We start from the raw sequence: 57,671 nt of genomic DNA on the forward strand, positions 1-57,671 counted from the left end.
CCCGGCCGGGGGTCGGCGCTACATCGTTCCTGTCCCGTTCCCGTCCTGTTCCCGTGGACGTGTCGCCCGCGAGCGGCGACTCCGTCCGGACGGACGAGAGTGGGGGCCGGATCCGCAACGGACCCGACCCCCACGTTGTTCCACTCGGTGGGTGCGGAGTGTCAGCCCGCGCCCGGTCGGCCGCTGCTCGCGCCTCGGTAGCCGAGGTCCTGGGCGGCGAAGTCCTTCCGCACCACGTTGGGTGAGGAAACCGTCGCCACCGTGGCCGAGTTGCGAACGATCGACGCCGAGTTGGTGCCGTAGGCGAGCGGGAAGAGCTTCGCCTGTACGCCGGCCGCCGCCTGATAGCTCTGGCCGGCGCCGCCGATCGTCGCGTTCACCGTCGCCGGTGCGACCAGGAAGGTCAGCACCTCCACCGAGTCCCGGGGCGCGTTGGTCCCCGACCTCGGTGTCATCAACTTCGTCTGCGTGCCGCCCGTGGGCTTGGCCGCGGCGAACTGCACGCGATGCGTGAGGTACGCCGTGTCACGCGTGATCCGGGGCCAGGCCCCGGTCTTGAACCGGACCAGGTAGTAGTCGCTGATGTCGACCCAGGTGTGTCCGGAGTTGGCCGAGGGCTGGAACTGGGTGCCCTCGGAGTAGTCGTTCCAGGTGGTGAGCTGTACCCAGTCGGCTCCCCCGGAGATGGTGTTGTCCCACGAGGTGCGCAGGTTCTCGGTGTTGTTCGCCTCGTCGTAGATGCCCTGGTTGGGGCGCTCGTCCTGGACCGCGACCGGCTGCATCCAGATCTTGCCGAGGCTGTGGGCCTTGGCGATGTCCGACTGGATGTTGCCCTGACGGTTGGGACTGCGATTGCCCCAGCTCGAGAATCCGTAGCTGACCGAGGCGTACTTGTCGGCGTTCGCCGAGAAGTTCAGGAACACCGGGACCAGCGCGGTGCCGAGCTTGTGCGTCTTGGTCATCGCGGTCGCGAACTCGCCCCACCACTGCGGGGTTTGCTGCTCCGCCTTGAAGGGGGAGATCACCACGCGGCCGTCCGCGAGGCGCCGGACGGACCGCGAGGAGGCCAGGTCGGCCATCGACGCGGCCAGGCTCGCGGGTGTTGCGTCCTTGAGCGAGGTCATGTCCGGCATCAGCACGATCGCGAAGCCGGGGTCGACGGTCTCGGCGGCCTTGATCAGGTTCTTGATCCTGGTCCAGTGCGCGCCGGTGGTGGACAGTACGTCGACGGTGAAGCCGTCGACGCCCGCCGCGGTCGCGTCGCGGATCTCGCGCTGCATGTCCTGCAGCTGCCAGTCCCCGGTCAACGGCCCACGCGGGACCGGCCGGTCCCGCAGCAGCCCGCCGTACGCGGCGTGCTTGCCGCTCTCGCCCGCGGGGTTGAGGTAGTTGCGGCTGTAGTAGTCCTGGGTCGGCTCCTGATTGTCGAGGGAAGCGGGGTAGGGGGTGAAGTAATGCGCGTACACCTTTTTGTCGCTCGCGCGCAGAGCCGACGTGGACGGCATCTCGAACGGAAGCGACCCGGTGGTGGGGGTGGCCGGATCGGTCCAGCTCACCGACAGGCGCGGGGCCTGCGCGGCACTCGCGCGCGAGGACTGGAATACGCCCTGCGCGCCCTTCCCGGCCGTGAGCGCGAAGCTGTACGCCCCGTTGCCGGCGAAGGCCGACGAGACGTCGATCGAGCCGACCTGCGACGCGGTGAAGCCGTCGCGTGAGCCCACCACATCACCGAACGCGGGTTGTTTGTTCCAGGTCAGGCTCTTCGCCGACCAGGAACCGGTGACCTTGTGCACGCGCACGGAGGTGTCGGTGGTCCTGGCCGAGTACAGATCCAGACTCAGCCGCACATCACGCGCGCCCGCGGGTACCCCCGCGACGGTGAACTTGACGAACGCCCGCCGTTCGGAGCGGGGAGCTCCCTCACAGGTTGCCGGACACACCGACAACCAGGTCTGCGTGGCGTGCGCCTTGGCCAGCGCCACCTGGCTCACATAGGCGTTCTCATTGGTGGGCACCGTGGCCTTGGAGTTGTCCGAGTCACCCGAGGCCACTCCGAAGGTCACACCTGCGCCGACCAACAGGAACGCGGGCAACACGAATTTGAGCGAACGAAATCGCAAGAAGCCCTCCACGGTACTTCGCTGCTCCCGAAGTCGACTTACCCGCAACCGGTATGGGGGCGCCTGTCAGGCCACCGGGACTCGGCCCGGAGTCCTGAAAAGGACACCGGAGCGGTGCGACGTCGGGAGCCTAGAGCAGAGGCTCTCGTGGTGCGAGGGCGGTTCGCGGATCCGCGCGTTCCGGATGAGCCGCGGCGGAAATCCGCCCCGGATCAGTGCGAACGGGGGCCCGACCGGTGCGGGCGACGGCCGATCAGCAGCAGGGCGCCGACCGCGGCGACCAGGATCGCGACGGACGCGCCGGCGATCCGCTTGATGCCGCTGTTGCCGCCGGTCTGGGCGAGTTGGCCGGTGACCGGCGGGGCGGTCTCGGGGGTGCGCTGGTCCTCGGACGGCGGGGTGGTGGTGGGCGGCTTCGTGGTCGGCGGTGCCGAACTCGAGGGCGCCGTGCTGGATGGGGTCGTGGTGGGCGGCGCCGTGGTCGGCGGCGCGGTCGTGGGCGGTTTCGTGGTGGGCGGCGCGCTGGTGGGCGGCTTCGTGGTGGGGGGCTTGGTCGTCGGCGGCGCGCATTCCTTGCCGCCGTTCCACCCGGCGATCAGATCGACGGGGAACTTCGCGTCGGGATAGCGCGGCAGCGGATTGGCTTTGCCGTCGTAGACCTTGTCGTTGCCGTACAGGTCTATCTGGCCGAAGCAGGGCGGCGCGTACTTGGAGATGTCGAGCTTGGCGCTCTTGTGCGCGCTGCTCAGGGTCACCGTCTTGGAGCCGAGATACCGCTGGATCCCCGAGGTTTTCCAGGTGGGTCCCTCCGCGCTGTAGGAGGCGAGGGAGACCTTGTAACTGCACGACTTGGCCACATCGCCGGCGATGCGCACGCTCACCTTGGTGTGAAGCGCGCCCAACAGGCCGGCCTTGGACCAGGTCTTGTCGTCGATGGACCATTCGATGGTGACCGGCCCACACGCCTTCTTGTCGTCGTCGGCCGCGTGGGCCGACCCGGCCGCCGCGATCGGCGCGATCAGCGCGAAGGCGCCCACGCCCAGACCGGCGGCGATCGAACCGGTAAGACCTCGTTGCACTGTGAAGCTCCCCGAACTCGAGGCGTCGACTCGATCCGATGACAGAGTCCGGGGGGAAGATTTTCGCCGTCCTCGCGCGAGCGGCAAGGGCGAGCCGATGAACCGGCAGAGGTATACGTGCCGGTAACGGTCGAACGATCTTGGGCGTACGATGGGGGTCCGAGTCGAAGTATTTGCAACTGCAACAATGGTTTTTCGGTGACATGTCCCGGTGACGCAAGTCGAATCATTCACGATTGCTCTTTGCAAATCCATTGTTTGCGAGTGCAATCCAGTCTAGATTCCCGGCCATGAGATCGAGAGCACTCCCGGCGTGCACCGCCCTGGCGCTGGCCTTCGGCATCGCCTGGGCGCCCACCGGCCAATCACCGGCGCACGCGGCCGAACCGGGCACGCTCAGCCCGGTGATGCTGGTTCTGGACGCCTCAGGGTCGATGAACGAACGCGCCGGGACCGGAACCCGGATCGATGCCGCCAAGAAGGCGATCGGCACGCTGGTGGACGCCGCGCCGTCGGGTTCACGGATGGGACTGACGGTGTACGGCACCGGGCAGAGCGGGTCCACCACCGACAAGGCCGACGGCTGTCGCGACGTCACGGTGGTGCGACCCGTCGGCACCGCGCCGGAGCAGGACCTCAAGGCCGCGGCGCAGGCGATCCGGCCGCTGGGCTGGACCCCGATGGGTCCGGCGTTGCGCAAGGCCGCCGAGGCGCTGCCGAAGGAGGGCCCACGCTCGATCGTGCTGGTCTCCGACGGCGAGGACACCTGCGCGCCCCCGGAACCCTGCCAAGTGGCACGCGAACTCGCCGCGCAGGGGGTGGACATGCGCGTGCACACCGTCGGCTTCGCGGCGGACGCCAAGACCCGCGCACAACTGATGTGCATCGCCCGGGCCTCGGGCGGCACCTACGCCGACGCCCCGGACGCCGGCTCGCTCGAACGCGAACTGACCCGGGTGACCCAGCGGGCGCTGCGCAGCTACGAACCCGCGGGCACCCCCGTCGACGGCGGTCCCGATCCCGCGCGCGCCGCGGCCCTGCCCCCCGGCGGCCACCTGGACGAGCTGACGGACAAAGAGGTGAAGTACTACTCCGTCGACGTGCCCGCGGGCTACACCGCGTACGTGTCGGGAACCACCGTCAGCAAGGTCAAGGGCCTGGAGGCCCTGGACGTCAAGCAGCTCGGCGAGCGCGGCAACAGCTTCTGCGCATCGGACACCGGACTCGACCAAGGGCTGTCCAAGGTCGTCACGGCGTCGGTGAGTTGGACGGCATCCGGTCGAGGCACCAACGGCTGTGAGCAACCGGGACGACAGGTGTTCTCGGTGACCCGCAGAGGGACCGGACCACCGGTACCCCTCGAACTCCAGGTCCTGCTCGAACCGCAGGCCCTGGACAAGGGCCCGGCCGAGGCCGACCTCGCGCGCTACACCGAGCCCGGCGGCGCTCCGCAACCGGTGGTCGGCGGAGGTTCGTTCGGCTCGGCGACCACCCTGCCCGGGTCCGGCCACTACACCGACACGATCGCCCCGGGGGAGTGGGCCTTCTACCGGGTCCGCCTCGACTGGGGCCAAAGCCTCGCCTTCCAGACGCGCGTCGGCGGCGGCAAGGATATCGTCGGCGTACAAACCCACTTCTACAACCCGATCCGCGAGCAACTGGCCCAGGACTCGTGGGGTGTGCACGACACCGAACACATCTTCTCGAAGGGCGTCGACCCCTTCGCGACACGTCCCGTGCGCTTCCTCAACCGCAGCGACCGGCAGCAGGAGGTCGCCGACATGCTGCCCGGCTGGTACTACATCGCGGTAGCGGCCCAGGGCGAGGGCGAGTTGCGCACGCTGGCCGTGGACGTCTCGGTGGGCGGCACCAAGGAACCCGGTCCGGTGTACGCGCAGAGCGGGCAGTCGGTAGCGGGCTCACCGCCGGCGAAGTCCCCGTCGACCGCCGCGAACCCGGGTACGAAGACTCCGGCGAAGAGCACGCCGAAGGCCTCCGACTCCTCGACTTCGGACGATTCGGCGGCGTTCGGCGGCCCGTTGGTCTGGGTCGGACTGCCCGCCGCGCTCCTGCTCGGTGCGGCGCTCACCGCGCTGCTGCTGCGTCGTCGACAGTCGCGAAACACATGAGTGCGGATCCCGGGGCCCGCAGGTCGACGTTCCCGGTCGTCGTGTCCGTGGCCCGCTCGGCCGCCGTCCGTTCGGCGTCGATGGTCGCGGCTCCTCCTGCCGAAGCCCTTCCGATGACGGGATGGTCTCCCGATTGCGTGCGAACGGCGGCGACAGGCACGGGTGTTCGGAAAGACGGGAGGAACCGGTCCCGATCACCCCCACCCGGCGACCGACCGAATCCGAGCACCAGATCTGCTGAGGCTTTACGCCACGTTCCCGGGGCCTGGAAGTCTTGGCCACAGGTGTTCCGTAGCGCAGGCTTGGCGCGTCGAGGTGCTGCGCCGCCGTCTCCCCGGCGCTCCCCGGCTCATCACACCACCGGCTCGACCCTGAACAGATCCGCACCGTCTTTCAGGAACGGAAGGGAACCCGACATGACTTGCTCCGCTTCGTCACACGGCCGAGGCCGAGGCGGCGGTACCAGGGGCGGATACCGCGCCACCGGACCGCGGGTCTCGCAGCACGCGGTGTCGCCCCGCTAGGACGCCGGGGCCGGTCCGCACAGGCCCCGGGCAGGCGCACCCTTCGGGGTGCGACCGCCGCACATCCCCACACACGACCGGGCGTCGACCCCAGCAAGGGGTCGACGCCCGGCCGTCGTTCGTGGACCTGCCGCCGTGCCGCCCGGGCCGATCACCCGCTCGGGTAGGGCGGGATGCCCCGCGCACAGCCCGGATCACGATCGATCCTCCGGCGGCCGATCGGTGTCATGCGCGCGGTTCGTCGTGGTCGAGCCGCGAAGGCGGGCCGTCCCTGCGAGCGATCCGCGCGGTCGCTGAACGCTCGTCCTACTCCGTCGGCAACGCGCGGGACAACCAATCGCGCACCGCCTCGCCCACCGGAACGTCACCGATCTCTCGGCGATCGAAGATCCGGAAGCGATCCGGGTCGTCCTCCGCGAGCAACTCGAACAAGGTCGCCTTGAAGCCGAGTTGGGCCGGGTCCAGCCCCTTCTCCTGGTCGTGCGCGCGCAACCGCTCCTCGATCGCCCGCGGTTCGTCCGCGGTCAGCAACACCACGTCGGGCAGCGGTCGCCACTGCGCGACGGTCGCGAGGAAGCGCCGCGCGGCCTGGTGGGCCTGCTCGAGGTCACCGGCATGACGGGCGACCGCGTCCTCGACGGCGGCGGTGTAGACGCCGCGCTGCTCGACGACGGTGCGCCCGGCCGCCAGGAACAGCCGGGCGGACTCGTAGCGATGGGTCTGCATGGCGATCACCGTGAGCGTCTCGGAGGCGGACCGACCACCACGGATGTACGGTTCACCGCCGGCCGCTTCGGCCAACGCCATCAAAGTGGCGAAATCCGGACGGGCGTTGGGCTCGCGCGCCGACCCGACGAAGATACGCGGGGGAGAGGCGATCGAACGCAGGAGCGCGGAGCTGACGTCGTGGGCCTCCAGCCCCTCGACGCCCACGAGCGGGCCGGGACGTCGGGTCCGACTGCCGGCCGTCGGTTTCGATGGGCGTTCGCGTGTGGCCTCTTGAGCGTTCTGCGGCATACCGGAATCCTCGCGATCGAACCCGACGGGAAACAGGCCGCGTCGGGCACTCTCGACGGGTAAACCCCCCGGTAATACGCGATGTTCGGCACGCCGGCGACCGGCGTACACGACGGCGGCCGACTCCGCCCGGTCAGCTCGCGGCGGTGTCGAGCAGGGACGCGGGCAGGGGCGAGCCATCCGAGATGCCGACACACGCCATGGTCTGCGCCAACACCCGATCCACGACCGCCGCAGGGCCGCCCTCGCGCGCGGTACGGCGCTGCCCGGCCGCCGCGGAACCCCGGGCGAGCAGATGCCCGATCGCGGCCTCGACCATGTCGAGGTCGCCGCTCTCGCGCAAGTACGGGGCCATCTCGGCGACCAGAGCGCGGACCACCGTGGCCGCGGGCAGTTTCACCGCGGCCACGGGGTCGATCAGGTCGCCCTCGATCCCGGAGCGCGCCGCCCGCCACATCGCCCCTCGGGCGAGCATGGGCGAGGGCGTCGGAGGCGTTCGGTCGGCGGCGACGGCGGCACTCGCGTACAGGTAGAGCGCGCGGAACAGGGCGGCGATCGCGATCGTCACCTCGACGTCGGCGATCGCGTCGCACACCCGCAGTTCCAGTGCGGACCCGCGCGGGGACAGGCGCAGCGCCGGGAGGAAGAGGTCGCGGTCGGGCACGACACCGACCGCCACCAGGCCGGCGACCAGGTCGTCGTACTCCCGAGCCGAGCCCACCGGCCCGATCGGTCCGGCCGCGGGAAGACGCTCGACGCAGACCTGCCGCCAACTCGCGTAGCCGGTGTCGCGCCCGGCCCAGAACGGCGAACTCGCGGACAGTGCCGACAACGTGGCCAGATGCGGCGTGATCCAGGCGATCGCCCGAGCCGCCACGTCCCGGTCCTCGACCTCGACCCGGACGTGCATGCCGCACGTGATCCAACCCCGGGACAACTCCGCGTACTCGTCCTCCCAGGCCGCGTATCGGGCCTCGGGGGCCGTCCGTATGTCCGCGAGGCTCATCATCGGCGCGGTGCCGCTCGCCAACACGCCCAGGCGCATACCGGCGGCGCGGTGCACCAGCGTGCCGCGCAGTTCGGTCAACCGCGCCCGGAGCGCGTCCGGTTCCGCGTGTGTCGAGGTCACGATCGCCACCGTCGACTCCTTGGAACAGCCCACGAAGGGGCCGGCCGGAAGCCGATCGAGGAGGGCGGGGGCGGAGGACACCGTGCGCTTGGTGGCCAGGTCCACGATGTGGAATTCCTCTTGGATCCCCAACTCGAGCACGGCGACTCCCCCACGACCCGGCGCGAGGCCGACAAAACGAGGCGCCCGGGCCCGCCCGTTCGGCCACACGCGGCCACCACGGACCGCCCGATCGGCGCCGAGCGACAGCGCCCATGATCGCCGGCGGCGGACCGACCGGTAAGGCCGGAGCGGGTACCACGCTCCGGTAAATCCGCCGGTAGCTCCGCACGGCGCTCCCGCGACCCGCCGGCGCCATCGGTGTCGCCTCGCCGGCCGCCCCGTCCGTCTCCCGGTTCCGTCGCCCGGCTCGTTACCCTCAAAGACACGAACGGCGCGAGCCGACCACGCCCCGACCCCTGCCCGAACACTCCCAGCGGCCCGTGGGCGGCGACTTGAGGGCGACGCCCGCGTACATCCACTGCCGATTGTCCAGCAGACGCGGCAATCGGTCCGAGCGCCACGACGAGATCGGGACCACCCCGGGATCGATCGGACTCAGCCCGGTGAACAGCGCCCGCACCTCGGTCGCGGTCCGGGGGAACAGCGGCGCAGCGGAATGGCGATACGACTCGGCGGTCGTGCGCGCCGCGTCCGGACGCAGATCCGCGGCGACGTGGGAAAGCACCAGAACACTGCCGGGCACCGTCGCGTCCATCAACGCGCGCACCACGGACCGGGGATCGTCGGCATCCGAGAGATAGTGCAGCACGGCGGTCAGCACGACCGCGACCGGCCGGTCGAAGTCCACCCCCGTGCGCCCGGCCACCCGACGCAACAGCGTCTCCGGGTCCCGGAGATCGCCCTCCACCACCCGTACCCGACCGGGCCGCGCGGACAACGCGCGCGCGTGCGCGAGCACCATCGGATCGTGGTCTACGTACACCGCCCGCGCATGCTCGGTGCCGAGCACCGCACACTCGTACGTGTCGCCGGCAGCGGGCAGACCCATCCCGATGTCGAGGAACTGACGGACGCCGATACCGGTCGCGAAAGCCACCGCCCGACGCAGGAAGGCCCGATTCGCCAAGGCCATCGCGCGAACCTCGGGCGCCAGGGCCAGGACGGCCTCGGCCGCGCCGCGATCGACGGCGAAGGTGTTCTTGCCGCCCAGGTAGTAGTCGTACATCCGGGCCGGATGGGCAAGATCGGTACGCAAGTCGGGCGACCGCGCCGAAGGCACGCGTGCCCTCGGTCGATCCGCCGGCGATCCATCCGCCGGCGGGCAACCGACGGGGGAACGGGTATCCGTCGCCTTGCCGGGCAGCACAATCATCGGCCTTTCCCCATCCTCGGGCCGCGGGCCGCCCGGACCGGGCGAGGCGGGGGTACCCGCCGGGCGGACCCGCATGTTCCTTCGCACTCCCGGGAGATCAGCGGCGAAGGAATTCCGTGACGACGGCGTCGAAGCGTTCGCCTTCCTCGACGAACGGCACATGCCCGCTCGCCGCGAACCGCTCCACCCGCGCGTCGGGCAGCGCCTCGGCCAGCCAACCGGCCAGGTCCCCGGGGAAGATCCGACTGCGCTCGCCGTAGATCAGCAGCGTCGGCACCTTCACCGCGGGCAACACCGGCCGCCAGTCCGAGTGCGCCATGTCCATCCACACGTCCAACGCGGACGCGGTGTGCGTCTGGGTGGTCTCCGCGTACGCCGCGTCCACCGCCTCCGCCGCCGGCGGCTCGGCGAAACACGCCGCGATGAACGGCTTGATCGCCAACGGCCGGGCGTGCCGCACGGTCTGTGCGAACACCGCCAGATCGACCGGCGAGTAGCCTCCCTGCAGGGCGAAGTCCCACCCGGGCCCATCCATGAAACGCGGCGACTGATCGACGAACACCGCGCCGCGCAACCCCTCGCAGCCGAACTGGCGCACGTACGACAACACCACCGAGGTGCCCATGGACCAGCCGACCATGGTCACCTCGTCCAGACCCAGTGCCAGCACCAACTCGCGTACATCACGGGCGTACTGGTCCAGACTGTGCCCCTCCGGGGTCTTGCCCGAGCGCCCGTGGCCCCGGAAGTCGGCGACGATCACCCGATTCTCCGCCGCCAGCGCCGCGATGTTGCCCGACCAGAACGAACTGTTCATCGTCCAGCCGTGCAACAGCAGCACCGGGCGACCCGCGCCGTGCTCCTCGTAGTACAGCGGAACGGCGTCGGACAACTCCAGATAGGGCACGTCTCTCCTCGGGTCCCGGCCGGCCGATCGCCGACCCGCGCTGCGGCAGTGTGCGCGAGCGGGAGACCCACGCACCAGAGACCGAAGGGGGGTTGCAGCAACGTTGCAGAACGGCACCCACCCCCGCCACACCACGGGCCCGACGTCCGGGGCCCGCGCGCCGGCATGATGGACGCATGGCGGACGGACCGGACGCACGCGATCGAGCACTGGGCGGTGGGTCGGCCACGGGCGTGCGGGACCCGATCCGGGCCTCGTGGTCACGCGCGCGGCGACAGGGACTGCCGCCCGACGCCTACCTCCCGCCGGTCACCCTCGTCGACGACGAACTGGCCCGACACCGCGAGGAACATCCGCTCACCACGATCTGGCCCCTGCTGCGCCGCACCCTCAGCGGTCTGGTCACCGACCCGGGCCGCCTCCTGTTCCTCAGCGACGCGCACGGGCACCTGCTGTGGGTGCAGGGCGAACACCCCACACTGCGCGCCGCCGAACGCGTGCACCTGTTGCCCGGGGCGCTGTGGAGCGAGGGCGCGGCGGGTACCAGCGGAGTGGGCACCGCACTGGCCACGGGCCGCCCGTTCCAGGTGTTCGGTGCCGAGCACTTCCTGTCCGCGGCCACCGCGTACACCTGCACGGCCACCCCCATCCACGATCCGGCCGGGGGCGAACTGCTCGGCATCCTGGACTTCACCTGCCCCGAACGCAACTGGCAACCGCTCGCGGTACCCCTGCTCGACACCGCGCGCCGACTGGCCCAGGCCGAGTTGGAGAGCGTACGGCTGCGCGAGGAGGCGCGGGTGAGCACCCGCTACGTGGAGCGGATCGCCCGCCGGCTCGGCAGCAAGAGCGCGATCGTGGACCCCAAGGGGCGCGTCCTGCGTGCGGATCCCCCCGGCTGGCTGCCGCAGCGCCTGCCCGGCCCGCCGCGCGAAGGCCCGATGTTGCTGCCCGGTGGTCAGGTCCTGCTCGCCGAGCGCCTCGCCGCCGGCGGCCTGTACCTGCTGATCGCCGAGGACTCCGCATCGGGGCCGGTCACCACCGCGCCGCTGCGCCTGCAGGCGCTGGGCCTGCGCCGGGCCCGGCTCGAGATCGCCGGCACCACGCACGAACTCACGCGCAGACACGCCGAGATCGTCACGACCCTGCTGAGCGAGCCCGGCGGGATGACGGCCAAGGCGATCACCGAGGCGGTCTACGGCCCCGGCGGACGCCCCGCCACCGTCCGCGCCGAACTGGCCCGGCTACGCGCGATCCTGGGCCACCGACTGGCCTCCGACCCGTACCGCCTGACCGGCGACTGCGAGGCCGACTTCCTCGACCTCGATCGCGCCCTGTCCGTGCCCACCACCTCGATCGACACCCTGCTCGACCACTACCGGGGCCACCTCCTGCCCGGCTCCACCGCCCCGCGCGTGCTCGCGCTGCGCGAGGCCCTGCACGAACGCCTGCGCCGCCGCGTCCTGGACAGCGCCGATCCCGACACGGCGCTGCGCTGGTCGACCTGACCCGGCCACGCCACACGCGCGTTCCCCGTCGCGAAGCGACACCGGTGGAAAGCGACACCGGTGGAAAGCGACACCGGCGGGCGGCCGCGGCGCGGCGGCGGGCGGCGCACCCGTCGACCGATCCCGACGCCGCGCACCCGCCCACCACCGCCCCGCGCCCCGCCGGGGCCGCTCCCGGGACTTCTCAGGCTTGCGTGGGCGGCTCCGCGCCGGGCGGATGCTCCGGCCGGCGCGGAACCTCGAAGGCCTGCGTGACCTCGTCGGACTCGGGCGCCGTACCCGGCAGTCGATCGGCGACACCGGGCCGCCAGGTCGACGCCGGATCCCGGACGGGGGCAGGCGGCGCCGCGGGCGGTGGGGGAGGGCCCGGCAGGCGATCGGCCCAGGGGGAGACGGGTCCGGGCGCCCGGGCGGCGAACCGCGTGCGCACCGCGTACCCGAGACCGGCCGCGACCAACAGCGCGACGAGCGCGCCGCCCGCCGGCACGCCCCAATCCGAGGCCACGGACGAGCCCGCACCGCTGTCGGCGCGGCCCGCCGGCGCCGGCGGAGCGCCGGCCCGTACCGGGGAATCGGACCGGGCCGGAGACGGCGCACCGGGCACCGCGCCCGCCGTCGGCCGCGGCTCCTCCTCGGGTCCCAACGGCTGATCCGGCCGCTGCACCACGGTGCCCTCGACCGACACCTCGAGCCGGATCGGCACCACGATGCCGCGCTGCGGCCCCTGGGCCCCGGTGATGGACATCTGGATGTAGTACGACCCGCGCAGCGCGTACTTGTCGTCCTTGAACTCCTTGAACGAGCCCTTGGTCCCGTCGAAATTCTCGTACTTCTTGCCGTCCCCGACGGTCCACGCCCCCGAGGTCGCCTCCAGGTGCGTGGTGCCCGGCACGAGCTGGTTCGTCGGGTTGTCCAGGAGCGGAATGGCCTCGCGCAGCGGGTTGTAGAGGTTCATCACGAACCTCGGGCCCTGCTTGTACGGGAAATCGGCCGGGATGTCGACGGACCCCTTGATGGAGAGCTTCTGCCCCGGCTGCATGTACACCCGCCAGAACAGGAAATCGCCCACCACCATGCTCTCGCGATGCACCCCGGGCCCGAGTTCGCCCGCGCTGTTGAACGAGAAGCCGCTCGTGGTGTCCGCCGCGGCGGGAGGCGCGGCCATCACCGAGCCGACGACCGCGGCGAGCGCGGCCCCGGCCGAAGCCGCGATGCGGCGTACGCGTACGACGGCGTTCACGCCTGCCTCCCCTGCCGGCGCCGGGCACCGGCGACGAACGATCCCAGCGCGCCGCCGACGAGCACCGCGGCGGCGATCAAAGCGAGAGTCACCCCGGTACCGGGCCCGTCGTCGTCGCCGGACGACGCGGCGACCGAGGCGCGGTCGTCACCGGCGCCGGGCGCGGCGGCCGGAGCGCCGGCGTCGGCGCTCGCGGGCGCGGGGCCGGACGTCGTACCGGTGGTGCCCGGCCGCCTGGGGTGGCTGACCAGGAGTTCGAGCAGGATCCTGCGTTGCGGATCCACCTCGGCGTTGTGCGAGATCCGCAGGCAGCCGATGCCGTCCGGTGCCTTGGCGGAACTCTTCGCCCCGTCGGACGCGCCGGTGGTGACGATGTTGTTCGCCTCCAGGGCCACCCCCTCGGACAGCAGCCAGCTCTGGGGTTGATCCGGCGGGCCGGATCTGATGAACAGGTGGGTCAGGAACGCCGAGTTCTCCCGGTCGTCGGCGACCCGCATGCGCTCCGAGAAGATCGCGGTGGCGCCGATGGCGAGATCCTCGCCCGGATTCTTGCGAATGCGGTACCACAGGTCGCGACTGGTGACGAACGCGTCGAGGTACTGGCCGTCCTCGACGATCGGCGCGTTGGCACAACCGGTCGTCGCGCCCTGGATGGGTCGACCGGACGCGTCGTAGGGGGTCCACGCCCTGCGGAACAGGCTGGACATGTTCGAGACCAGCGAATCGGCGTCCTTGGCGTCGGCGTAGACACCGTTCCCGGCGGCGGTGATGCACTTGAGCTGATCGCGCGCGGCGCCGGAGACGTTGAACCCGACCGCGTCGACCGTCAGCTTGGTGCCCTTCGCGTTCAACTCCTTGGCGACCTCGCACGGTTGCGGCGGCGCGCAGGTGTCCTCGCCGTCGGAGACCAGGATCACGTGGCGCTCGCCCTGGGTGCCGAGGTCGTCGGAGGCGGCTCGCAGCGCGTTGCCGATGGGGGTGAACCCGACGGCGTTCAGTGCCGCGACCCGTTGCCGCGCCGCGCCCTTGGCCCCCTCGTTCATCAGCGCCACCGGCACCAGGAGCTGGGTGTCCGCACAGCCGAGGGTCTTGTCCGTACCGGGATAGGCCGCACCATACACGCGGATGCCGACCTGGGCGGTCGCCGGAGCCGCGTCGATGATGCGGTTCACCGCCTGCTTGGCGGCCTCCAGGCGGGTCTGCCCGCCTGCGTCGTTCTGTTTCATCGAACCGGACAGGTCGAGCACCAGCTCGACCTTGGCCGGGACGGCTTCGGCGGGCGGGGCGGGGTCGGCCGCTGCGAGGGACGCAGGGCCGCACAACACCAGGGACACCGCGCCCAGGGCCACGGCCGAGCGTGTGCGTAGGAAAGGGATCACGACGCCGATCATGGAATCTGCGACGTGCGATGCCAAGAGGGAGGGTCCATCACGGTTCCCTCGGAAGCCCTGAGGGGGCGACCGGGTCGAAGCCCTCGGCGACGGTTCGGTCGATCGGAGCCGACGCCTTCGGCGGTGCACGGGCGGATCGGGGCGGGAGCCCTCGGTTGCGCTTCGGCGGGGCTCGGGTGGATCGGGGAGCCTTCGGCGGGGCTTCGGCCGCCCGCCCGGCTAACGTTCCCGCTCGTCCGAGCGCCCGCGATCCGTCTCCCGCGCGTCGCGGCTCGGCGCCGGCCGCCACGGGTGGACGCCGAGCGGTCGGCCGTCGGGCCCCGGGTCCATCCCGGGAAGTCCGCGTGAGGGCACCTGCTTCGCCCAACCGGCGGCGATCGCGGCGATGGTGGCCGCCGAGAGCGCGCCGCCCGCTCGCAGACTCCGGTCATAGGGACGCGGCATGTCCATCCACACCCGCGCGGGCGTCGGGGCCTGCGGCCCGGCCTCCGCCGCGACCTCGGCGGCGGCCGACCTGGTCGAGGGCCGGCCGGTGGACGGCTCGGCAGGCGCGACCGCGTCGGTCGGCACCTCGGACCTGGCGAACCGGGCGACCGCCGTGACGACCTCGTCGGTGACCTCCTCCGGGGCGGGGTTCTCCCATCTCGGCGCCGCGCCAGGGGCCTTGCGGGGCGCGGGGGCGAGCCCCAGGTGCGCGGCCTCGGCGTGGGCGAACCTCGCGAGGTCGCGCAACCGCACCATCCGGGCCCCGCGCAGGATCCGGGACTCCCCCTTCATCGAGGCGTTCGACCCCCACCACACGCCGTAGGCGACCCGCAGGCTCAGGAACTCCGGGTTGGCCTCGCCGCCGGCCACGGTGCGGCCCAGCTCGCCGAACATGGGACCGAAGTACGCACCCGCGTAGTTCACCCGACCCGCGCTCCAGGGCCGGTACTCTCGCGGCGGCGTACGACCGAGCACCCACGCGCGATCCATCAGCCGGTCGGAGTCCAGGTCCAACGGACGATCGCCGACCCAGTGATAGCGCGCCCAGCCGTGCAGCGGAGGCCGGACACCCGGCGGAACGGCTCCGCTCTCCACGTACCGGTTGCCCTCGGGCACGATCCCCGCGCGAAGCTGCGCGAGGATCGCCTTGCGACGCTCGTACTCGTGGATGACCTGCGGCCACTCGTCGCCCGAGACGGTCCGCGCCAAACGCGCCGCGAACGACGCGACGCGTCGCAACTCCGCCGGGTCGCCGGTGGACCGCGCCTCGGCCCCGCTCTTCGGCTCCGACCACTCGCCGGCCTCCCATCGGCGGTACAACTCGGCCTCGGTGCGCGGCGGACCAGGGGTCTGCTTGTCGGCCGGCTCCCGCTCGTCGATGGTCCACAACTTGGGCATGGCGTACATCTCACCGTCGGGACCCACCCGCGGCCACCAGGTCACGCTCAGGTCCGCCTGCCCCTGCCGCTCGTCGGCGGTGAGCCGGTGCAGCAACCGCAGTGCCCCGAGGGCCACCCGATACATGGGCACCCGGCGGCGCATCCGGCGATACTCGATCCGAAATCGCTCGTCGCTCTCGATCCACGCTCGACCGACGAGCTTCCGACCCCGAAGGTGGTCGCTCAGCGCATTCGCCATGCGGACCATGATGTCGCGCGCGCCTCGGCCCGGGTGCCGAGCCATCGGCTCGCGAGTCGCACGTGTCGAAGACACGCGGGGCGGACAGGGGTAGGAACAACAAACGCGGGAAACACCATCCGCAGGCCGATTCCTTGCTTGTACAACGGGAATTCGCGTTCGGTTCCGCGTCATGCATGATTCAGACCAAGAACCAAGATCGCTCAGCGCAAGAGTTCCTGGACCCAGTGGGGCTTGGCAGCAGGGCCGTGGGGTCGCAGTCTGGTCCAACGGCCTTGCAGGCCAATGGGTTTCGGGCGCTCACATTCGCCGGCCCCGGACCTGCACGGACTTTTCTCGATCTCGGGGCACCCCGGACGTCGAGAACACGGGGCACTACCGACTTCACGCGCAACCACTCCGCGGTTACGCGTGGTTGCAAGAGCCACGCGGTTCCGGTGCCGGCCACCGCACCCATTCGATCCGTCCCGTTGTACGGGTGCCCGATCCGGCGCGGCCGTTCGGCCACGCAGCACAGCGACTGACGCAACACACATCTCAAGGGGACACATGTCGATTCGGACTGTGGGTGTCGAAGAAGAGTTTCACATCGTCGACCGACGCACCGGGCGGTTGAGCCCGGCAGGTACGGAACTGCTCGCCGAACTGCCGACGGTCGGGTTCACGGGCGAGGCCAAGGAAGCCTCCATCGAGACCAACAGCGAACCGCACGTCGAACTCGCCGATCTGCGCGCCGACCTGATCCGCTCCCGGACGCTCCTGGCCCGAGCCGCCGAGAAGATCGGGGTGGCGGTGATCGCCTCCGGGACCGCGCCGTTGATGGACCTCGCGGACTCGCCCCAGGCCCCGGGCGAGCGCTACGCCGCGATCAAGCGCGACTACGCGCTGGTCGCGGACGAACAGGTGGTCTGCGGGCTGCACGTGCACGTCGGCGTCGAGGACCGCGACGTGGCCGCGCGGGCGATGTCCTGGATCTCCCCGCACCTGCCCACACTCCTCGCACTGTCCGCCAGTTCCCCCTACTGGCTCGGTGACAACACCGGCTACGCGAGCTGGCGCAACATGCTCTGGCAGCGCTGGCCCTCGGCGGGCCCGGCGGACAACTTCGCCTCGGCGCGGGAATACGACGACATGCTCGAGGGCATGGTCCGCTCGGGCGTGATCGTCGACGTCGGCATGCACTACCAGGACCTGCGCCTGTCCTCGCACGTGCCCACGCTCGAGATGCGCATCTGCGACTCGTGTCCGGACGTGGACACCTCCGTACTCATCGCCGTGCTCTTCCGCGCTCTCGTCCAGCGCGGCGTCCGGGCGGCCGAGAGCGGCGAACGGCCGCCGGCGCACTCACCTGCGTGGCTGCGAGCCGCGACCTGGCGGGCCGCCCGCTCGGGCCTCGAAGGACTCCTGATCGACCCCACGACGATGGCCACCGACTCCGCGCGCACCGTCATCTGGCAGCTCATCGAGGACCTGGGGCCCGACCTGGTCGCCGCCGGCGACCTCGCGTTCGTGCGCACCGTCGCCCGGCGCATGCTGGACGGCGGCAGCAGCGCCGCACGGCAACTCCGGGTCGCGAACCCGTCCCCCCGGGCGGCCGTCGAACTGCTCCGCGAGCAGACGATCACCTTCTCCGAGTTGCCGGCCGCCCTCGTCAAAGAGCGTGCCGGGATCGCGAAATCGGACCTGGTCGAGGAGTCGCCGACCCTGGTCGCCTGATACCGCGAACCCACCCGATCCGACGGGGTCACGGCCTACGGGCCGTGACCCCGTCGTCGGTTCGGCCGCCGGCACGCGCACCGGGCAGCCGCCCGCGCGGCGCCAACATCCACGCGTCGAGCGGCGCGAGCGCGAAACGCCGAGAGCGACGCCGGCCCGGCCGACGGCGACCGGGGTGGCCGGGCCGGCGCAGCCCGGGGCCCGGTCGCCGGGCCGGGGTGCACCGGCCGGCCCATACGGCTGCTGCCGGCCGGCGACGACGGCACGTGCGTGTGGAAGCGTGGAACCCCCTTGCCGTGCCTGAGTCCGGCCGCGCGCTCAACCGCCGGCCGGGGTATCGATCCCCCGCGCGGACGGCATGCGCGCGGTTCGGCCGGCACTCATCCGCTCTTCCAACGGCGCGAGGTCCAGGTCCAACGCCGCGAGTCGAGCGGCCTGTGCGGTGCGCCGCTGCGCCGCCTCGGCGTCGTGGATCACCCTTATGGTGAGCCGCAGTTCACGCAACAGCGCCGCCTGCGCCGGGTCGGACGAGGGCGACGGGGGAGCGCTCGCGGCGGTTCGGGCCGCCGAGCGCAGATTCGGGCCACGCCGAAGCGGGCGGTCGAGTACCGCCGTTCGGGCCAGGACGTCGGCCGCCCGGGCCAGCGGCCCGGGACGGGCCGGTTCCGCGCGCGCCGACCACACCGCGAACACTCCGGCGACCTCCCGCGCGATGCCCGCCCACCCGGCCACGTCGTCCAAGGGCCGGTCGCGGGCCGCCGAGCGCAGTCGGGCCACATCCGTCGCCGCCCGGGCCCACCGCGCGAGACCGTCCTCGGCGGAGGCCGGCTCCGTCGAAGAAGCGGGCTCCGTCGCGCGGGCGCCGAGCGGATCGACCGCCGCCGCGCCGGCGGTCCCACCGGCGGACGTGCCCCACCAGTACCGCAGCCGCGGCAACGACAGGTCCGGGGCGAGCCGCCCGCCTCCGTAGCGCACCGGGCTCGTACCGTCCGGCGGCGGCAGGGCGACCGACAGCCCGAGCACGGTCTCACCGTCCGGTCGATCCAGACGCGGACGCACCACGACCCCGGACGAGGACAGTCGCCGGAGGAAATCCTCCTCGTCGACGGCGGCCACCGCCGCGCCGCGCATATGCCGTGCCAGGGTGGCTCGTTCGACCTCCGGACGGCCCCGGCGCGCCGCGCTCTCGGCGTTCGCGCGGGAGTATCCGGGCAACCCCCGCCCCTGCCGCCGGCCCTCGACCGCGATCAGTTCGAATCGCCGCTCCAGTTCGGCGCATACCGCCGACGCCTTGACCCGATCCCGCCAGGGGCTCGCCCGGGTGCCATCCTCGCGGACCAGGCCCACGGCCACGTGGATGTGGTCGTTGCCGTTCTTGGAGAACCCGTGTCGGACCGCGATCCAACGACAGGGCGCCTTGCCCTCCTCCTCACCGAAGCCGAGCCGGTCGATCAGGGTGCGCGCGGCCGTCGCCCATTCCGCGTCGGTGAGCCGGCGGTCCCGCGGGGCGTTCGACAGGCTCGCCGTCCAGACCGATCCGTGCTTGACCTCGGTGCCGAAAAGCTGCCTGGGCGCGTCGAGTTGAGCCGCGAGCGAGGCGGGATCCCCGGTGAGGTCGAGACCCGTGGACGCGGCTATCGCGTGCGCGTCCTCGTGCTCGTTCGCGCGACCGGGACCGAAGAGGTACGTCACGAGCTGCGCCATGTCGTCATGGCGCTCGTGCGCCGCGGAGAGCTTGGCGATCACGGGGCCTGCGTTCGTGGGCCGGCCGACGCGGACGGGTATCCGGTGGCCGCGTCGAGGCGGTCCAGCACAGCCGACAGTCGATCCATGACATCCGTCCATCCCGGCGTTGTCGCATCCACCGCAGCCGGGTCCGCGCCGAGTTCGGACAGCTGCTCCGACAGACGGGCCAACTGCCTTCGTACGGCCAGCAATTCGGCATAGAAGGCACGGCGTTCGGTGGCCGTCGGCGCGTCGTCGAAGGCCGACTCCACCAGCAGCCTCGGGACGCTCACCGCCAGGTCCGCCGCCTTGGCCGAGACGCGGGCGTACTCGTCCTCGCTCATCAGCACCTTGGTGACTCGGCGCCGCCCGCCCGTGCGACGGGGCAGTCGAGCCGGACCGCTCCCGGTCCGCGACTGTGCCGTCTCGTCGGTCGACATCCGCGTATTCCCGTTCTCTCGTGGCCGGTTCGCCCGCCGCGCGGCCTTCGCGGTCGAAGTCTCTCGTGAAGCCGGGCGACAGGGAAGGCTTCGAAGCAAGATAGTGCGAAGAGTTACCTGATCTTCGCTCGACCTCCCCGCAGAAATCCGTCCGAAGGGGTCACCGCCGTGCGTCGGGTGGGAAATGCGGCCCAGGGGGCCGCATTTCGGGTCCGGCGCCGCGAGGCGGCGCCGGTACCCACACCCGTGCATCACGATGCGAAGGTGCGCCCCGCCCGCGTGCGGGTCGGCGGGCGTACGGGCGGCCCGGCGTCCGCCCAGCCCGGGCCCGGCTCGTCGGTGACCCCGAGGCCGGAACGCCCGGGCGTGGGGCCGCCGGTCGGGACGGGGTCTTGCGGCGGGTCGGCGCGCCGCCGCAAACCCCCGCCCCGGTGGGTCGTCGGTGGGACGGTCTCGGGGCCGGTCGCCACGGCGCACGCCCGGCGGCGGCGACGGTGATCGCGCGCTCGTCGACGCCGAACCGCCCTCGCACAGGCGGGGGAGACGTCGGGGCCGGGCGGCCGGAAGCCCAGACCCACCCGCACCCGGCACGCCCGGCACGCCCGGAACCCCCGGAACGTCCCCGGCGCCCACCGGACACCGGGCGGCGAAGTCCACACCGCCCCGGCTCCGTACGGCCCCCGCCACCGTGTCCGCGCCGAGCAGGTCCACCACCGCCGCGCACGACCGGCGTCCGAGGGCATTCCCCACGGACGACAACCGGCGGCGCCCGACCGTCCACGCGTCGAAGTCGCCACCGACACGCATGACACCCCCGACGAGCCCGGCGACGATCTCCGGCATCCCGCGCCACGCGTCGGGGCTCGCGGTGCGCGGCGCCCCGCCGAGGTCGTGCCTCGGTGGGGATCACGTCGAGCGCGGTTCCCCCGGCGTGCACCAGGGTCCAGGCGAACACCACGCCGTCGCTGGGGACGAACTCCGCCCGAGCCCACGCAGGGCGAACACCATCCGCCACAGCCCCACGACCACGTTCACGGCGACGTGCGGTCGAGCGCCGCGCCCGCCCGCGCCCTCGACACGCAAGCGGAGCATGCCCATGCCGGACATGATCGGACCGCCGAGGATGGCGAGTCGGCCCACCTCGACCGTCGAATCCCCGCGCACCGTGCGGCTCGACTCGACGCCATCGAGTCTCCGGCCACCACGACCCGCAGCGCGCCACCGGGCCGGATCGTCTCGACGGGCCGGAACACCGGCCGCACGGGCCCGAACAGCAGCCCCGGGCCACGCAGTCCGACCAGGTCGAGCCCGACACCCGGAATCGCGCTGGTGTGCACGTCGTGGCCGCAGGCGTGGCATGCTCCGTCCACGGTCGAACGCCAGGGGACGTCCCCGGGGTCGGTGACCGGCAGCGCGTCCATGTCGCCGCGCAGGGCGATGAACGCGCGGTCCGCCGCGCCGTCGTTCGGAAAGACGTCGCAGCCGACTCCGGCGCAACCGCCGGGGAGGACCCGGGGGTTCGACCGGCCTTCCGCAGGCGGGCGACCAGTCGCCGGGTGGTGTGGGTCCACGCGGCGCCCACCTCGCGATGCCGGTACACGCCGCGACGAAAGGCGATCGGCTCGGGGCCGAGCCCGCCGCCCCCGGGCCGGATCCGGGCGGCCGCGGGCGCGGTCACGAGGGTGCTCCGGTGTGGGATGTCCGGCGAGCTCCGGGCGGCTCCTGCCCACGTCCGACGCTCGCGAGTCCTCGGGAGAGCGGCGCAGGGTGCCACACGCGGCGTGGGTCTCGGTGATCGGCGAGCCACACCCAGCCGATGACCCCCTGTGTGACCGGGCACCGGAGGAGACCATACCCCGGGCATGGTGTCCAGGCGGGAAAGATGCCTGGACACCACACCCGCGCCATGGTCTGGCTGCGCCTGCCCGGCCCACCCAGGGAGTCACCGGCCGGGCGCGCGGCTCGTCGATCACCGAGACCCACGCCGCGCGCGGCGGATCCCTCCGTCGATCTCCCAAGGCCTCACGAGCGCCGAACGGGTTGGCAAAACCCGCCCGGAGCTCGCCGGACATCCCACACCAAGGAGCACCACTCATGACCACGCCCACGGCCACCCGGATCCTCTCCGGGGTCGACGAGCTCGGCCCCGAGCTGATCGCCTTCCGCCGCGACCTGCACCAGCACCCCGAGCTGGGCTTCGCGGAGACCCGCACCACCCGGCGACTGGTCGCCCGCCTGCGGAAGGCCGGGCTCCGCCCCCGCGTCCTCCCCGGCGGCACCGGAGTCGTCTGCGACATCTTCCCGAACGACCCCAGCGCGGTGAACCGCCCGTTCATCGCCCTGCGCGGCGACATGGACGCGCTGCCGGTCACCGACCTCAAGGACGTCCCCTGGCGTTCGACCGTGGACGGGGCATGCCACGCCTGCGGCCACGACGTGCACACCAGCGCGGTTCTGGGCGCCGGGCTCGCCCTGGTCGGACTCCGCAACCAGGGACTGCTGCCCAGGCCCGTGCGGCTGGTGTTCCAGCCCGCCGAGGAGATCCAGCCCGGCGGCGCGCTGCGGGCCATGACGGCCGGAGTGCTCGACGACGTCGAGTCGATCCACATGGTGCACTGCGACCCGACGGTCGAGGTGGGCCGACTCGCCATCCTCGACGGCCCGATCACGTCCGGCATGGACACGTTCCGCTTCCACGTCGAGGGCACGGGCGGGCACAGCGCCCGACCGCACCTCACCGCGAACATGATCGCGGGTCTGCAGCACATGATGCTCGCCCTGCCCGGACTCGTGCAGCGGTTCGCCCCCAGCGACGGCGTGGTGTTCGCCTGGACCACGGTGCACGCCGGGGGAACCGCGCTCAACGTGATCCCCACCGAGGGTGACCTCGGCGGGTCGCTGCGCACCGCGAGCCCCGACGCGTGGCGCAGGATGCCGCAGTTCATCACCGAGCTCGTCGAGGGCGCCATGCGCGTCGGCGGCTCCGGCCTCACGTGGAAGCACGAGCACCACCGGATGCCGCCCGTGGTGAACACCCTCGGCCACCTGTCGCGCGCGGCGGTGGTGGACCTGTTCGGCGCGGGGGCGGTGGCGACGACCGTACAGAGCCAGGGCGGTGAGGACTTCGCCTGGTATCTGGCGGGCACCAAGGACGTTCCGGGGGTCCCGGACATGCCGGGCGTGCCGGGCAACCTGGTGCGCCTGGGCGTCCGGCCGCCCGGGGTCGACCCCGCCGACTACCCCCACCTGCACGAGGGAGGGTTCGACGTCGACGAGCGCGCGATCACCGTCGCCGCCGCCTACCTGACGCGGATGGCGACCGGCCCCGAGACCGTCGGCGCCGCCGCCTGACCCACCGGGTCGGGGGTTCGCGGCGGGGCCCGGTGCCCCGTCGCGAGCCCCCGTCCCGACCGGCGGCCGGGACGGGGTCGGCGACTCGGACCGGAGTCCGTACCGGGACCGAGGTCCCGGATGGGCAAAATCGCCGACCCCTGCCGGCGGCTCCCACGAGCAACCACCCCCAGCGTAACCCGGCTCGTGGGTGCGGCGCCGGGTCCCGCCGCACGTCCCTCGTGGGGAACGGGGGTCGAGGGCAAGGTAATTCGCGCACGGAGCGTGAGAGCAACAGAACCCGCACACCTATGCATCCATCGAGTCCCTTCCGTACCCGTGGCCCCATGATTACCCTCTGTTCCGTGCTGACCATCTCCGCCGGGAGCGATCACCGGTATCTCACCGACCAGGTCGGGCGCGGGGCCGAGCACTACTACCTCAAGGCGATCGAGGTCGCGGGGGAGCCTCCCGGCGTCTGGTTGGGCGCGGGCGCCGCCGCGTTCGGTCTCCGGGGCGAGGTCGACGCCGAGGTCATGGGCAAGCTCTACGGCGACATGGTCGACCCGCGAACCGGTGCCCCGTTGGGCGCGCCGCCGCGCAACTACCGTGATGTGCAGGAACGCTTGGCGGACGCCCTGGCGGCCCTGCCCGACACCGCCACGCCCGAGGAGCGGGACGCGGTGGCCGATCGGGTGCGGAGCACCCAGGTGCGGGCCGTGAAGTATCTCGACCTGACCTTCTCGGCGCCCAAGAGCTGGTCCGTCCTGCACGCGGCGTTACAGGCCGAGGGCCGGCACGAGGAGGCCCAGGCGGTCTGGGACGCGTGGATGGAGGGCGTACGCGCCGGGCTCGAACACCTCCAGGAGCACGCCGGTTTCTCCCGGGCCGGACACAACGGCGTGCGCCGGGTGGACGCGCACGAGTGGACCGTGGCGGCCTTTCGCCAGCACACCTCGCGCGACGACGACCCGCAGTTGCACGTGCACTGCGCCGTGCTCAACCGGGTGCGTTCGGTCGAGGTGCACCCCTATACCGGCGAACGCATCGAGCGGTGGCGAACCCTGGACGGGCGGGCCGTGTACGCCGAGCGGCCCGCCGCCGCGGCCGTCGCCGAGCGGGTCGCCGAGGAGGCCCTGACGAGAGCGCTGAACGTGCGCTTCGCCATGCGCCCGGACGGAAAGGCCCGCGAGATCCTCGGCATCGGCGAGGAGGTCCGCGAGCAGTTCTCCTCCCGACGCCGGGTGATCTCGGCGAAGGTCGCCGACATGGTGGAGCTGTACCGGCTCGTGCACGGACGCAAGCCGTCGGCGTACGAGCTCACCTGCATGGCCCAGACCGCGACGCTGCACACCCGCGCGCCCAAGAAGAAGCATGCCGCGTCGCGCGAGGAACTGCTCGCGCGCTGGGAGCGGACGGCCACCACGCACCTGCGCGAGTCGCTCGCGGGCATCGCCCGGCGGGTGTTCGACGCCGGTGCCGCCGCCACGGTCGAGCCGTTCGACCCGGACCGGGTGATCGCCAGGGCGATCCGCGAACTGACCGCGAACCGACCCACCTTCCGGCAGGCCGAACTCGTCGCCGAGCTCAATCGGCAACTCCCGGACCGGCTCGGCGGTCTGACGCATGGTGAGGTCCGCTCCCTGCTGGCCGAGTTGGCCGCCCGGGCGCTGTCGCCGCAGTCGCGAACGCCGGGCGGGCCCGCCCTGATCCGGCTCACCCCGCCGGACCCGGTGGCCGCGCCGTCGGCGCTGCTGATGTCCGACGGCGCCTCGCGCTACGCCCGGCCGGAGGCGGTGCTCTACACCACGGTCGAGCATCTGGACGTCGAGGCGCGGATCATCGCGCACGCCGTGCACGGACGCGCGCGGGCCGTGCCGCAGGCGATGGTGGATCGATTCCTGGCCGGTGCCACCCTCGGCACCGACCAGGCCGCCGCGGTCCACGACCTGGCGACCGCCGGTCGGTTCGTCGACGTGCTGGTCGGCCCGGCCGGGACCGGGAAGTCCTACACCATCGCGGCCCTGTGCGCGCTGTGGGAGGCGAACGGGGGAACGGTCAAGGGCCTGGCGGTGGGTCAGCGGCAGGCTCGGGTGATGGCCGACGAGGGCGTCTCGCGGGTCGCGAACGTCCGGAGGTTCCTGAACGCCAACGCCGCGATCGCGGCGGGGGAGGTGGTGCCCGACCGGGACCTCTACACCTTCCACGCGGGCGAGTTGGTCATCGTCGACGAGGCCGGCACGTGCGCGACCGCGGACCTGGACAAGATTCTGTCCCTGGCCGCCGAGGCGGGCGCAAAGGTGGTCCTGGCCGGCGACCACGGGCAGACCGCGGAGATCGGCGCGGGCGGCATGTTCGGCCTGCTCGCACGCGATCTCCCGCACACGCACACCCTCGAGGAGGTGCGCCGTTTCCGGGCGGACTGGGAACGCGCGGCGAGTCTGCGGGTGCGCGAGGGCGACGCCGAGGTCTTCGCCGAGTACGACGCGCGTGGGCGGGCGCACGGTGGCACCGCCGAGGAGATGAAGGAGGCGGCCTACCGGGGCTGGCTGGTGGATCACCTCTCCGGCCTGGACGCGCTGCTCGTGGTCCCCACCCGGGAACTGGCCGCCGAGTTGTCGGGCCGCGCCCGTGCGCAACTGGTGAGTCTGGGACGGGTGGAGGCGGCGGGTGTGCCGCTCGCGGACGGCAACGTGGCGGGGCGCGGCGACCGTGTGCAGCTCAGGCGCAACGATCCCACGCTGACAAGTTCGGGGCAGGGCCACTGGGCCACGAACCGGGACGTCGTGCGGGTGCTGGAACGGCATGCCGACGGCGGGCTGACGGTGGCCTACGACGACGGCGAGACCCTGCGCGTGCCGGCCGCGTACGTCCGGGATCACGTCGAACTGGGCTACGCGGGAACGGTGCACGCGGTGCAGGGCCGCACGGTCGAGGCCGCGCACGCGCTGGTCGCCGCCGGCATGAGCCGTGAGCAGCTCTACGTCGCGCTCACCCGGGCCCGGGCGGCCAACCACGTCTACCTGGCGGCCGCGGAATCCGATGACGCGGGGGCGCGGTCGGTGTTCGCCGCGGTGCTCAGTCGCACCGAGGCGCAGCGTTCGGCGACCGAGGCCATGCGCGACGCGTTCACCGAGGCGGACTCGCTGCGGACGTGGGCGCCGGTGTGGAGCGACCTGGTCGAGCAGCGCGCCGCGGCGGACTGTCTGGGCGTGCTGATGGACGAACTCGGCGCGCGCGACGGCGCGAGCGTCCAGGACGACCCGGCGTTCGGTGCCCTGACCCGATTGTTGCGGCGCGTCGAAGGGGCGGGCCACGACGCGTACGGGTTGTTGCGGACCGCGATACGGGCCAGGGGATTGGCGGACGCGGACAGCGTCGCCGAAGTGCTGCACTGGCGGCTGGAGCGGGAACTCGACCGCGCGGCCCGCCCGATGCCCACCGGGCGGGAGGCGCGGACCGCCGAGGGGCGGCGATCGGGGTCGGGGAGGATGCCCGGCGCGCGGTCCCGCGGGGAGGGCGCGGCCCACGGCACGCGGTTGTCGGGGGAGGGCGCGGCCCACGGCACGCGGTCCTCGGGCGCCGGCGCGACGCCCGGCGCCGCGGGTCACGGCGACCGGGCGGCGCGGGGCGGCGACGAACGCGAGGTGCCACGCCCACGATCCGGCTATCTCGCTCGCACGCCCGCGGCGAACGATCCCGTGGGTGTGTACCTGCGACGGCTCGCGGAGGTGATGGACCAGCGTGTGGAGGAACTGGGGCGCGCGGCCGCGCAGTCCCCGCCCGAGTGGGCACTGGAGCGGTTGGGCACGGTACCGAGTGATCCCGGTGCCCGTGAGGAGTGGGCGCGCCGGGCCGGCCTGGTGGCGAACTACCGGGAGGCTTACGGCTACACCCGGTCGGGCGACGCGATCGGCCCGGCTCCGGCCACGGATGCGGTGGACGCCCGGTACGCATGGGACCGGGCCGCCGAGGCGCTCGGCGTCGCGGCCGACGCACACGGCGCCGAAGGCGCCTCGGAAGCCGAACTGCGCCGTTCCCTGGAGCGGTACGAGCGCGAGGAACTCTGGGCCCCGCCGCACGTCGCGGATCGACTCAAGGCGGCGGCGGAGGAGCAGGCACACTGGCAACAGGAGCGGGTCCGGGCGTTGATGGCATCGTGGACCGCCGGTAGCGCGCAGGAGTCGGAGGCGGCCAAGCGATCCGCTGAACTGGCGGCGTGGCGCGCCGCGTCGGCGGAGACTCGGGCCCGGACGTTGGAGACGATCCACGCCGCCCGGCTCGCGTGGTACGCGCACACGGCCGAGGCGCGTGAGCAGGCTCGGACGGCCCGCGCGGAACTGAACCGACGCGAGCGCCGGGCCGATGCGATGCGAGCCGGCGGGATGCGCGCCGACGCGATGCGAGCTGATCCCGAGCCGCCCTTGCCCGGGTCAGCCGGGGCGCGACGTCGATCCGAGGGTGTCGTCGACGGTGCACGCGGTGCAGGCGGTGCAAGCGCTGGAAGCCGTGAAAGCGGTGGGAACGGCGGGAATGGCGCAAGCAGCGGGAATGGCGCAACCGCCGCTACCTGGCACAAGGCCAAGGGCGCCGGCGCCGACCCGGCCTCCTCGCGTCCGCCGCGACCCGAACCGACCGGCAACGCGTCCACACCGCCCCCACGTTCGAGCAATCCCCCGCCGTCGGAGGAGCCGATGAGTCTGGAGGAGGCATCGGCACGGGCGGCACGCGCCCGAGCGATCATCGAACAACGACGCCAGGCGGGCGCAGGGGTGGCCGCTGCCGGCTTCACACCGGCCGGCGACATCGCCGCCGCTCGCGGCCCCGCCGACGAGGGTGCGGGGGAGGCCGCTCGTACGGTCGATGGCGCCGAGCCCCGGCACGAGATCCCCGCCCGATACGATCGCGAGCCGGACAGGGGATGACCCCGACGGGATACCGGACCGACTCGGGCACTGTGTGCAGTCGTTGCCCATCCAACGTTTCGGTGTATAAAGCTTGTTCGCGCTGCCCGACGGGTGCTGACCGCGGTGCCCGTTCCGTGCCCATACCAAGCCTGAACAATCGGGAGGGACGATGGCCGACAAGTACCAACCGAAGGCTCTTCCGCCGGGAGCTCCGGACCCCAAACTCGCCGTGGCGATCCGCAGCCAGAAGAAATACCCCATGCAACCCGTCGGGTTCGTGCCGCCGAAGCCGATCTATACCGTCCCCAAGGACATCGGGACGAAGACGGAGCAACAGTTCGGCTTCCAGGGGCCCGATTCACCCGGCATACCGCCGCTGCCCGCGATGGAGTTTTCGGCGGAGGCGCCGATCGGCTTCGTGGCATCGGGTATGGCCGACAACTCGATGCGGACCAACGACGCGCCGACGCGGATCAAGGCGGGCTTCGAGGCTCCCGCGCCCACCGGGATACCGCCCCGGTCGCCGGGCGCCTCCGCGCGCCCGCGCCTGGGCTTCGCTCCCGCCAAGGACGCCGGTCGGAGCGGCCGGACCCACTCGGGTCACGGGGCACACCCGGTTGGGTTCCAGGGTTCCGAGAGGACGGCCGCTCGGGACGGCGATCAACGGGATCCGGAACGCTGAGCCGCCCCGGGAAGGTTCGTACCGCTGCGGCGGATTGGTGACGCCCGTGCCGCGTCGGGTCGGGCAACGCGCCCTCTCCCTGGGACGAAACCGCGCGTGCGCAGGCCCCGGCCGGCGCCGCCGCCAAGACGATGCCGCTCGATCCGAAGCTGCCGTCCGGGCGCTGGTCCTCGAAGACTACGAGCGGTCTTGACGACCTTCGCCGACATCGGCACGCAGCGCTCTCGACGACTCCGCCTACATCTGTACGCCGCGCTGGACGTCCGTCCGAGGCACTGTCGCCGGAGCGACCGCGGGGTGCCGGGTATGCGGGGTGGGCGACGACGGGATCCGAGGCGCCCGAGTGGGGCGCACATGACCCGAGGTCGCCCTCGCCGGTGACCAGCCCCGGCCGGCGACGACGGCCGCGGACACACCCTGGGCTCTTGCCCCGGGGCGATACCGGTCGGAGTTGATCACGTTCGCCGCCGTGAGGACCAGGCCGTCCTCCGCGACCATCCACTGCCCCGAAACGCCGGTCAGCGGACGGCCGTTCACCTCGGGGCCGGGGGCTAGCAGCACGTTCGCCCGGAACGTCCCACGGTCCGGGTCGATCAGCACCTCCGCCTGCCGCATGCTTACCTTGGTCCGGGCCAGCGGATACCACGCCTTGAAGGCCGCCTCCTTGGCACTGAACAGGATGCGATCCCACGGGACGTCGGGTCGCTCCGCCGCGAGTTCGGCCAGTCGGCGCCGTTCCGCCGGCCCCGTCATGCGATCCCACCCCACGGTGACCGGTCTGCTTCCGGCGTTGGCGTCGATCCCGATGCTGAGGATGTCCGCGACTCGGGCCACCGCGGCGCAGCGGTATCCCAGGTCGTGGGTGATCGTGCCGGTGACCTCGTTCGGCCACACGGGTGCCTTGTCCGGACCCTTGAGCACTGGTCCGGGCGGACATCCGAGTTCGGCCAGGGCACGGTGGGCGCATCGTCGACCGGTCGTGAACTCCCTGCGCCGTTCAGCGCTGGGAGCGCCGGCGATGATCGCCTCCTCCTCCGGAAACAGCGCGTGCCCCGGCGGATCACCGAACACCTCCGAGAAGACGACTCCGGGCGGCAGAATTCGTTCGATCATCATCTGCCTGTCTCGGACGTACGGGCCACGGGAGGCGAAGGAAACGCAAATCATCCTATCCACCCCGACGCCCCGCCCCCGCGCGGCCCGTCCGAGGCGACCGCGCGGGGAGGAATGCCGCCCTGATCGGTGACGGGCTGCAGTCGGCCGCCGACCACCGCCATCGCCGCAGTGCGACGATGCCGTCGAGGTCACCGCGCCCGGCCACCATCGCGTCGCAGCGCCGCCACCGACCGAGATCCGCTTCTGTCGCTGTCCGCCGCCTACGCCTTGCCGGCGGCCAGCCGTCAGCGCTTTCGCTCGAACTCGTAGACCGTGGCGCGCGCCGCACAGTCACGCGGCGGAATCATCTCGACGCGGAGAACCCCCGTGCGCCGGTCGTAGTCGTCGCCCTCGGTCTCGAAGTCGACGGCCGCACCGGGACACGCGCTGAGCAGGGGGAGCGCGCCGAGCGAAGTCACGTGCCCGGTCACCGTCTTCCCGTTCAACGCCTTCTTCAGCTCGATCTGCAGGAGTGGCTTGGCCTCGGGAAACAGCTTCGCGTCGGAGTCGTCCGAGGCGCACAGCAGCCGCTTGGCGTCCAGGAACGTGCATCCCTGGATGTCCTTGACCGGACGATCCAACTCGATCGTCGCGGCGAGCGGCAGCGTACCTCCGCTGCGCGGCGTGGCCCCGTTCAGGATCGGTGTCGGGAAGACCAGCAGCCGGGTCATCGTGTCCCACTCGCCGGAGACGAGCCAGCGGCCGTCGGGGGCAACCGCCGCGAACGAGTTGTTCATCGCCTCGCCCGGCGCCAACGCGTGTACGTACTCGTGCGCGACACCCGAGGGCGTGGTCACCCTGAACATCTTCGACGTCGCGTCCCCGCCGCCCTGATAGGCGTCGAACACATACCCGCGAGAGGAGTCCGGGTCCCCGATGTGCGACCACCCACGCTCCCGCACAGGTGCGGGAATGGAGGTGTTCCCCGCGTAGTACATGTACGGCTTGCCACCGCGCGGCCGTACGCCGGCGAGCCCCTGAGCCTGGGACTGCGCGTCGATCTCGTACTGCCCGATCGCCTTCCACCCCTTGATCGCGGACGGGAACGCCGCGCTCGTGCCCTCCGGCGCCTGTTCCGCGTGCGCCGTACCGGTCAGCCCGACCGTCGCACACAGTGCGAGGCAGGCCGCGCCCACCGACAGTCCTCGCCGCACCGCTTTCCGACCCCGCACGATCAGCTTCACGTCCACCCAACTCCTTGTCGCGCCCACGCCGCACCACCATGTCCGGCCGCCAAGACCATGGCGCAGGAACCATGTCCGGCAGGCGCCGCTCGCCTGAACGATCAAGGAATTCCCAACCCCTCGGTCCCACCCACGCCCTCCGGCATCGACGCGCCCTCCCGACGACCCCGACCCGGATCCGTCGTCCCAGGTCCTCCGCGATCCGTGCCCGATACCTGCCGAAGTCGATCGGATTTCTCCCCAAACCGACTCAACTCCCGCCACAACCGGCACAGTTCGCGCCGATCCATAACATCGCCAAGAGGGGAGATTGCTATTACCCGTGGAATCCGGCGTTGGGGATCCTGGTACCCCCTGCACCCCACACGCGAGATATCGCGTGTCGTCGGAAACGAGGAACTTTGCGAATAACCAAGATCGTCCCCGCCCTCTTGGCCGCATTGCTCATGGTGCTCACCCTCGGCGCCACCGCCACTGCTTCCCCCGCCCCAGCCGGCGTTTCCAACGACAACCCGTCGGCCAACGGTCCCCAGCCGATCATCGGTGGCGGATACGCACAGAACGCCCCATGGGCAGCCCGCCTGTTCTCCGCCGGCAGGCAGACCTGTACCTCGACCATCATCGCGCCCACCTGGATCCTCACCGCCAAACACTGCGTCAGCGGCGGGCAGTTGACCTTCCGGATCGGCAGCCTCGACCAGAGCTCCGGCGGCACCGTGGCCAACGGCGCCCAGACCTACACCAGCCCGTCGGCGGACCTGGCCCTGGTGCGCCTGGACCGCTCCGTCTCGGCGACCTACGCCCGACTCGGGCAGCCCGGATCGGTGACGGTGGGTCAGAGCGTCCAGGTCTACGGCTGGGGCGCGACGTCCCGGTGCGGCCAGGAGATCAACTGCCAGTCGCAGTTCCTGAAAGTCGCCAATGTGACGGTCACCGGCGGCTGCCGCGACGCGTACAACGGCTCGGCGATCTGCGCCCGTTACGGCAACGGCATCACCGCGGGCGGCGACTCGGGCGGTCCGATGAACGCGAACGGCATCCAGGTCGGCGTTGCATCCACCAGTGACCGTCAAACCACTACCGCCTACACGAACGTGACCGCGTACCGCTCGTGGATCCAGTCCATCGCGGGCGTCTGACCGACTCGTCGTTCCCAACCTCGCTGCGCCTTCCTCTCGCCCCTGGACCCGTCCCCGCCACCGAACTCCGGGCGGGCCCAGGGGCGGTGCCCTGCGTGGACGCACTGCGGGACGCCTCACAGCTTCCAACACCGCCGCCCCACCGAGCTCCGACTCGACGTCGTTCCAACAGGAACAGCTCCTGGAACCGCCCCGCGAGCCGCCACCCTCCGGGGCGAGGCCGCGGGGCGAGGCGGCGGATCGAGGCGGCGGATCGAGGCGGCGGTCACCGAGCGCCGCGGTCGACGCATCGCCGGATATCGGATCGCGGATATCGGATCGCCACGCGGGGTTCAAGGGGTTCGTATGTCACGGTTTCGTGGGTGTGTTGTCCCGTCGATTGTGACGTGCGGCGCGGAACTCGAACGGATCTTGGTTCCGTCCTTGGAACCGTCCCGTTGTTCATGCGCGTTCGAGAAGAGCCCCCATGTCTGTGCGTCGCCGTCCCTTGATCCTGTCGACCGCTCTCGTTGCCGGTGCCGTCCTGAGCCTGGCGGCATGTGGGTCCGACGGCGCGTCCTCACCCGCGGCGGGTGGTTCGGTGTCGTCCCCGCCGACCGGGGCACCGGCCGCACAGCCCGATTCGCTCACCTCGGGGCAGCCCGCCGCCGCGCCCACGTCGTCCACTTCGGCGTCCTCGCGTCCGAGTGCGCCCGCCGGGGCCACATCCGGCGCGAACAACAAGCCCGGCGGTGGAGCGGACGACGCCTACGCCTACACCCACCCGTGCGACAAGCAGAAGTTGTCGATACGCGTGACCCCGCGCCCCGGCGCGACCGGTCAACGGGTGATCGAGGTCCGCAATACCGGTACCACCGCGTGCGGTCTGAGCCACTATCCACTGGTCTACCTGGACACCGCGAAGTCATCCGATCGCACCGCGAGCGTCAAGCCGCTGATCCCCGGCGGCCTGGGTGGCGCGCCGGCGTACCCCCTGTCGGTCGGCCAAACGGCCTACGCGGTGATCGACCTCAACCCCGAAGGTGCGAGCACCTCCGCCACCCGCGTCGACGAACTCAACGTCCTCGCGGACCCCGAGCACATGGCCAACGCGGACACCCTCAACTTCCCCCTCGGCTCCGCCACCCCCGTCCTCAAGCCCAAACTGGGCCTCTACCGCAGCACGGTCACAGACGCGGTCACCTCGATGACCGCCGCCGACACACCCACAACCTCCTGACCGCAACGGCAACGCACACGGAAGCGCCGCCGAACCCAGGCCCTGGTCACCGCACAACCCCGCCCTCGCCACACCCGGCGACCCGGCGAACCCCCAAAGAACCCGCCCGCACACCTGCGCGGACCGAATCCCGGCCGACAACCCCGCAAGACCACGGCCCCAGTCGCGACCCGTCCGCCCGGCGAGGGATGTACTCCCCACCACCACCGCACCGTTCCGGAATCGGTCGGCGGCCGCAGACGCACGCCCACCGACGAACCTGACGATGTCGCTCTTGTTCATCCCGGCGCACACCTCGACCCGACCCCGACGACCCCTTCCCGAGCCGTCCGCCGGCCGTGAAACGGTGGCCGAGCCCAACGAGGGACGGTGCGCCGATCGGCCGGCGTTCGAGCACCCTTCGAGCACCGTACGAAAGATCCTGGAACCCGGACCGGACGGAACGGGCCTCGCGAACGGGAAAACAGCGAAGGGCATTTCACGCCGCCCACGCGCTCCGGGCGTACCTCCCGGACATCCGCGGGTCGCGTGCATCGGATGTTCGGAAGGATCACCCCAGTGATAGGCACCACCTGGCCCAGCGGAGCCGGGAACCTCCGACCCCTCATAGTCGTGCTCACCTTCGTTTCCCTCGTACGGGCCGGAGTTCCCACACCGCGCCCGACCGGCGTCTCCCGACACCGAGGCCGCCCCGGGTACAACCTCCGTGCCACGTGCCACGTGCCACGTGCGCCGTGCGCGGGAAAGGCGGCGGACGATGAGTGAATCCCCCGAAGCGTGTGACGGGTCGACGCCCGTCACGAGACGTCGAGGACCGTCGTGACGGGCTCTTGCGCGTCCGTGTGTTCGTGTGTCCGTGCGTCAGCGCGTCACATGACGCGCAGGCGTTCGACGTTGCCGTTCTTGTTGTGCAGGGTCGCAGCCCTCTTCTTGTCGTTCCTCCCGGTACGTGGCCAGGTGTACTCCATCCGGTCCACACGAAGTCCCGCGCCTGGTAGGACGGTTCGACATGATGGAGTGACCAGCGAACGAGGGGACGCTCATGGGCGGGCGCCGGAAGTCGACGAAGAACAGTAAGGCCGACCCGAGTTGCGGCAACCCGGAGCGGCCCGGCTGGCGCAAGAGCACCCACAGCGGTGCCGAGGGATGTTGCGTCGAGGTCGCCCCGGTGTCGGTTCGCGTCGGCGTTCGGGATTCCGGTTGGCCCCGGCCCGAGAGCATCCTGTTCGGCCGACCGGCGTGGCAGGGATTCCTGGCGTCCACGCGGGTGCGGCCCACCGATTCGGACCGTCCGTGAACGACTCACTCATCGTGGCGATCGTCGGGGTGGTCGGTACGCTCGCCGCCGGTGTCTTCGCGCAACGCGGAGCGATGAAATCCAAGATCATCGAACTTCGCCACGCGGAACGGATGCACATCGACACCGAGGCGGAGAACGCGCGCCGCGCCCACCTCGAGGCACGGCGGCAGTCGTACGGCGACCTGAACCAGGCCCTACGCGACAAGTACACGCACCTGCTGCACCATTGGCGGACCTTGAAGGCAAACCAAACGATCGAGCCATCACACGTCCAGGTCGAGGACGAATCCGAAGGCGAACTGAGAGCCGCCTACGCGAAGGCACAGATGATCGCCGCGGACAACGTCATCGAACTGGTCGGGCCACTCGTCCAGCGCCTGTACCTCGTGCACCGAGTCGTGCGGCAACACGACAGGGGCGAAACGCCGGATGAGAACCTCGACGCGTTGAAGGCGCACATCGACAAGGCCGCCGAGATGTTGTACGAAGTGCGCCAGGTGATGCGACGAGACTTGGGCATCACGGAACTTCCGCTCGACCGCCCCCCGGGCTACGGCTCCGTCCCCCGATAGCGCCGTTCGGGCAGACGCCCACCGGCGTCGGCGAGGCGCCCTCCCGTGTTTACACGTAGGAGAAGCCGTCGCGTAGCTCCCGGAGCTACCGGTTGCGACCGGGCCGCCACCGGGAATGTACGAACCTGCGGCGGGGGTTCGGCGATCGGCGCGTGCCGGTCGACCCGACAAGCCGGACGCGCCGACGGCTCCGTCCTGCCCGCCCGGCGCTTCGTGCGTAGTACCACGGCGAAGCGGGACCGCCTGCGTCGGCTGCGAGACGCGCCGCCCACCACGACCCGCCCCTCGATCCCGTACGGTGCGCGCGTGCGCCGCAGTCGCCTCGTACCGGAATGGAGTGTGCGGACGAGACGGCTGTGCCATGGGTGGGGTCGATGGCGGTGGGGGCGGGGGCCTGGGATCCTGGCGCTTCGATGGGCCGTCGGATCATCGGTGTCGGAAGGGGACGGAGATCGAGAATCCATGGGCCAGGTCCGTCCCGTTTCGTTTCCCCGAAACTTCCACCGAGATTCGGGAGAGCCTGCGAAACGCGAGAACCGTGGACGACATCGAGATGGTCCTCGTCGACGAGGCCTGGGTGGCCGGCGTTGACCTCACCGCCAGTCTGGGTGGTGAGGCCACACATTCGGAGACGGCTCGTGAGTACGTCGAGGGCCTCCTGCGGTGTATCGAGGACTTTCCCGACTCCGGATTGCGCGTGGTTGCGATAGAGGATATCTCGGAATCGTTTGGCAATGCCTATGCAATCGCCGACGACGAGAAGATCACATTCGATTCGAACTGGGCGGGAGTCGATAATCGGGACATCCTCCTGGACACTCTGCGCCATGATATCGAGAATGGATGGGAGAGTCAGGATGTCCCGGCGAATCCGATCGCCATCGCGACCCACGAGTTCGGGCACATTCTTCAAGCCGACGCCGAGGCGAGGAAGAACGGCGGCCGCGGCGTCAAGGGAAGCGACCTCATTTCCAAGATCGGAAGGAATGCCCGGCGCACGAGAAACAATACGTCGACCATCGAGGTCGGGCGCGTCCTCGGAAAGTACGCGCTCAAGTTTCTCGAGGGAGAGGAGTACGAGTTGGGTGCCCGAGCCTTCGAGGTCGTGCGCCTGAGCACTGGGCGGCCGCACGAGGTCGCCCTTGATGCCTATGGCGAACTCATGAACGATCTCGATCGCCCGTGGCACGGTAGCGGGACCGGCCGCCGCTCGAACCTCCGAGAACGGGCCGGCGACTTCGCCCGGGAATGGGGAGGGCGAATCGCCGATCGAACGGGCGCCGGACGCGTCGGGGCCCGCGTCATGGATTCGTTGCGAGGAGCGGGTAGGGCCACTGCGGGTCTCGTCCACAGGTTCCGCAACCTGACCCGGGTTTTCAAGCCCCGTCCCGCCGTTTCCAACGCCTACCTCAACGACTCCCGTATGTCCTTGCCCGATATTATTCGCTGGGCCGCTCCGACCACGGTCGCGGGGCTGAAGCCCGAAAAGTCGAACCCGATCCGCGCCCAGGACCCGGTGACCGGCAGCCTGGGCTTCGTGTCGGCGTCCCGCGTGATGACGAATCAGCGAGCCTCGGCCGATCGCATTCTGCAGAATCCCATCCACAGCGCATTCATGGCAACCGGTGCCGGTGTGCACAAAAGCCTGGAAAAAGGCTGACGACGCGCGTCCCATGGAACCGCGTTCACGCCGAGCGTGGGCGCGCGCGAGCCGCCTGCCGTGTCGGGACGACGATCGGGACTGCCAGGGCCCGGGAACGCCACCGACACCGCGGGACGCCACCAGGGCCCGACCACGGACAACGGCGGGGCCGTCGGCCCCTTCGTTCCCCGCCCCGACCCGAACGTACACCGCACCTCCCGAACCAGTTGGGCGCCCCCGCCCGATCCCGCCGCTTCGCCGTTGTAGGGGGCGGCGATGGGTGTGCCCGCTCAGGCAGCGCTACCCACCACCGTTTCGGGGCCCGCCACCATGACCACGATTCCCGCCACCCCCATCCCATCACCGACTCTGCCTCCGGATCGCGACGGCGGACCTGCACCGAGATCGTCCTCGGCGGAGCCGTTCCGGAGCCGTCCGCGCCCTCGTCGGCCGGCTCCCGGCCCACCTCACCGAGCACACCTGACACCGGCACCGGCCGCGACGCCACCGCGGGCCGGGGCCGGCGATCAGGTTCGGAGTCGCATCCGTTGGCCGGCAGCGGGCGCTCTTCCCCTTAGGGTCGGCGGATGGCGAAGTATTTCGATGTGCACCCCGATAACCCCCAGCCGCGCACCATCACCAGCGTGGTCGACCTGATCCGCGCCGGATCGCTCATCGCGTACCCGACGGATTCCTGTTTCGCACTGGGATGCCAGTTGGGCAACCGTGACGGCATCAGCCGGATCCGGACGATCCGCAACCTCGACGACCGGCACCACTTCACCCTGGTATGCGAGAGCTTCGCCCAACTGGGCCGGTTCGTACACCTGGACAACGACGCGTTCCGTGCCATCAAGGCATCGACGCCCGGTCCCTACACCTTCATCCTCCGCGCCACGTCCGAGGTACCGAAGCAACTGTTGCACCCGAAGAAGAAGACGGTCGGCGTCCGCATTCCCGATCACGTCGTCACCCGAGCCCTGCTCGCCGAACTCGGTGAGCCGATTCTCTCCAGCACGCTGCTCCTGCCCGGCGAGGACGAACCGCTGACACAGGGCTGGGAGATCAAGGAGCGGCTCGACCACGTGGTGGACGCCGTGGTGGACTCGGGCGACTGCGGCACCCAGCCGACCACGGTCGTCGACTACTCCAGCGACGAGGCCGAGATCGTACGCCGAGGCGCGGGCGACACCGCGCGGTTCGAGTAGCGGCCGGCCTTCGGGCGAAGACGCCGGCGCCCGGGTCGAGCCGCCGACCCGGGCCCGAGCGACACCGGGCCCGGGCCGGTCGGTGCGCGGTTGCGGTGTGGGGCGAGGTGAGGGGTCAGTGTGTGGTGGTGGCGTAGCGGGCGAGCGGGTCGACGCCCGAGGTGATCATCTCGGCGAGTGCACCGCCACACCGCCGCGCCGCCGTCTCGGATTGACCCTGGCCCTGCCGGCCCTTGCCCAGTTGATCATCGCGATCGACTACAACTCGGCTCGCTGCCCGGTGGTGTGCCGACGGATCGGCAGCGCCTCGGAGGGCCTTGCGAGGCCCTCCGGGCGAGGTGTTGCGGTCGGGTGGTGGAGGTCGCGGAAGCGGACGCGGCAAAGGCCGACTTGCGGCGGGTGCGGGTGCGGGTCCGGCGTGCGTTGTGGTCCGGCCCGTGCGAAGTCCGGTCGTGGCGCGGTACTTGTGATGGTCAGGGGTGGACGGTCCAGTGGTGGTTGGCTGCGGCGCGGGTGAAGGTGAGCGTCGGGCACAGGAAGTCGCTGCCGCGTGGGTTGGTGCTGGTCCAGGGGGAGTCGGTGGGGGTGGCGAGTTGCCATGCGCCGGCCCTGCGGAGTTTGATGTCGGCGCTGTCGAATGCTGTGCTGCGGGCTTCGGTGCAGAAGTAGCCCTTGCCGGTGGCGGGGTTGACCGTGGCGTAGATCTCGAAGATGTCCCAGCCGTAGGCGAGCCGGCTCTGGTCGGTGCCGGAGGAGCGGAACAGCAGTTCCCAGGCCTGGGTGCGGTGGTTGTACAGATACGACGACCATGCGTTGCCCGAGGTGGCGTCCTTGGTCAACTGCACGCTGTAGGACGTGATTCCACCGGTGGTGGTGGTGTACTTCGCCAGGAAGTCGGCATTCACCTTCAGGGTCTTGGCGGGGCCGCTCGTGCCGCACCAGTCCCACGCCCATATCTCGGCGCCCTGGCTCCAGTAGGCGGTGACCACCTCCATGCACGAGTTCTGCGCCTTGGTGGTCGGGGCGTAGGTGAAGTTCTGCGAGTTGGTGACCTTGTACGAGGGATCCACGCTGTGCGTGGCGGTGATCCCGTCGTGCGTGCCCGGCTGTGGGAAGACACCCCAGAAGTTGTGCGTCGGTGCGAGGCTCGCGCCCGCACCGCCCTTCGCGGCGTGGTCCGGCGTGTCCGCGGAGTCGCCGGCGAGCGCCGCGCGCAGCTCGGCGCGTTGCTCGACGAAGGCCCGAACGGCCGCGTCCCGCCCGGGAGTCGGCGCGTCGGATCCGGGCTGCGCGACGACTCCCCGATGCGGCGCGGTGGGCGAGGGAACGGCGTCGGACGGCGGCGAGCCGGCCGCACCGGCGGGTCCGGCCGGGCCCAGCGCGACGAGCGCGACGAGCGTGGTGACCACGGCGGTTGCCAGTGCCATGGGTAACGAGCGAGGACGTGGACGGGCGCGGCGGGACATGCGTCTCCTCGACGGGGGCGGAAGTGGCATGAAACCGGGAGACGAGCGCCGCCGCGGAGTCCGAACCGACCACCGTCGGGCGGGACGTTCCCGTACAGCTCCGATCGGGCGGCACCAAAGTAGCCGGTGGCACGGTGCCCGGGGTAATCACATCTGCCCATAACATCACGTGATCCGGGCGCCACAAGTCCGTCCGCCACACGCGGTGGTCGTGGGCCCTCAAGACGCCCCCGCTCGCGTGAAACAGCCGAAACCCGGACCGGCGATCGACGGACGAGGCCGACCGGTGGTTGAACAGTCGCCCGTTGTCGTCGGACGGGGACCGTGCGGGCCGCGTAACGGCCGCAGTACACAACTCGACGTCTGTTGCGACTCGAACCCGACGTCCGTCGGTTCCGCCTCCGGGGTCGAGTCGGAGTGCGCGCGGCCTCGACGCGGCTGTGGACGGTCGTGTTCATGGGGCGACGTTCCTTGCGGCGTATGACCTCGTCGACGCCGGACGGCGCCAGGGGGAGTGCGGGGCGCGCGTCCTCGCCCGGGGCCGGCCATGACGGAACACCTCCCGAAGGCGTAGGTCGTCGGCATGCGGCCGGCCCCACGGCCCGGCTGCCCCACACGCCCCAACTCGGCACCCCAGGCGCGGGATTTTCCCGGCCTGGCCCTGCCCGGCCCGGCCCGCCCCCCGCGTGGGCCTCAGGCTGCCGAGAGGCCGATGTCGGCGGCGAGGGCCTCGGTGAGCCAGTCGTGTGCGGCACCGGGCGTGGGTTCCGACGCGCCGGAGCCGGGCGTACGGATTGCGGCCACCTGCTGCCAGTAGTGGTCGACGCGCGGGTCCGAAGCGAGTTGGCCGTGCAGGGCGCGGCGGAAGGGCGCCGTGTCGCCGGTGCGGCGTGACGTGGCGTAAGCGTCGACGAAGCAGTCCAGGGCCTCTCCCGGCTCCGGTGTCCGCCGCGCCCGCAGTTGTGTCGATGCCAGCGCGTACGCGTCGACAAGGCCGTCGTAGAGCACGGCGGGCCGGTAGCCCTCCTCGGGCCGGTGCACGGCGGGTTGGCACTCGTCGAGGTTGTCTCCGGGGCAGTTGCCGGTGACGAACGCGTGCAGTCGGGCGAACGCCAGGACCTGTTCCGGCGTCGGGTCGTCGGGGGGTTGCGGCACCGCGTGGTCGATGATCATCGCCGTGACGCGGGCCGGGAGCCGCGCGGGGAGCCAGCGGCGCCAGAAGCGGGCCATCGCGGTGGTGTCGGGTGGCGTGGCGATGGCACCGACGAGGTGGAGCCGATCCGCGCGCTCGTCGGGTGCGGCATCGCGGAGCAGCAGGAGGGCGGCCTCGCGCCAGCGGAGCGCGGACATCTGCGAGCCGAGTTCGCGCAGGTGGCGGGCTACGGCGTCTTCGAGGGCGTCCTGGTCGACGCTGCCGGGCGCGCCGTCGCGGTCGAGGATGCGACGGATCGCGGGGAGGGGGAGGTCCAGGCCGCGGAGCGAACGGATGAGGCGGAGGCGTTCGGATGCCTGGGGCGCGTAGCGGCGATGACCGCCGGCGCTGCGGCATGCCTCGGGCAGCAGGCCTTGGTCGGAGTAGTAGCGCACGGTCTTGACGGTGACGCCGGCCTGTTCCGCGAGTTCCCCGATGCTGCGCAGACCATCGGCCGACGAAGACGAAGACGAAGACGAAGACGAAGACGAAGACGAGGGCAGGGGCAAGGGCAATGGCGAGCGCGCGGACGGTGGCGACGGCGTGATCCGGGGCCGTGGCGGAGACGACACTTGAACCTCCCTCAAGGGGAGTTCCTACCGTACCCACGAGCGCGGACGGCCGATCTGGCCGGGGGCGCGGCAGCGCGGCGACGCAGCGTTGCGACGGTACGGAAGGAGAAGGTCATGACGGCATTCGTCCTGGTGTCGGGTCCTTTCACGGGCGGCTGGATATGGCGGCGGACGGCCGCCCGGCTGCGGCGGGAGGGGGCGGAGGTGCACGCCGTGACGCTGACCGGTCTCGGCGACCGCCGCCACCTCGCGGGTCCGGGCACGGATCTGGAGACGCATATCGAGGACGTGCTGCAGGTGATCGAGCACGCCGACGCGCGCGAGGTGGTTCTCGTGGGGCACGACTACGGCATCCATCCGGTGCTGGGCGCGGCCGATCGACGGCCGGATCGGATCGCGCGGGTGGTGTACCTGGACGCGGGCATGCCGAGCAACGGCGATGCGGCTCTCGCGCTCGTGCCGCTCCAGGGCGTCCGCGACGGGCTGTCGGAGCGGCACAAGGAGCGGGCTCCCGGAGAGGTCGACACGCGGTTGCCCGCACCGTCGCCCGACGAGTGGCATCTGTGGGGCAGTACGGACGGTCTCGCGCCGGAGGCGTTGGCGGCGATGACCCGGTCGGCGGCGCCGCATCCGGAGGGGACGTTCGGACAACCCCTCGTGCTCTCCGGCGCGGTCGACGAACTCCCGGCAACCGGCGTGTTGTGCACCTCCAGCGGTACGGACATCGCCCTGCTCGAGTCGCTCGCGAGTCTCGGTGACGCCCGTCTCGGCGCTCTCGTCGAACGCCGCGTGACGCTCTTCGAACTGACCACCGGACATTGGCCGATGGTGTCCGCCCCCGACGAACTGGCGACGGTGCTCATGGGTGCGGCCTCGGGTGAGGGGCACGTGATGGGTGCAGCGACCGCGACGCGCGAGGAACCGGCGCATCGGCGGCCGTTCCTGCTCGACGTTCCGCCGTGCCCGCGCGAGCGGATCGGTGCCGTCGATCTGCATCTGCCGGACGACGATTCCCCGCGTCCCGCGGTCGTGTTCCTGCACGGCGGCCCGGTGCCCCCGGACGCACGGCCGACGCCGCGCGACTGGCCGGGTCTGGTGGGCCACGCCCGACTCGCGGCGAGTCTGGGGGCGGTCGGTGTGACGGTGGATCACCGGCTGCACGGTCTCGAGGACTTCGAGCGGGCCGCCGCCGACGTCGTGGCGGCGGTCGAGCGGGTACGCGCGCATCCGCGCGTCGACGGCGAGCGCGTCGCCCTGTGGTTCTTCTCGGGTGGCGGCCTGCTGACGACGGACTGGCTCGCGGCTCCGCCCGAGTGGTTGCGCTGCCTGGCGGCGAGTTACCCGGTGTTGGCGCCGCTGCCGAACTGGGGGTTGGGGGACTCGCGGTTCCGTCCGGCGGACGCGGTGGGTGCGGCGGGTCGGCTGCCGATCGTGCTCACCCGCGTGGAGTTGGAGCACGAGGCGATCGCCGCGACCGTGGCGCGGTTCCTGTCGGCGGCGGAGGCGGCGGGAGCCGACATCGAGGTGATCGACGTACCGCTCGGTCACCACGGCTTCGACACGATCGACCACACGGAGGAGGCACGCGCCGCCATGCAGGGTGCGATGCGCTCGGTTCTGCACCACCTCGCCGAGTGAACTCGCAGGTGGGGCACCGATGTTGGCCCCCACCTCCCAGCTCCCCACACCGCTCTGCGGGATACGACCCGCGCACCGGACCGGCGGTCGACGGTACTTACCCCCAGCCCCGGCAGCCGGCCGACCCTGTTTATGCTCACGCCCATGGCACTCGAATGGGAACAGATCATCGTAGACTCCTCCGATCCCATCGCCCTCGGGCGCTGGTGGGCCGAGGCTCTCGGCTGGGTAGTGGTCGACGAATCCGAGGAGATCATCGAGATCCGGCCCGAGCCGGACCGGATGCCGGGGCTGCTCTTCGTGCCCGTCCCCGAGGGCAAGACGTCGAAGAACCGGCTCCACCCCGACTTCCGCCCCGACGACCAGGCGGCCGAGGTCGCCCGGCTGCTCTCCCTCGGTGCCCGGCGCGCCGACACCGTGCAGGACGAGCAGCACTGGGTGACTCTCCTCGACCCGGAGGGCAACGAATTCTGTGTCCTGGGTGAACGGAAGAGCTGAGCCGGTCCGGGCCGGGCAGCCGTTCGGGCGGAAGTGCCGGACGGTTTCGCCCACCCGCAGCTGCCCCACTCGCAGCTCGCCGACCCGGCTGCGCCGGGTGCTCCGACCGTGGCCTCCGTGCATGGCTCCGGCTGGTGCGTCGACGACGCGCGGCTCGGCCCGGACGACCTACGAACCACCGGATGGTGTCCTGCCGAGTGGTGTACCCGGTGATCTCGGTATAGCCCCTGGTCATGGGGCGGCCATCGCGCAACTCTGTGAGTAGTGACGCTCGTTGAGAGGTGACGCGATGGCCTCGTCTCGGCGTGACCTACTCCGGTTGATGGGAGTCACCGCGTACGGCGGACGGAATCGAGTCGGTGCGGTCCCGGCCCGGCGGATCCTGCAGGAACTCAACGAAGCCGAGGCCGCCGCCCACATCGGTGCGGAGCCCGGCGAGCCCGGCGAGCACGCCGAGACCCGGGCGACCCGGTGTAACGGGCACCGGGAGAGGGTGCCGACCACGCAGGCCGGGGACCTGGACCCGGCGATCCCCAAGGTCGACTCCGGCAGCTTCTTCCCCTCGCTGCCGGAACGCCGGCGCCGCAGCGACCAGGCCCTCTACGCGGTCATCATGGAGGCATACGTCCACGTGTCTCCACCCGCAGCGTGGACGACCTGGTCAAAGCACTTGGTGGGGACATCGGGATCTCGAGTCCGAGTGCCCCGCATCTGCGGCAACCTCGACACCTAACCAACGGTGTTCCGCACGCGGCACTGGATCATATCCGCTTTCCCTACATCGATCTGGACGCGACCTACTGCACGCCCGCGTCCAGCGCCGGATCGTCCCCCAGGCCGCGGTCATCGCGACCGGCATCCCCGAGGCGGGCGGTCGCGTCCTCGTCGAGATGCACGACGGATGGATCGCCTTCCCCCGCCGCTACCTCCCCGAAGGCAGCATGGACAAGGTCTACCCCCAGGACATCGACCAACTCGACCCGGCTACACCACTACACGGGACATGACCCGCCGAGGCAGGATCCGCGCGGCCACCGGGCCCACCGACCAGCAGGCCGACCGCACGGATGCTGCGCCTGCACGGGTGTACGCGGATCGCCTTCGAGAGGTGGACCGATCGGCCGGAACCGCCCTCGGCCCGCCACGCGTTCGGCCGATCGCGCGCGAGGTCCGGATCGCGGCCGTGTCGTCCGCGAACCGCGGTGGATCACCTCGGCGTCCGGCAGTGACGACGAACGCGGCGGCCGGCCCCGCCGGCGGCTGGAAGGCGGATCTCGACGCTCGCTCGGCCGCGGAACCGGCCGGGGGCACGGTCGCGCGGCTCGCCGGCGGATGCCCCCTTACGGGTGCCTGGTTCCGGCTCACTCGGGTTCGGCGCGGTGTGGGTTCGGTTCCGCGGTGTGGACGGCGGCGAGGAGGCGTGGGCCGGCGAACGGGCGGAAACGGGGCCACAGTTCGGGGTCCTGCGAGAGCGGGGTGAGGACGCGGATGTGGGTCGCGTCCCGGACGTCCTCGTCCGAGGACGCGAGCAGTGCTTCCACGATCGCGGCGAGCGCGGGTAGTCGCCCGACGTCACCGGTGCGGGCGGCCGGAGCCAGGACGGGCCAGAAGAACGCCTCCGACAACACGCTGTACGGGTTGAGCGCACGCGCGACCGAACCGGGGATCGCACGCTCCGCCGCCGTGGCGTCGAGCCCGGCCTCGTGTGCCAGTCGGTCCAGGTGGGGCCGCGCCGCGGGGCACGCGCGCCAGAGCCGGTTGAACAGCCGACCGGATGCGGGCCGGGTTCGTCCGGTGTCGTATCGGGGTCGTGTCATCCTGCGGCCTCGCGCTCGTGGTGCTTGTGGGACGGTGGAGCCGGGTTCGGCTCGGGAGTCGGTTCGGGAGTCGGTTCGGGTTCGGGTCCGGGTGTTCCTGCCCAGCGCGGTTCCGATCGCGGATTGGATCCGATGCCGGTTGGGTCCGCGGCGTTCCCGCTTCCGGTGCGGGTCCGATCCCCGAGTCGGGAGCCGGAGTCGGACCCAGGGTGCTTCCGTCTCCGGTTCGGTTCCGATCGTCGGGTCGGGTTTGGTCGGCTCATCGGGTCGGCTCGGGAGCCGGGGCCGGATCCCTGTGCGTTCCCGTGTCCGGTGGGTTTCGATCGCCGGTTCGGGTCGGAAGCCGGGTTCGGGTCAGGAGCCGGGTTCCGGTCCGGGGCGCTCTCGCCTCCGGTGTGGTTCCGTCGGTGCCGCAGCCGGGCCCCGGCGACCGTCGCCGGGTTCGACGGCGGGGCGACTCGACGTCGGCAGGCCGGCGGCCGTGATCCGGGTGGGATCGAGACCGGGAGTGGCCGGTGGCGCCGCGCCGCGACCTTTCCTCGCGGCCCCCAGGTCTCGGAGCAGCCCCCGCAGCGGTGCGGCGGCGATCAGGGTGCGTCTGCCGTACGGGGACGTCTCGAACCGGGATCCGGTGGCCGGAGCCAGGTCGGGGTCGCGCCGGACCCGGTCGGCGACGTCCAGGACGGTACGCACTCGTGCGGGATTCCCGAGCAACCACCGGGTGATCGCGCCGGCTTCGTCGGGCGCCTGCAGCGCGCTCCACAACTCGGTGGACTCGGTGACGGTGACCCGACGGTCGCGTTCGGTGAGCGTACGGTCGTGGCGCAGCAACTTGTGATACCGGCCGAGGAGGTCGGCGACGTCGACCGCGTGGAAGCGGTCGTTTCCGGTGCGTTCCCCCGTGCCGAGTTCGTGGGCGAGGGCCGCCGACGCCTTGCCGTTGCCTCTCCACGTCGACGTACCCGGCTTGGCATAGGTGTCGCGAAGCACCAGCGAAAGCCTCTCGCTGTCCACCTCGGGAGGTGTGGCTCTTGCTTCCGGCTGCCGACCCACCACGCTCCACCGCCCTGTACCGACTCGGATGTCCGAGCGGTTGGGGCCGATGACGCCGTGCGTAATCGCCGCCTTCCCCGGCTCGACGTTCCGGGGAACCGGAAACGGACGATCATGATAGATGCCCGACTTCAAACGCTTTGCAGCGGCTCACACCAAAAGACCAACCGGTCCCGACCGCCGGACATCGACACCACCGAACACCCCGACCACAAGGCCGACATCACCGATTTCCCGTGAACCCACGGCCGAACACACCGCCCTGCCGAGCACGGATTTCGCGGCCAACCCCGCCCGCAGACTCCGGGGAGCACATCGAGCGAAGAAGCGCCGCCTCCGGGGGAACGGGCACCACCACCGCGTCGAGGACCCCGCCCTTGCGGGCTGCGCGGGCCCTGTCGGCGGCCATGCGCCCGGCTGCCCGGTGCCGCCGACCCCTTCGCGTCCGGGGCCAGGCTCGGGGAGTAGTAACGGGCCCTTATCGGTGTGCGATTCGGCTCGTGGGCCTCGCTCTCGCCGGTCATCCACTGCCAGGGGTGAGGTGGTCGTGTCGGGCTGCGGCGTTGTCGTCGGCGACGTTCCCGGGCGACGGGCTTCCACGCCCCACGCCCCCGGGCACGTTGCCGTACGGCTCACGACGTCGAGGCCGTTTCGACGAGGGGAGCGGCCCCGTTCGTGTGGAGGCCGCTGCGTGTCGGTGTCGCCGGCACCGGGGTCGTCCGGCGGATTCACCTCGTCGGGCCGTCTTCGCCAAGGGATGGACGGCCTCGTCCGTAACAGGGCCGCTTCGTGTCGGCCTCGTAGTCGCCGAGTCGCCGAGTCGCCGCGACCCATCCGCGAGGTCGGGGTTCCGAACCTCGGCGAGGATCGGCATCCGAGGTGCGGGAGTCGAGGTTTCGAACCCCTGCCGGGTGGGGGTTCGAGGCCCGGTGAAGGGTGGGAGTCAGGACAGGTCGAGTTCGCCTATCCGTTCGTCTCCGCTGTTCTCTCCCGTCGGTCGGAAGCCCAACCTCAGGTAGAAGCCCTCCGGTCCGTCGTCGCCGGGGTGCCAGCTGGTCGTCAGGCGGGTACCGCCGCGGCGCCGGATCTCGTCGGCCACGGACGCGACCGCGAACCGGCCATATCCGCGGCGTTGTTCCCCGGCCGCGATGTTCAGGCGCCACAGCCCCGAACGCAGGTCGGCGACCTTCCCGCCCCCGTCCTCGTCCCGAGCCGCCCCGGCTTCGGTCGGGTCGTCGTCGAAGAACGCCATATCGATGTCGAAGAACGCCATGAGGAACCCGACGGGCCGGTCCCCGTCGAGGATCAGACGAGGCCAGGCCGTATCCGGATGCACATACGCCTGGGCGAGCGACTTCACCACCGGGGCGACCAGATGCGCCTGGTCCGGGCGTACCCGCAGGGCGACGGCGGCGTCGAAGTTGGCAGGGGTGATCTTCTCCAGACGGAGCGTAGTCCTCATGCGTGAACCCTCGAACGGTCCGCGCCGAGGGTCAAGCGGGTTTCGCCGGTCATGCCCGGCGGCGGCGGATTGAGGAACTCGCCCGGCTGCGGCGGGAGCACACCCGGGTGCGCCAGGAAATGGAGGTCCTGAAGCGGGCCACGACCTTCATCGTGAGAGAGACCCGGTGCCGGTGCACCCGCTCATCGAGACGGAGAAAAGCGCAGGTCACAGCGTCCAACGTGTCGGTGAACCGCTGAAGGTCTCCCGAGCCGCCCACTTCCGCCGCCGCAGCGTGGCCCCGGCGCCGCGCCGTCGAGCAGGGTCGGCTGTTCCTCGCGACCGTGATCGACATCGCCACCCGCGAAGTCGTCGGCTGGGCGACCGCCGACCACCTGCGCACCGAACCGGTCGCCAACGCCCTGCGCGACGCCGTCCGCAAGGCCCGCCCAAACTGCCGGGACGAGCAGCCGTGTCGTGGGACGTGGTCCGCCGGCCACGGCGGGAGGGGCACGGTCAGCCGTGTGCGGGCGATGGCAGGCGCGGGTGTCCGGCCACATCCCCGCCGTGGCGAACGTCCCCTGGTCGCAGGCCGCCAACGACGACGGAACCTTCCACCCGGCGCAGGAGCAGCGCACGCTGTTACGAACGGGCAGAGCGTCGAGTTCGAGCACGAGATGACCGCCCCATGCCTGCCGGATCGGGGAGCTTTCGGCGCACACCCGGCGCGCGCCGACCGAGCTGCTCGGGCATCTGCACGTCGAGAAATACGACGGCCCGCGGCCAGAGCACGGCTCGCCGATCCCGGCGCCGGCGCCGGGATCAACGCCGTTGGCGATGGGCCCCGAGGAGCCATCGGCCGGGGCGGTGTCGCAACGAGATCGCAGCGCCCTCATTTCGGCTCGCTTTCGTCTCGCGAACATCCGTTCGTTCGGGCGTGGGACAGGGCCCGTAGGGACAAGGATCGATCCGACCCGTTTTCCCAGTGACCCTGTGGAGGACCACTGTGCGCAAGAGGCTGATCGTCTCTGCCGCCGCCGGCGCGCTCGCCATGCTCCTGTCCGTCCCCGCCTCCGCCGCCAACGTCGGCGCGGGAGCGGCGGGCATCGGCGACCCCTATTACCCGTACGCCGGCAACGGCGGCTATGACGTCTCGCACTACGACATCCGGCTCAAGTACCAGCCCGCCACCGACGAGTTAGAGGGCACCACCACCATCCTGGCCACCGCCACCCAGAACCTCACCCGCTTCAACCTCGACTTCGTGCTCAAGGTGAAGGAGGTGCTGGTCAACGGCCGCGTCGCCAAGTTCGCAGGCACCGGTGAGCATGAACTGGAGGTCACCCCCGCCCGGGTGATCACCAAGGGCGGCCCGATCACCGTCGTCGTCCGCTACGCCGACAAGCCCGGTGAGGTCGAGCGCGGAGGCCAGTCGGCATGGCTGCGCACTCCCGACGGCGGCGTCGCCGCCAACGAGCCGGAGAGCGCGGCCTGGTGGTACCCGAGCAACGACCACCCGACCGACAAGGCCACCTTCGACGTCTCCGTACTGGTGCCCGACGGCACCCAGGTGGTCAGCAACGGCACCTCGACCCAGAGCTCGCGGGCCGGCTGGACCCGCTACAACTACCGGCAGAACAAGCCGCAGGCCACCTACCTGGCCACGCTGGCGATCGGCAGGTTCGACATCCGCACCGACACCACCCCGGGCGGCCTGCCCGTGATCACCGCGTACAGCAAGGACCTCGGCGACAACGCCGGTGCGGCACAGGCCAGTGTCGAGCGCACCGGTGAGTTGGTCGACTGGCTGAGCGGCTACTTCGGCGCGTACCCGTTCGGCACGGTCGGCGGCTACGTGCCCAACGTCCCCACCGGGTACGCGCTGGAGACCCAGGGGCAGATCTTCTACAGCCCCGCGCAGTTCGCCCGGGGCGTCAACACCTCCGTCGTGGTACACGAGTTGGCCCACCAGTGGTACGGGGACAGCGTGTCCGTGCAGCGCTGGAGCGACATCTGGCTCAACGAGGGCTTCGCCCGGTATTCGCAGTGGTTGTGGTCCGAGCACGAGAACGAGGGTACGGCCCAGGAGTTGGCCGACTACGTCTACAACCTCTACCCGGCCAACCACGCGTTCTGGACCGTCAAGCCCGGTGACCCGGGTGCGGACCATCAGTTCGACATCGCGGTCTACGACCGGGGCGCGGTGGCGGTGCAGGCGCTGCGCAACGCCGTCGGTGACGAGAAGTTCTTCCGGATCCTCAAGGGGTGGCCGACCGAGCGCAAGTACGGCAACGCCACCATCCAGCAGTTCCAGGCGTACGCGGAGCGGATCTCCGGCAAGCCGCTGGGCGAGTTGTTGAACACCTGGCTGTTCACGCCGGCGAAGCCCGCGGCGGGCTCGGCCGGTGCGGCGGCGGCGCCGAGCCCGGCGAAGTCGAGTGTCACGGCGGACGTACTGCCGGAGCCGAAGTCCTGGAAGAAGATCCAGGAGACCAACACCGTGCACGCGCACGAGGATTGATGAGCCGTCCGCTCTGAACCCCGAACGGCCCGGCCATCCGCAGGTGAAGCGGACGGCCGGGCCGTTCGCCGTGCCCAGCCCCGGGGGATCCGGGCTGCGGCGTGGCTCAACTTTCTTATTACGCAAGGGAATCGCGTCAACACGAAGCGGAAGAGGACGGACGAGCCGACAGTCAGAGCGAGTTGCAGCTCATCGGCGGCCCGCAGGACGCCCAGGGCCCAGCCGAGGCGCCCGGCAGGCCGGGATGCAGGCCGAACCCGAGACGCCGACCGGCCATGCTGCGGACGCCGGCGCCGGCATCGGTATCGGCGTTGACATCGGCGTCGACATCGGCGGTGGTGCGACGGCCCGGCTGCAGCGATGAGACCAACCGAGAGCAGATCGCGCGTTTTGCCCCACCGCTCACGACCCGCCCCCGGCCCCGACCGCGCGTTCCTCGTCCGGGTGCCGCCACAGGCCCTCCGCGGCCAGCCTCGGCAGCACCCCCTCCCCGAACCAGTACGCCTCCTCCAGGTGCGGATAGCCGGAGAGCACGAACTCCTCGATCCCCAACGCCGCGTACTCCTTGATCAGTTCGACGACCTCGGCGTGGCTGCCGACCAGCGCCGTGCCCGCGCCCCCGCGCACCAGCCCGATTCCGGCCCACAGATGGGGATGGATCTCCAAACCGTCCCGACTGCCGCCCCCGTGCAATGCCAGCATCCGTCGCTGCCCCTCCGACTCGCTGCGGGCCAGCCCCGCCTGTACGGATCTCACCGTTTCGGGATCGAAGCCGGCCAACAGCCGCTCCGCCTCCGCCCACGCCTGGGCCGAGGTGTCGCGGGTGATCACGTGCAGGCGGATGCCGAAGCGCAGCACGCGGCCGTGTTCCGCCGCCAGCCCGCGGATCCACGCGATCTTCTCCGCGACCCGGGCCGGCGGCTCGCCCCAGGTGAGGTACACGTCCACGTGTCGTGCCGCGACCTCTCCGGCGACGGCCGAGGAACCGCCGAAGTACACCTCTGGCACCGGATCGGGGACCCGGGCCAGCGTCGCGGCCTCGACCCGGAGGTGGTCGCCACGCACGTCCACGGTCTTGCCCTCCCACAGGCCGCGCACGATCTCCAGGAACTCACCGGTACGCCGGTAGCGGGCGTCCTTGTCGAGGAAGTCGCCGTAGGCGCGCTGCTCTTGGCTCTCGCCTCCGGTGACGACGTTGAGCAACAGCCGTCCACGGGTGTGGCGTTGGAAGGTGGAGGCCATCTGCGCGGCCAGTGTCGGCGAAACGAAGCCGGGCCGGAACGCGACCAGGAACTTCAGCCGTTCACTGTGCTGGGCGACCATCGCGGTGGTCAACCAGGCGTCCTCGCACCAGGCGCCGGTGGGCGTGAGCGCACCGACGAAGCCGAGATCCTCGGCGGCACGGGCAATCTGACTCAGGTATGCGACCGTCGGCGGCCGATCCCGCCCGGAGGTGGTGACCGGGGCTCCGTGGCCGCCGCCGACGACATGCCGGCTGTCGCCGTTGGTGGGCAGGAACCAGTGAAAGGTGAGGGACACGGGAAGACTCCGCTTGGATCGTCGGCACATTGAGGGCGTTGTACGTGCGGCGCCGGGACACCTTGTCGACGCGGCCGACCGCCGAGGACCACAGCGTCCACACCCCGTCGAGGCGACGCTCCCGCTCCCGGTGAGGCGCCGGCCGAGATCGTCCCGGTCGTCGTGAAAGCTCAGGCCCGCGGAGTCGAAGCCCGCGCTCGCGAAGCTGCGGCCGTCGGCAGGCGCGGACCCGCGGAACTCCCGTTGCGGATACCGCCGATTGCGGGTGCTCCCGAAATCTTCGGCACGCCGATGTCATCGAACGCGACGAACGCACCGAAAACGACGAATGCACCGGACACACCGGACCGGCCGGGCACGCCAGACGCCGGGTTCAGGCGCTGCGGCTGCGGTGATTGCCCGACAACCGCCGTCCACCGGTGGACGTGAGCACGGGAGGCGGGCCTACGGGGTCGAACCCGGAATCAGGCCTCGGCGCAACAGAAGGCACTGGAGACACGCGAGAGGTCGACATGGCGTCGCCGCGTGAGCACCAATCGCGTCTGCATGCCGCCGATGCTCGCAGTCGATACCAACGATCGTCAAGATCCAACCCGTGCCACCAACCGCAATACACCAGCCGGAAAGCCCCCGACCCAAGAGCGCGGCACAGCGCGTCCCCGGCCCGCGTGGTCAGGCCGCGGCGCGGCGCGTCCCGCTCCGTACCCGTCCGCCCTGAAGCGCCGCCCGAAGTGTCGGTCCCAGCACGCGTCGCACGTCGGCCGGGGACAGCCGTTTCGCAGCCGGCAGCGGTTGCAGGTACCGCGTGAAGATCAGTCCGCCGATCACCGTGACGACGGCGGTCGCGCGCTCGGTCGCGTCCGTCCCGCCGAGATATTCAGCAATCTGGGGGAGTACCTCGCCATCGAGGTACTCCCGCAGGACTGCCATCACGTCCTCGTCCCGCAGTGCGTCGCGGTTGACCACCGTGGCGTCCCACAGATCCGTGACGGCCTCCAGGATCCTGTCGGCGACGCCCGCCGGGTCACCGTGCAGCGCCTCGGTGAGCCCCAACGACTGGGCGCACTGCAACTCCGTGACCTCGCCGAACAGCCGTTGTTTCGACCCGAAGTGGTACTTGATGAGCGCCTGGTCCACGCCGGCCGCCGCGGCGATGGCTCGCAGGGTCGTACGGCGGTATCCGTGCTCGAGGAACAGGCCGCGCGCGGCTTCGGCGATGAGCGCTCTGGTCGGCGGGTTGCCCCGTGGACGGCCCCGAGATTTATTCATCGTCTTTGAATACCACGCCTTCGCCCCGGCAGAGTCGGCGTCTGTCGAGCCCCGGGGACGTCCGGGGCGGGAAACAAGGAGCGAACACATGCGCATCACCGTCTTCGGCGCCACCGGCCCGACCGGCCGTCAACTCACCGACCAGGCCCTCGCCGCCGGCCACCTCGTCACCGCCGTCTCCCGGCGAGCCGACGCCCTGGCCCCTCGCACGGGCCTCACCGTCGCCGGCGTGGACGTGGCCGACGCGCACGCCGTCGCCGCGGCGGTCGCGGGCAGCGACGCGGTGGTGTCGGCGCTGGGAGTGCCACCGACCCGGGAGTCGGTCACGGTCTACTCGGACGGCGTACGGAACATCTTCGCGGGCATGGAACAGCACGGCGTCAAGCGCTTCTTGGCGGTCAGCTCCAGCGTGACGGACCCCGCCTGGCGGCCCACCGGCGAGCACTTCTTCAACCTCGTCATGGACCCTCTGGTCAATCGCAGGATCGCGAAGACGGCGCACGACGACATGCGCCGCATGGAGGCGCTGATGAGGACAAGCGATCTGGACTGGACGATCGTGCGTCCGGGCGGGCTCTTCGAGCACCACGAGGTGACGAACTTCGAAGTCGGCGAGGACAGCGTCGACGGGCTCTACACCGCACGGACCGATCTCGCCGCCGCCATGCTGAGCCAACTGGAGGATGATCGGTTCATCGGGAAGGCCATGGGAGTGGCGACCCGGGACGTCCCGATGAGCATCCCCAGGTTGATCCTGCGCCAGGTCAAGGCGGAGAAGAAGGCCAAGGCAGAGGCGAAGGCCAAGGCACAGGCGAAGGCCGACACGCGCAAGAACGCCAACGCACTGCAGAAGGCGGGGAAGTGAACCCGTCCGCCGAGGCCCTGTTGGCGTCGCCGAGTGTCGGGACGCTGACGACACTTCGTCCCGACGGCTCGCCGCACGTGGTGGTCGTCCGCTTCACCTGGGACGGCACGTCGGGACTGGTCCGAGTCCTGACGATCGGCACGACACGCAAGGCACGGAACGTGTCGGCCGCCCCGGGAAGCCGGGCCGCGATCTGCCGGCCGGCAGGCTTCCGGTGGATCACCTTGGAAGGCCCCGCGACGCTGTCCGCCGATCCGCGGCGAGTCGACGAAGGCGTCCGCCGCTACACCGTCCGGTACGGCTCTCCGCCGCCCGATCCGCCGGGCCGCGTGGTCCTCGAGATCGCGGTCGACCGCGTGTTGGGGACCCATTAGCGTCCACCGCTACGCCACGACCGGCTTTGGGGCCCGAGCGGGCGGTGTGGGCCCGCAGGTGGCGGGTGCTGCCGTCGTGGCCGCCCGGGGTTGCCCGACGGGGTTGCCCGACGCGAGTGCCGAGCGCGAGTGCGAGCGTGGGCGACGCGGAGACCGCCGAGGTCAAGCCGGGCCGCGCAGCATGGGGAGCAGGACGTCGTCGACGACGGACACCACGAATTCGTCGGTGAGTTCCGCAGGTGCGCTCAGGTTTTGGTAGGTGATCATGGCCGGGCCGACGCGGGCGGCGAGGGGGGTCGCGGAACCGGGGCGGGTGTCGCCGCGTTCTTCCGCCGCGCGCAGGGTCTGCAGCATCAGGCGCCGGGTCGGCTCGGAGATGCGTTCGCGCACCATCGCGTGTGTGGCCTCGGACTGCTGCTTGACCGTCTGTAGCGCCGTGTCGGCGCTGATCGTGCACGCGCTGTGCAAGAAGCGCAGGATCGCGATCAGGTCGGATCGCAGGTCGCCGGCGAGCGGGATGTCGTCGGCCGAGGGCAGCCGGTCGCGCAGCGCGTCGACGAGCAGGGCGTCCTTGTCGGGCCAGCGCCGGTACAGCGGGGCCTTGCCGGTTCGCGCGGCGGCGGCGACGCCGTCCATCGTCAGGCCCGCGTAGCCGACCTCGCGCAGTTGCTCGAAGGTCGCCTGGTAGATGGCCTGTTGGAGCTCGCGGCCGCGCCGTCGGGTGGGTGACGCCGCGGCGTGGCGGGGTTCTCCGGTGGGGGATTCCAACGCGGTCACCTTTCTCGTCTGCGGACTCCAGTATCCCCAATCCCTTGTAAGAGACTATCTGGTCTCCTATAGTCCTCATAGGAGACTGGATAGTCTCTTAAATTCCCCTGTCCCGAACTGCGGAGCTCAGCCATGCCCTCTACCACCGCGTCCGACGGGTCCAGCGCATCCCGCGCATCCGAGGCGCCATCCGATGCGCGGGCCGGGTCTTCACCCGGGTCTTCACCCGGGACTCCCGGCGGCCCACCCGGGCCCGGAGCCCGCGGGGTCGGCCTCGTACTCGCGGTCGTCACCGGCTCGATGCTGCTCATCGGCATCGACGTCACCGTGGTCAACCTCGCACTGCCCGACATGGGCTCCGCCCTCGACCTCTCGCCGACCGCGTCATCGTGGGTACTCAACGCGTACACGCTCGCCTTCGGCGGCCTGCTCCTGCTCGGCGGGCGGCTCGGGGACGCATTCGGGCGCCGCCGGACGTTCCTCGCCGGCGTTCTGCTGTTCACCGCGGCCTCGCTGCTCGCGGGCCTCGCACCGTGGGCCTGGTGGCTGGTCGGCGCCCGTGTCCTGCAAGGCGTCGGCGGCGCGCTCGTCGGACCCAGCACGATGGCCCTCATCGTCAGCACGTTCGAAGGACCCGCACGGGCGCGCGCCCTGTCGTGGTACTCGGCGGTCCTCGGCGGCGGCGCGTCCGTCGGCCTCATCCTCGGCGGCGTGCTCACCCAACTCGCCTCGTGGCGCTGGGTCTTCCTCGTCAACGTGCCGCTCGGCGCGATCCTCGTCGCGCTCGCCATGCGCGTCGTCCGCGAGCCGGAGCGGCCCGCCCCGGCCGTCCGCCCACGCTTCGACCTCGCCGGCGCGCTGATCGGCACCGCCGGAATCACCGCCCTGGTGTACGCCTTCATCCGCGCGGCGTCCGACGGCTGGCGCGACGGCCGTACCATCGCGGGCCTCGTCGCCGCAGTCGTGCTCCTGCCCGCGTTCGGGCTGGTCGAGCGGCGCGCCGCCGAGCCCGTCCTACCGCTGCGCCTGGCCGTGTCCGGCACCCTGGCCCGGGTACTGCCCATCGTCGCGTTCTATTCGGCCGCGATGTTCAGCGTGCTCTTCATGCTCGGCCGGTACTTCCAGGAAGGGCGGGGCTTCAGCCCCGTCGAGAGCGGCCTGGCCTTCCTGCCCCTGATGGCCGCCCAGTTCACGATGGCCAGGCTCGCGCCCGCGCTCGCCCGGCGCGTGGGCACCGCGTTGCCGGTGGTGGTCGGCGCGCTCGCCTGCACCACCGGGCTTGCGTGGCTTGCCCACCTCGGGGACGCCACCGAGTACCCGACGGGCGTCCTCGGACCGGTGATACTCATCGGAGCAGGTGCCGGAATCGCCATGACGCCGCTGAACATCTACGGCCTGTCGGGCGTCGCCGCGCACGAATCGGGCGCGGCGTCGGGGCTGTTGCAGACCACGCAGTGGATGGGCGGCACCCTGGGCCTGGCGGTGTGGGTAACCGTGTTCGGCACCGCGACGCGCGGGGCACCCCCCACGCAGAGCGCCGAACACGTCCTCACCCACGGTGTCGCGACCGCGTTCGCCGCCGCCGCGATCAGCGCCGGACTCGCCGCCGCCACGGCACTCACACTCTTCCGCCCGGCACGCCCGACGCAACCGGATGAGACGAGGCGCGCCCGACTCCCCGCAGAGCGGACGACATAGCGGCGGAGCCATCCCTTCTTCCGAGTCGCGAAGGACGACTCGGCCATGGCGTCCGTGTCTCACGAAGTCGACTGGGAGATCCTCGTATACGGGTGGGAGCGAGAAGCCGTCGTGCTCTCGTGGTTACGGCGCCCGCGCCGGGAGCAACGGTTGCACAGCCGTTCGGTGGCGATCATGACGGCCCCGGCGAAAGGAATACCCGGTCTGCGGGGCCGTTGACCGGCGGAGGCGGACCGCCGATCGAACGCCGCCCACCGCTCGGGGTGGGATTCGCGGTCGCCCGACGAGGGCCCCACCCCGCCGCCGGCCACCTCGGTGCCGCTCTCGCCGGTGCGCAGCCGCGCCTCGATCAGGTCCACCGGCGGCGCGGCTTTCACACGCCGGGGCCGACGTGTGAAAGCCGCGCCCCAAAAGCGATGGCATCGCCGACCCGGGACCGAGCCACGGAACCGGCCGACCACGCCGGGTTCACCGCCGCCACCGGCGTCCCCGTGTACTTCTGCGACCCCAAGAGCCATGGCAGCGCCGCTCGACGAGAACACGAACGGCCTGCTCCGCCAATACTTCCCCAAGACACCGACCAGTCTCTCGGGTCACACACAGGTCCAACCCGACAGCACCGCCCTGCGACCCGATATCCGGCCACGCAAGAAACTCGAGTACGCAACGCCCGCCGACACCGTCGATTGGCCGATTGCG

The 57,671-nt window shown here is 71.3% G+C and carries 43 protein-coding genes; 20 read left to right on the plus strand and 23 right to left on the minus strand.

Annotated elements, in window-relative coordinates; all coding sequences use genetic code 11:
- Nucleotides 1-161 precede the first annotated feature (161 nt).
- The gene (locus ACZ4FV_RS26810) at nt 162-2,120 is read right to left on the minus strand and encodes a glycoside hydrolase family 71 protein (protein ID WP_465323425.1); all 1,959 of its coding nucleotides are present in this window, start codon (nt 2,118-2,120) and stop codon (nt 162-164) included.
- 212 nt (nt 2,121-2,332) lie between these two features.
- Entirely contained in the window at nt 2,333-3,199 is an 867-nt protein-coding gene (locus ACZ4FV_RS26815) for a hypothetical protein (protein WP_395867362.1), read from the minus strand.
- A 290-nt stretch (nt 3,200-3,489) separates the two neighbouring features.
- On the opposite strand from ACZ4FV_RS26815, the gene ACZ4FV_RS26820 reads away from it, so the two are divergent.
- Entirely contained in the window at nt 3,490-5,328 is a 1,839-nt protein-coding gene (locus tag ACZ4FV_RS26820; protein ID WP_395867364.1) for a vWA domain-containing protein, read from the plus strand.
- 830 nt (nt 5,329-6,158) lie between these two features.
- Here the strand turns inward: ACZ4FV_RS26820 and ACZ4FV_RS26825 are convergent.
- From ACZ4FV_RS26825 to ACZ4FV_RS26840, 4 genes are all read right to left on the minus strand, one after another.
- Nucleotides 6,159-6,869 carry a hypothetical protein gene (locus ACZ4FV_RS26825; RefSeq protein WP_465323426.1) on the minus strand — a complete coding sequence of 237 codons (711 nt, stop codon included), beginning with the start codon at nt 6,867-6,869 and terminating at the stop codon, nt 6,159-6,161.
- Nucleotides 6,870-7,002: 133 nt separating this feature from the next.
- Entirely contained in the window at nt 7,003-8,139 is a 1,137-nt protein-coding gene (locus tag ACZ4FV_RS26830) for a carboxylate-amine ligase (protein ID WP_465323427.1), read from the minus strand.
- Nucleotides 8,140-8,416: 277 nt separating this feature from the next.
- Nucleotides 8,417-9,256 carry an SAM-dependent methyltransferase gene (locus ACZ4FV_RS26835; protein WP_395867369.1) on the minus strand — a complete coding sequence of 280 codons (840 nt, stop codon included), beginning with the start codon at nt 9,254-9,256 and terminating at the stop codon, nt 8,417-8,419.
- A gap of 214 nt (nt 9,257-9,470) precedes the next feature.
- The gene (locus ACZ4FV_RS26840; RefSeq protein WP_395867371.1) at nt 9,471-10,280 is read right to left on the minus strand and encodes an alpha/beta fold hydrolase; all 810 of its coding nucleotides are present in this window, start codon (nt 10,278-10,280) and stop codon (nt 9,471-9,473) included.
- Nucleotides 10,281-10,456: 176 nt separating this feature from the next.
- Between ACZ4FV_RS26840 and ACZ4FV_RS26845 the strand changes: the two genes are divergently transcribed.
- Complete coding sequence (locus ACZ4FV_RS26845; RefSeq protein ID WP_395867373.1) at nt 10,457-11,788, plus strand: GAF domain-containing protein; 1,332 nt, start codon at nt 10,457-10,459, stop codon at nt 11,786-11,788.
- A gap of 184 nt (nt 11,789-11,972) precedes the next feature.
- On the opposite strand, the gene ACZ4FV_RS26850 is transcribed toward ACZ4FV_RS26845, so the two are convergent.
- The 3 genes from ACZ4FV_RS26850 to ACZ4FV_RS26860 all read right to left on the minus strand — a co-directional run bounded on the left by ACZ4FV_RS26850 (nt 11,973) and on the right by ACZ4FV_RS26860 (nt 16,042).
- Nucleotides 11,973-13,028: a hypothetical protein gene (locus ACZ4FV_RS26850; protein ID WP_402236842.1), complete on the minus strand. Its 1,056-nt coding sequence runs from the start codon at nt 13,026-13,028 to the stop codon at nt 11,973-11,975.
- A complete protein-coding gene (locus ACZ4FV_RS26855) occupies nt 13,025-14,407 on the minus strand; it encodes a vWA domain-containing protein (protein WP_395867377.1) in 1,383 nt (460 codons plus the stop codon). Before ACZ4FV_RS26855 ends, ACZ4FV_RS26850 begins: the two co-directional genes overlap by 4 nt.
- Nucleotides 14,408-14,638: 231 nt before the next feature.
- The gene (locus ACZ4FV_RS26860; protein ID WP_402236844.1) at nt 14,639-16,042 is read right to left on the minus strand and encodes a hypothetical protein; all 1,404 of its coding nucleotides are present in this window, start codon (nt 16,040-16,042) and stop codon (nt 14,639-14,641) included.
- Nucleotides 16,043-16,591: 549 nt separating this feature from the next.
- Here ACZ4FV_RS26860 and ACZ4FV_RS26865 point away from each other — a divergent pair.
- Nucleotides 16,592-17,758, plus strand: a complete 1,167-nt coding sequence (locus ACZ4FV_RS26865) for a carboxylate-amine ligase (RefSeq protein WP_395867381.1) — start codon at nt 16,592-16,594, stop codon at nt 17,756-17,758.
- Nucleotides 17,759-18,076: 318 nt separating this feature from the next.
- Here the strand turns inward: ACZ4FV_RS26865 and ACZ4FV_RS26870 are convergent, their stop codons facing one another.
- The 3 genes from ACZ4FV_RS26870 to ACZ4FV_RS26880 form a co-directional block, all read right to left on the minus strand.
- Complete coding sequence (locus ACZ4FV_RS26870) at nt 18,077-19,504, minus strand: relaxase/mobilization nuclease domain-containing protein (RefSeq protein ID WP_465323428.1); 1,428 nt, start codon at nt 19,502-19,504, stop codon at nt 18,077-18,079.
- The gene (locus ACZ4FV_RS26875) at nt 19,501-19,827 is read right to left on the minus strand and encodes a hypothetical protein (RefSeq protein ID WP_465323429.1); all 327 of its coding nucleotides are present in this window, start codon (nt 19,825-19,827) and stop codon (nt 19,501-19,503) included. Before ACZ4FV_RS26875 ends, ACZ4FV_RS26870 begins: the two co-directional genes overlap by 4 nt.
- A gap of 1,127 nt (nt 19,828-20,954) precedes the next feature.
- Nucleotides 20,955-22,019, minus strand: coding sequence for a M20/M25/M40 family metallo-hydrolase (locus ACZ4FV_RS26880; RefSeq protein WP_465323430.1), 1,065 nt, complete (start codon nt 22,017-22,019; stop codon nt 20,955-20,957).
- Between ACZ4FV_RS26880 and ACZ4FV_RS26885 the strand changes: the two genes are divergently transcribed.
- The 3 genes from ACZ4FV_RS26885 to ACZ4FV_RS26895 all read left to right on the plus strand — a co-directional run bounded on the left by ACZ4FV_RS26885 (nt 22,018) and on the right by ACZ4FV_RS26895 (nt 28,842).
- The gene (locus tag ACZ4FV_RS26885) at nt 22,018-23,274 is read left to right on the plus strand and encodes a M20 metallopeptidase family protein (RefSeq protein ID WP_395867388.1); all 1,257 of its coding nucleotides are present in this window, start codon (nt 22,018-22,020) and stop codon (nt 23,272-23,274) included. The two genes, ACZ4FV_RS26880 and ACZ4FV_RS26885, sit on opposite strands and share 2 nt — an antisense overlap.
- A 344-nt stretch (nt 23,275-23,618) precedes the next feature.
- Nucleotides 23,619-28,178, plus strand: a complete 4,560-nt coding sequence (gene mobF / locus ACZ4FV_RS26890; RefSeq protein ID WP_465323431.1) for a MobF family relaxase — start codon at nt 23,619-23,621, stop codon at nt 28,176-28,178.
- 151 nt (nt 28,179-28,329) lie between these two features.
- Nucleotides 28,330-28,842: a hypothetical protein gene (locus ACZ4FV_RS26895; RefSeq protein WP_402236852.1), complete on the plus strand. Its 513-nt coding sequence runs from the start codon at nt 28,330-28,332 to the stop codon at nt 28,840-28,842.
- A gap of 237 nt (nt 28,843-29,079) precedes the next feature.
- Here the strand turns inward: ACZ4FV_RS26895 and ACZ4FV_RS26900 are convergent, their stop codons facing one another.
- Nucleotides 29,080-29,955, minus strand: a complete 876-nt coding sequence (locus tag ACZ4FV_RS26900; RefSeq protein ID WP_402236854.1) for a 4'-phosphopantetheinyl transferase family protein — start codon at nt 29,953-29,955, stop codon at nt 29,080-29,082.
- A 287-nt stretch (nt 29,956-30,242) separates the two neighbouring features.
- Complete coding sequence (locus ACZ4FV_RS26905; RefSeq protein WP_395867396.1) at nt 30,243-31,181, minus strand: hypothetical protein; 939 nt, start codon at nt 31,179-31,181, stop codon at nt 30,243-30,245.
- A 401-nt stretch (nt 31,182-31,582) separates the two neighbouring features.
- Between ACZ4FV_RS26905 and ACZ4FV_RS26910 the strand changes: the two genes are divergently transcribed.
- From ACZ4FV_RS26910 to ACZ4FV_RS26935, 6 genes are all read left to right on the plus strand, one after another.
- Entirely contained in the window at nt 31,583-32,320 is a 738-nt protein-coding gene (locus ACZ4FV_RS26910) for a S1 family peptidase (protein WP_395867397.1), read from the plus strand.
- A gap of 466 nt (nt 32,321-32,786) precedes the next feature.
- Complete coding sequence (locus ACZ4FV_RS26915; protein WP_402236856.1) at nt 32,787-33,539, plus strand: DUF4232 domain-containing protein; 753 nt, start codon at nt 32,787-32,789, stop codon at nt 33,537-33,539.
- A gap of 1,042 nt (nt 33,540-34,581) precedes the next feature.
- On the plus strand, nt 34,582-34,836 hold the full coding sequence (locus tag ACZ4FV_RS26920) for a DUF397 domain-containing protein (RefSeq protein WP_465323432.1): 255 nt from the start codon (nt 34,582-34,584) through the stop codon (nt 34,834-34,836).
- The gene (locus ACZ4FV_RS26925) at nt 34,833-35,411 is read left to right on the plus strand and encodes a hypothetical protein (protein WP_465323433.1); all 579 of its coding nucleotides are present in this window, start codon (nt 34,833-34,835) and stop codon (nt 35,409-35,411) included. The genes ACZ4FV_RS26920 and ACZ4FV_RS26925 overlap by 4 nt, the downstream gene beginning before the upstream one ends.
- Nucleotides 35,412-35,949: 538 nt before the next feature.
- Nucleotides 35,950-37,071 (plus strand): hypothetical protein, encoded by a 1,122-nt coding sequence (locus ACZ4FV_RS26930; RefSeq protein ID WP_465323434.1) that lies wholly within the window; start codon nt 35,950-35,952, stop codon nt 37,069-37,071.
- A gap of 569 nt (nt 37,072-37,640) precedes the next feature.
- Nucleotides 37,641-38,261 (plus strand): L-threonylcarbamoyladenylate synthase, encoded by a 621-nt coding sequence (locus tag ACZ4FV_RS26935; protein WP_395867400.1) that lies wholly within the window; start codon nt 37,641-37,643, stop codon nt 38,259-38,261.
- 473 nt (nt 38,262-38,734) lie between these two features.
- Here the strand turns inward: ACZ4FV_RS26935 and ACZ4FV_RS26940 are convergent, their stop codons facing one another.
- Both ACZ4FV_RS26940 and ACZ4FV_RS26945 read right to left on the minus strand, forming a co-directional pair.
- On the minus strand, nt 38,735-39,688 hold the full coding sequence (locus ACZ4FV_RS26940; protein WP_395867401.1) for a carbohydrate-binding protein: 954 nt from the start codon (nt 39,686-39,688) through the stop codon (nt 38,735-38,737).
- A gap of 732 nt (nt 39,689-40,420) precedes the next feature.
- A complete protein-coding gene (locus ACZ4FV_RS26945; protein ID WP_465323446.1) occupies nt 40,421-41,365 on the minus strand; it encodes a MerR family transcriptional regulator in 945 nt (314 codons plus the stop codon).
- Between ACZ4FV_RS26945 and ACZ4FV_RS26950 the strand changes: the two genes are divergently transcribed.
- From ACZ4FV_RS26950 to ACZ4FV_RS26965, 4 genes are all read left to right on the plus strand, one after another.
- Nucleotides 41,355-41,495, plus strand: coding sequence for a hypothetical protein (locus ACZ4FV_RS26950; protein WP_465323447.1), 141 nt, complete (start codon nt 41,355-41,357; stop codon nt 41,493-41,495). The two genes, ACZ4FV_RS26945 and ACZ4FV_RS26950, sit on opposite strands and share 11 nt — an antisense overlap.
- A 110-nt stretch (nt 41,496-41,605) precedes the next feature.
- Nucleotides 41,606-43,129 (plus strand): alpha/beta hydrolase, encoded by a 1,524-nt coding sequence (locus ACZ4FV_RS26955; RefSeq protein ID WP_402236872.1) that lies wholly within the window; start codon nt 41,606-41,608, stop codon nt 43,127-43,129.
- Nucleotides 43,130-43,273: 144 nt separating this feature from the next.
- The gene (locus ACZ4FV_RS26960; protein WP_395867405.1) at nt 43,274-43,627 is read left to right on the plus strand and encodes a VOC family protein; all 354 of its coding nucleotides are present in this window, start codon (nt 43,274-43,276) and stop codon (nt 43,625-43,627) included.
- A gap of 322 nt (nt 43,628-43,949) precedes the next feature.
- Entirely contained in the window at nt 43,950-44,360 is a 411-nt protein-coding gene (locus tag ACZ4FV_RS26965) for a transposase (RefSeq protein WP_465323435.1), read from the plus strand.
- A 628-nt stretch (nt 44,361-44,988) separates the two neighbouring features.
- Here the strand turns inward: ACZ4FV_RS26965 and ACZ4FV_RS26970 are convergent.
- From ACZ4FV_RS26970 to ACZ4FV_RS26980, 3 genes are all read right to left on the minus strand, one after another.
- Nucleotides 44,989-45,444 (minus strand): hypothetical protein, encoded by a 456-nt coding sequence (locus ACZ4FV_RS26970; protein ID WP_402236877.1) that lies wholly within the window; start codon nt 45,442-45,444, stop codon nt 44,989-44,991.
- A gap of 354 nt (nt 45,445-45,798) precedes the next feature.
- Nucleotides 45,799-46,458, minus strand: coding sequence for a hypothetical protein (locus ACZ4FV_RS26975; protein WP_402236880.1), 660 nt, complete (start codon nt 46,456-46,458; stop codon nt 45,799-45,801).
- Between the two features lie 982 nt (nt 46,459-47,440).
- Nucleotides 47,441-47,959, minus strand: coding sequence for a GNAT family N-acetyltransferase (locus ACZ4FV_RS26980; protein WP_465323436.1), 519 nt, complete (start codon nt 47,957-47,959; stop codon nt 47,441-47,443).
- Nucleotides 47,960-48,944: 985 nt separating this feature from the next.
- Between ACZ4FV_RS26980 and ACZ4FV_RS26985 the strand changes: the two genes are divergently transcribed.
- Nucleotides 48,945-50,459 (plus strand): M1 family metallopeptidase, encoded by a 1,515-nt coding sequence (locus ACZ4FV_RS26985; RefSeq protein ID WP_465323437.1) that lies wholly within the window; start codon nt 48,945-48,947, stop codon nt 50,457-50,459.
- A 402-nt stretch (nt 50,460-50,861) separates the two neighbouring features.
- On the opposite strand, the gene ACZ4FV_RS26990 is transcribed toward ACZ4FV_RS26985, so the two are convergent.
- The 3 genes from ACZ4FV_RS26990 to ACZ4FV_RS27000 form a co-directional block, all read right to left on the minus strand.
- Nucleotides 50,862-51,998: an LLM class flavin-dependent oxidoreductase gene (locus tag ACZ4FV_RS26990; RefSeq protein ID WP_395867417.1), complete on the minus strand. Its 1,137-nt coding sequence runs from the start codon at nt 51,996-51,998 to the stop codon at nt 50,862-50,864.
- Between the two features lie 464 nt (nt 51,999-52,462).
- Entirely contained in the window at nt 52,463-52,546 is an 84-nt protein-coding gene (locus tag ACZ4FV_RS26995; protein WP_395867460.1) for a putative leader peptide, read from the minus strand.
- Nucleotides 52,547-52,670: 124 nt separating this feature from the next.
- Nucleotides 52,671-53,267 (minus strand): TetR/AcrR family transcriptional regulator, encoded by a 597-nt coding sequence (locus tag ACZ4FV_RS27000; RefSeq protein ID WP_395867420.1) that lies wholly within the window; start codon nt 53,265-53,267, stop codon nt 52,671-52,673.
- An 88-nt stretch (nt 53,268-53,355) separates the two neighbouring features.
- On the opposite strand from ACZ4FV_RS27000, the gene ACZ4FV_RS27005 reads away from it, so the two are divergent.
- A complete protein-coding gene (locus ACZ4FV_RS27005) occupies nt 53,356-54,132 on the plus strand; it encodes an NAD(P)-dependent oxidoreductase (RefSeq protein ID WP_465323438.1) in 777 nt (258 codons plus the stop codon).
- The gene (locus tag ACZ4FV_RS27010) at nt 54,129-54,506 is read left to right on the plus strand and encodes a pyridoxamine 5'-phosphate oxidase family protein (protein ID WP_402236889.1); all 378 of its coding nucleotides are present in this window, start codon (nt 54,129-54,131) and stop codon (nt 54,504-54,506) included. Before ACZ4FV_RS27005 ends, ACZ4FV_RS27010 begins: the two co-directional genes overlap by 4 nt.
- Before the next feature lie 162 nt (nt 54,507-54,668).
- Here the strand turns inward: ACZ4FV_RS27010 and ACZ4FV_RS27015 are convergent, their stop codons facing one another.
- The gene (locus ACZ4FV_RS27015; RefSeq protein ID WP_395867426.1) at nt 54,669-55,283 is read right to left on the minus strand and encodes a TetR/AcrR family transcriptional regulator; all 615 of its coding nucleotides are present in this window, start codon (nt 55,281-55,283) and stop codon (nt 54,669-54,671) included.
- A gap of 291 nt (nt 55,284-55,574) precedes the next feature.
- On the opposite strand from ACZ4FV_RS27015, the gene ACZ4FV_RS27020 reads away from it, so the two are divergent.
- Nucleotides 55,575-56,972: an MFS transporter gene (locus ACZ4FV_RS27020; RefSeq protein ID WP_465323439.1), complete on the plus strand. Its 1,398-nt coding sequence runs from the start codon at nt 55,575-55,577 to the stop codon at nt 56,970-56,972.
- The last annotated feature ends 699 nt before the right edge of the window (nt 56,973-57,671 follow it).

It is taken from the genome of Embleya sp. NPDC025285 (genome assembly GCF_055558835.1).

Coding starts and splice junctions, on each gene's coding strand:
- ACZ4FV_RS26860 (WP_402236844.1), bottom strand. CDS start 16,042: ATGGCGAATGCGCTGAGCGACCACCTTCGGGGTCGGAAGCTCGTCGGT.
- ACZ4FV_RS26875 (WP_465323429.1), bottom strand. CDS start 19,827: ATGAGCGAGGACGAGTACGCCCGCGTCTCGGCCAAGGCGGCGGACCTG.
- ACZ4FV_RS27000 (WP_395867420.1), bottom strand. CDS start 53,267: ATGAATAAATCTCGGGGCCGTCCACGGGGCAACCCGCCGACCAGAGCG.
- ACZ4FV_RS26995 (WP_395867460.1), bottom strand. CDS start 52,546: ATGCAGACGCGATTGGTGCTCACGCGGCGACGCCATGTCGACCTCTCG.
- ACZ4FV_RS26970 (WP_402236877.1), bottom strand. CDS start 45,444: ATGACACGACCCCGATACGACACCGGACGAACCCGGCCCGCATCCGGT.
- ACZ4FV_RS26895 (WP_402236852.1), top strand. CDS start 28,330: ATGGCCGACAAGTACCAACCGAAGGCTCTTCCGCCGGGAGCTCCGGAC.
- ACZ4FV_RS27005 (WP_465323438.1), top strand. CDS start 53,356: ATGCGCATCACCGTCTTCGGCGCCACCGGCCCGACCGGCCGTCAACTC.
- ACZ4FV_RS26935 (WP_395867400.1), top strand. CDS start 37,641: ATGGCGAAGTATTTCGATGTGCACCCCGATAACCCCCAGCCGCGCACC.
- ACZ4FV_RS27020 (WP_465323439.1), top strand. CDS start 55,575: ATGCTGCTCATCGGCATCGACGTCACCGTGGTCAACCTCGCACTGCCC.
- ACZ4FV_RS26950 (WP_465323447.1), top strand. CDS start 41,355: ATGCTGCGCAGACCATCGGCCGACGAAGACGAAGACGAAGACGAAGAC.
- ACZ4FV_RS26915 (WP_402236856.1), top strand. CDS start 32,787: ATGTCTGTGCGTCGCCGTCCCTTGATCCTGTCGACCGCTCTCGTTGCC.
- ACZ4FV_RS26920 (WP_465323432.1), top strand. CDS start 34,582: ATGGGCGGGCGCCGGAAGTCGACGAAGAACAGTAAGGCCGACCCGAGT.
- ACZ4FV_RS26940 (WP_395867401.1), bottom strand. CDS start 39,688: ATGGCACTGGCAACCGCCGTGGTCACCACGCTCGTCGCGCTCGTCGCG.
- ACZ4FV_RS26900 (WP_402236854.1), bottom strand. CDS start 29,955: ATGATCGAACGAATTCTGCCGCCCGGAGTCGTCTTCTCGGAGGTGTTC.
- ACZ4FV_RS26825 (WP_465323426.1), bottom strand. CDS start 6,869: ATGCCGCAGAACGCTCAAGAGGCCACACGCGAACGCCCATCGAAACCG.
- ACZ4FV_RS26845 (WP_395867373.1), top strand. CDS start 10,457: ATGGCGGACGGACCGGACGCACGCGATCGAGCACTGGGCGGTGGGTCG.
- ACZ4FV_RS26865 (WP_395867381.1), top strand. CDS start 16,592: ATGTCGATTCGGACTGTGGGTGTCGAAGAAGAGTTTCACATCGTCGAC.
- ACZ4FV_RS26820 (WP_395867364.1), top strand. CDS start 3,490: ATGAGATCGAGAGCACTCCCGGCGTGCACCGCCCTGGCGCTGGCCTTC.
- ACZ4FV_RS26885 (WP_395867388.1), top strand. CDS start 22,018: ATGACCACGCCCACGGCCACCCGGATCCTCTCCGGGGTCGACGAGCTC.
- ACZ4FV_RS26980 (WP_465323436.1), bottom strand. CDS start 47,959: ATGAGGACTACGCTCCGTCTGGAGAAGATCACCCCTGCCAACTTCGAC.
- ACZ4FV_RS26965 (WP_465323435.1), top strand. CDS start 43,950: ATGGGAGTCACCGCGTACGGCGGACGGAATCGAGTCGGTGCGGTCCCG.
- ACZ4FV_RS26960 (WP_395867405.1), top strand. CDS start 43,274: ATGGCACTCGAATGGGAACAGATCATCGTAGACTCCTCCGATCCCATC.
- ACZ4FV_RS26880 (WP_465323430.1), bottom strand. CDS start 22,019: ATGAGTGGTGCTCCTTGGTGTGGGATGTCCGGCGAGCTCCGGGCGGGT.
- ACZ4FV_RS26955 (WP_402236872.1), top strand. CDS start 41,606: ATGACGGCATTCGTCCTGGTGTCGGGTCCTTTCACGGGCGGCTGGATA.